Source organism: Pleurocapsa sp. PCC 7319, from assembly GCF_000332195.1.
In the GTDB taxonomy this organism is placed as follows: Bacteria; Cyanobacteriota; Cyanobacteriia; order Cyanobacteriales; family Xenococcaceae; genus Waterburya.
This window is the reverse complement of sequence record NZ_KB235922.1, coordinates 1,694,944-1,751,078: the sequence shown is the minus strand read 5'-3', so window position 1 is coordinate 1,751,078 and position 56,135 is coordinate 1,694,944. Positions and strand designations below refer to the sequence as shown.

At 38.6% G+C, this 56,135-nt stretch carries 63 protein-coding genes (2 of these 63 only partly in view); 33 read left to right on the top strand and 30 right to left on the bottom strand.

From position 1 onward, the window contains the following. Positions 1-788 carry the 3' portion of an NAD(P)H-quinone oxidoreductase subunit H gene (locus PLEUR7319_RS0111855; RefSeq protein WP_019505442.1) on the top strand. Its footprint begins 397 nt before the window's first position, so the window shows 788 of its 1,185 coding nt (coding positions 398-1,185); its start codon lies off the left edge, out of view; its stop codon occupies positions 786-788. Positions 789-1,063: 275 nt separating this feature from the next. On the opposite strand, the gene PLEUR7319_RS0111850 is transcribed toward PLEUR7319_RS0111855, so the two are convergent. Further along, positions 1,064-1,729, bottom strand: a complete 666-nt coding sequence (locus tag PLEUR7319_RS0111850; RefSeq protein ID WP_237743561.1) for an acyloxyacyl hydrolase — start codon at positions 1,727-1,729, stop codon at positions 1,064-1,066. 189 nt (positions 1,730-1,918) lie between these two features. Here PLEUR7319_RS0111850 and PLEUR7319_RS0111840 point away from each other — a divergent pair, with 189 nt between their 5' ends. Beyond that, a complete protein-coding gene (locus PLEUR7319_RS0111840) occupies positions 1,919-2,158 on the top strand; it encodes a HypC/HybG/HupF family hydrogenase formation chaperone (RefSeq protein WP_019505440.1) in 240 nt (79 codons plus the stop codon). A gap of 86 nt (positions 2,159-2,244) precedes the next feature. Beyond that, the gene (gene hypD, locus PLEUR7319_RS0111835; RefSeq protein ID WP_019505439.1) at positions 2,245-3,426 is read left to right on the top strand and encodes a hydrogenase formation protein HypD; all 1,182 of its coding nucleotides are present in this window, start codon (positions 2,245-2,247) and stop codon (positions 3,424-3,426) included. Between the two features lie 159 nt (positions 3,427-3,585). Here hypD and PLEUR7319_RS0111830 read toward each other — a convergent pair whose 3' ends face one another. Next, complete coding sequence (locus tag PLEUR7319_RS0111830; protein WP_019505438.1) at positions 3,586-4,140, bottom strand: DUF1579 family protein; 555 nt, start codon at positions 4,138-4,140, stop codon at positions 3,586-3,588. Between the two features lie 117 nt (positions 4,141-4,257). Between PLEUR7319_RS0111830 and PLEUR7319_RS0111825 the strand changes: the two genes are divergently transcribed. The 7 genes from PLEUR7319_RS0111825 to PLEUR7319_RS0111800 all read left to right on the top strand — a co-directional run bounded on the left by PLEUR7319_RS0111825 (position 4,258) and on the right by PLEUR7319_RS0111800 (position 8,305). Continuing rightward, positions 4,258-4,593: an SDR family NAD(P)-dependent oxidoreductase gene (locus PLEUR7319_RS0111825; RefSeq protein WP_019505437.1), complete on the top strand. Its 336-nt coding sequence runs from the start codon at positions 4,258-4,260 to the stop codon at positions 4,591-4,593. A 20-nt stretch (positions 4,594-4,613) separates the two neighbouring features. Next, a complete protein-coding gene (locus tag PLEUR7319_RS35065; RefSeq protein WP_019505436.1) occupies positions 4,614-4,895 on the top strand; it encodes a metalloregulator ArsR/SmtB family transcription factor in 282 nt (93 codons plus the stop codon). A gap of 62 nt (positions 4,896-4,957) precedes the next feature. Then, complete coding sequence (locus PLEUR7319_RS0111815; RefSeq protein WP_237743560.1) at positions 4,958-6,175, top strand: transposase; 1,218 nt, start codon at positions 4,958-4,960, stop codon at positions 6,173-6,175. Between the two features lie 35 nt (positions 6,176-6,210). Beyond that, a complete protein-coding gene (locus PLEUR7319_RS0111810; protein ID WP_019505434.1) occupies positions 6,211-6,588 on the top strand; it encodes a DUF2087 domain-containing protein in 378 nt (125 codons plus the stop codon). Further along, positions 6,549-6,713, top strand: coding sequence for a hypothetical protein (locus tag PLEUR7319_RS41245; RefSeq protein WP_158441831.1), 165 nt, complete (start codon positions 6,549-6,551; stop codon positions 6,711-6,713). The genes PLEUR7319_RS0111810 and PLEUR7319_RS41245 overlap by 40 nt, the downstream gene beginning before the upstream one ends. Positions 6,714-6,782: 69 nt before the next feature. Further along, positions 6,783-7,838 (top strand): aldo/keto reductase, encoded by a 1,056-nt coding sequence (locus PLEUR7319_RS0111805; protein ID WP_019505433.1) that lies wholly within the window; start codon positions 6,783-6,785, stop codon positions 7,836-7,838. 59 nt (positions 7,839-7,897) lie between these two features. After that, positions 7,898-8,305, top strand: coding sequence for a VOC family protein (locus PLEUR7319_RS0111800; RefSeq protein ID WP_019505432.1), 408 nt, complete (start codon positions 7,898-7,900; stop codon positions 8,303-8,305). Between the two features lie 121 nt (positions 8,306-8,426). On the opposite strand, the gene tnpA is transcribed toward PLEUR7319_RS0111800, so the two are convergent. Further along, positions 8,427-8,840: an IS200/IS605 family transposase gene (tnpA, locus tag PLEUR7319_RS35060; RefSeq protein ID WP_019505431.1), complete on the bottom strand. Its 414-nt coding sequence runs from the start codon at positions 8,838-8,840 to the stop codon at positions 8,427-8,429. A gap of 24 nt (positions 8,841-8,864) precedes the next feature. On the opposite strand from tnpA, the gene PLEUR7319_RS0111790 reads away from it, so the two are divergent. From PLEUR7319_RS0111790 to PLEUR7319_RS43290, 4 genes are all read left to right on the top strand, one after another. Beyond that, positions 8,865-10,127, top strand: coding sequence for an RNA-guided endonuclease TnpB family protein (locus tag PLEUR7319_RS0111790; RefSeq protein ID WP_019505430.1), 1,263 nt, complete (start codon positions 8,865-8,867; stop codon positions 10,125-10,127). Positions 10,128-10,185: 58 nt separating this feature from the next. Continuing rightward, positions 10,186-10,815 (top strand): response regulator transcription factor, encoded by a 630-nt coding sequence (locus PLEUR7319_RS0111785; RefSeq protein WP_019505429.1) that lies wholly within the window; start codon positions 10,186-10,188, stop codon positions 10,813-10,815. 151 nt (positions 10,816-10,966) lie between these two features. Continuing rightward, positions 10,967-11,845 carry a helix-turn-helix domain-containing protein gene (locus PLEUR7319_RS38070; RefSeq protein WP_083892469.1) on the top strand — a complete coding sequence of 293 codons (879 nt, stop codon included), beginning with the start codon at positions 10,967-10,969 and terminating at the stop codon, positions 11,843-11,845. Positions 11,846-12,246: 401 nt separating this feature from the next. After that, on the top strand, positions 12,247-12,936 hold the full coding sequence (locus PLEUR7319_RS43290) for a calcium-binding protein (RefSeq protein WP_019505427.1): 690 nt from the start codon (positions 12,247-12,249) through the stop codon (positions 12,934-12,936). 145 nt (positions 12,937-13,081) lie between these two features. Here PLEUR7319_RS43290 and PLEUR7319_RS0111770 read toward each other — a convergent pair whose 3' ends face one another. The 5 genes from PLEUR7319_RS0111770 to PLEUR7319_RS38060 all read right to left on the bottom strand — a co-directional run bounded on the left by PLEUR7319_RS0111770 (position 13,082) and on the right by PLEUR7319_RS38060 (position 20,907). Continuing rightward, positions 13,082-13,927 (bottom strand): hypothetical protein, encoded by an 846-nt coding sequence (locus PLEUR7319_RS0111770; RefSeq protein WP_158441830.1) that lies wholly within the window; start codon positions 13,925-13,927, stop codon positions 13,082-13,084. Positions 13,928-14,077: 150 nt separating this feature from the next. Continuing rightward, entirely contained in the window at positions 14,078-14,785 is a 708-nt protein-coding gene (locus PLEUR7319_RS0111765) for a Crp/Fnr family transcriptional regulator (RefSeq protein WP_019505425.1), read from the bottom strand. A 124-nt stretch (positions 14,786-14,909) separates the two neighbouring features. Continuing rightward, on the bottom strand, positions 14,910-15,383 hold the full coding sequence (locus tag PLEUR7319_RS0111760; protein ID WP_019505424.1) for a MarR family winged helix-turn-helix transcriptional regulator: 474 nt from the start codon (positions 15,381-15,383) through the stop codon (positions 14,910-14,912). A 380-nt stretch (positions 15,384-15,763) separates the two neighbouring features. Beyond that, positions 15,764-17,062 (bottom strand): RNA-guided endonuclease TnpB family protein, encoded by a 1,299-nt coding sequence (locus PLEUR7319_RS0111755; RefSeq protein WP_026102318.1) that lies wholly within the window; start codon positions 17,060-17,062, stop codon positions 15,764-15,766. A gap of 197 nt (positions 17,063-17,259) precedes the next feature. Continuing rightward, positions 17,260-20,907, bottom strand: a complete 3,648-nt coding sequence (locus tag PLEUR7319_RS38060) for a GAF domain-containing sensor histidine kinase (RefSeq protein ID WP_019505423.1) — start codon at positions 20,905-20,907, stop codon at positions 17,260-17,262. A 151-nt stretch (positions 20,908-21,058) separates the two neighbouring features. Here PLEUR7319_RS38060 and PLEUR7319_RS0111745 point away from each other — a divergent pair, with 151 nt between their 5' ends. The 4 genes from PLEUR7319_RS0111745 to PLEUR7319_RS0111730 all read left to right on the top strand — a co-directional run bounded on the left by PLEUR7319_RS0111745 (position 21,059) and on the right by PLEUR7319_RS0111730 (position 24,209). Next, positions 21,059-21,496 carry a nuclear transport factor 2 family protein gene (locus tag PLEUR7319_RS0111745; protein WP_019505422.1) on the top strand — a complete coding sequence of 146 codons (438 nt, stop codon included), beginning with the start codon at positions 21,059-21,061 and terminating at the stop codon, positions 21,494-21,496. Positions 21,497-22,256: 760 nt separating this feature from the next. Continuing rightward, positions 22,257-22,958 (top strand): DevA family ABC transporter ATP-binding protein, encoded by a 702-nt coding sequence (locus PLEUR7319_RS0111740; protein ID WP_019505421.1) that lies wholly within the window; start codon positions 22,257-22,259, stop codon positions 22,956-22,958. A gap of 226 nt (positions 22,959-23,184) precedes the next feature. Next, entirely contained in the window at positions 23,185-23,724 is a 540-nt protein-coding gene (locus tag PLEUR7319_RS0111735; protein ID WP_019505420.1) for a peroxiredoxin family protein, read from the top strand. 50 nt (positions 23,725-23,774) lie between these two features. Continuing rightward, complete coding sequence (locus PLEUR7319_RS0111730; protein WP_019505419.1) at positions 23,775-24,209, top strand: DUF2358 domain-containing protein; 435 nt, start codon at positions 23,775-23,777, stop codon at positions 24,207-24,209. Between the two features lie 10 nt (positions 24,210-24,219). Here PLEUR7319_RS0111730 and PLEUR7319_RS0111725 read toward each other — a convergent pair whose 3' ends face one another. Continuing rightward, positions 24,220-25,011: an S-adenosyl-l-methionine hydroxide adenosyltransferase family protein gene (locus PLEUR7319_RS0111725; protein ID WP_019505418.1), complete on the bottom strand. Its 792-nt coding sequence runs from the start codon at positions 25,009-25,011 to the stop codon at positions 24,220-24,222. A 174-nt stretch (positions 25,012-25,185) separates the two neighbouring features. Here PLEUR7319_RS0111725 and PLEUR7319_RS41240 point away from each other — a divergent pair, with 174 nt between their 5' ends. Beyond that, entirely contained in the window at positions 25,186-25,347 is a 162-nt protein-coding gene (locus PLEUR7319_RS41240) for a hypothetical protein (RefSeq protein WP_158441829.1), read from the top strand. Positions 25,348-25,483: 136 nt separating this feature from the next. Here PLEUR7319_RS41240 and PLEUR7319_RS0111715 read toward each other — a convergent pair whose 3' ends face one another. From PLEUR7319_RS0111715 to petJ, 8 genes are all read right to left on the bottom strand, one after another. Continuing rightward, the gene (locus tag PLEUR7319_RS0111715; protein ID WP_019505416.1) at positions 25,484-25,870 is read right to left on the bottom strand and encodes a nuclear transport factor 2 family protein; all 387 of its coding nucleotides are present in this window, start codon (positions 25,868-25,870) and stop codon (positions 25,484-25,486) included. Between the two features lie 181 nt (positions 25,871-26,051). Beyond that, positions 26,052-27,431, bottom strand: coding sequence for a TldD/PmbA family protein (locus PLEUR7319_RS0111710; RefSeq protein WP_019505415.1), 1,380 nt, complete (start codon positions 27,429-27,431; stop codon positions 26,052-26,054). A gap of 606 nt (positions 27,432-28,037) precedes the next feature. Then, positions 28,038-28,364, bottom strand: coding sequence for a 2Fe-2S iron-sulfur cluster-binding protein (locus PLEUR7319_RS0111705; protein ID WP_019505414.1), 327 nt, complete (start codon positions 28,362-28,364; stop codon positions 28,038-28,040). Between the two features lie 24 nt (positions 28,365-28,388). Further along, a complete protein-coding gene (gene moaB / locus PLEUR7319_RS0111700; RefSeq protein WP_019505413.1) occupies positions 28,389-28,907 on the bottom strand; it encodes a molybdenum cofactor biosynthesis protein B in 519 nt (172 codons plus the stop codon). A gap of 75 nt (positions 28,908-28,982) precedes the next feature. Next, positions 28,983-29,555 carry a TIGR04376 family protein gene (locus PLEUR7319_RS0111695; RefSeq protein ID WP_019505412.1) on the bottom strand — a complete coding sequence of 191 codons (573 nt, stop codon included), beginning with the start codon at positions 29,553-29,555 and terminating at the stop codon, positions 28,983-28,985. Positions 29,556-29,602: 47 nt separating this feature from the next. Further along, positions 29,603-30,664, bottom strand: a complete 1,062-nt coding sequence (locus tag PLEUR7319_RS0111690) for a hypothetical protein (RefSeq protein WP_019505411.1) — start codon at positions 30,662-30,664, stop codon at positions 29,603-29,605. A 104-nt stretch (positions 30,665-30,768) separates the two neighbouring features. Beyond that, the gene (locus tag PLEUR7319_RS41615) at positions 30,769-30,930 is read right to left on the bottom strand and encodes a hypothetical protein (RefSeq protein WP_019505410.1); all 162 of its coding nucleotides are present in this window, start codon (positions 30,928-30,930) and stop codon (positions 30,769-30,771) included. A 281-nt stretch (positions 30,931-31,211) separates the two neighbouring features. Next, positions 31,212-31,547 (bottom strand): cytochrome c6 PetJ, encoded by a 336-nt coding sequence (gene petJ, locus PLEUR7319_RS0111680; RefSeq protein WP_036799801.1) that lies wholly within the window; start codon positions 31,545-31,547, stop codon positions 31,212-31,214. Between the two features lie 270 nt (positions 31,548-31,817). On the opposite strand from petJ, the gene petE reads away from it, so the two are divergent. The 3 genes from petE (at position 31,818) to PLEUR7319_RS0111665 (ending at position 33,538) form a co-directional block, all read left to right on the top strand. Beyond that, positions 31,818-32,177 carry a plastocyanin gene (petE, locus tag PLEUR7319_RS0111675; RefSeq protein ID WP_019505408.1) on the top strand — a complete coding sequence of 120 codons (360 nt, stop codon included), beginning with the start codon at positions 31,818-31,820 and terminating at the stop codon, positions 32,175-32,177. Between the two features lie 136 nt (positions 32,178-32,313). Further along, complete coding sequence (locus PLEUR7319_RS0111670) at positions 32,314-32,604, top strand: DUF3493 domain-containing protein (RefSeq protein ID WP_019505407.1); 291 nt, start codon at positions 32,314-32,316, stop codon at positions 32,602-32,604. Between the two features lie 118 nt (positions 32,605-32,722). Then, complete coding sequence (locus tag PLEUR7319_RS0111665) at positions 32,723-33,538, top strand: DNA adenine methylase (RefSeq protein ID WP_019505406.1); 816 nt, start codon at positions 32,723-32,725, stop codon at positions 33,536-33,538. A 36-nt stretch (positions 33,539-33,574) separates the two neighbouring features. On the opposite strand, the gene PLEUR7319_RS0111660 is transcribed toward PLEUR7319_RS0111665, so the two are convergent. From PLEUR7319_RS0111660 to PLEUR7319_RS0111640, 5 genes are all read right to left on the bottom strand, one after another. Beyond that, positions 33,575-34,153 carry a Uma2 family endonuclease gene (locus PLEUR7319_RS0111660; protein WP_019505405.1) on the bottom strand — a complete coding sequence of 193 codons (579 nt, stop codon included), beginning with the start codon at positions 34,151-34,153 and terminating at the stop codon, positions 33,575-33,577. Between the two features lie 108 nt (positions 34,154-34,261). Further along, complete coding sequence (locus PLEUR7319_RS0111655; protein WP_019505404.1) at positions 34,262-35,227, bottom strand: SDR family NAD(P)-dependent oxidoreductase; 966 nt, start codon at positions 35,225-35,227, stop codon at positions 34,262-34,264. Between the two features lie 35 nt (positions 35,228-35,262). After that, positions 35,263-35,661 carry a RidA family protein gene (locus PLEUR7319_RS0111650; protein ID WP_019505403.1) on the bottom strand — a complete coding sequence of 133 codons (399 nt, stop codon included), beginning with the start codon at positions 35,659-35,661 and terminating at the stop codon, positions 35,263-35,265. Positions 35,662-35,691: 30 nt separating this feature from the next. Beyond that, positions 35,692-36,633, bottom strand: a complete 942-nt coding sequence (locus PLEUR7319_RS0111645) for an NAD(P)-dependent alcohol dehydrogenase (protein WP_019505402.1) — start codon at positions 36,631-36,633, stop codon at positions 35,692-35,694. A gap of 2 nt (positions 36,634-36,635) precedes the next feature. Further along, the gene (locus tag PLEUR7319_RS0111640; RefSeq protein ID WP_019505401.1) at positions 36,636-37,517 is read right to left on the bottom strand and encodes an oxidoreductase; all 882 of its coding nucleotides are present in this window, start codon (positions 37,515-37,517) and stop codon (positions 36,636-36,638) included. A gap of 85 nt (positions 37,518-37,602) precedes the next feature. On the opposite strand from PLEUR7319_RS0111640, the gene PLEUR7319_RS38055 reads away from it, so the two are divergent. The 3 genes from PLEUR7319_RS38055 (at position 37,603) to PLEUR7319_RS43485 (ending at position 39,060) form a co-directional block, all read left to right on the top strand. Continuing rightward, positions 37,603-38,223, top strand: coding sequence for a TetR/AcrR family transcriptional regulator (locus PLEUR7319_RS38055; protein ID WP_019505400.1), 621 nt, complete (start codon positions 37,603-37,605; stop codon positions 38,221-38,223). Positions 38,224-38,266: 43 nt separating this feature from the next. Beyond that, the gene (locus PLEUR7319_RS0111630; RefSeq protein ID WP_019505399.1) at positions 38,267-38,623 is read left to right on the top strand and encodes a Spx/MgsR family RNA polymerase-binding regulatory protein; all 357 of its coding nucleotides are present in this window, start codon (positions 38,267-38,269) and stop codon (positions 38,621-38,623) included. Positions 38,624-38,844: 221 nt separating this feature from the next. After that, positions 38,845-39,060 carry an FAD/NAD(P)-binding protein gene (locus PLEUR7319_RS43485; protein WP_026102458.1) on the top strand — a complete coding sequence of 72 codons (216 nt, stop codon included), beginning with the start codon at positions 38,845-38,847 and terminating at the stop codon, positions 39,058-39,060. Positions 39,061-39,176: 116 nt separating this feature from the next. Here PLEUR7319_RS43485 and PLEUR7319_RS0111620 read toward each other — a convergent pair whose 3' ends face one another. Then, positions 39,177-39,962 (bottom strand): response regulator transcription factor, encoded by a 786-nt coding sequence (locus PLEUR7319_RS0111620; protein WP_026102457.1) that lies wholly within the window; start codon positions 39,960-39,962, stop codon positions 39,177-39,179. A gap of 216 nt (positions 39,963-40,178) precedes the next feature. Here PLEUR7319_RS0111620 and PLEUR7319_RS0111615 point away from each other — a divergent pair, with 216 nt between their 5' ends. Continuing rightward, positions 40,179-40,439, top strand: a complete 261-nt coding sequence (locus tag PLEUR7319_RS0111615; protein WP_026102456.1) for a DUF6761 family protein — start codon at positions 40,179-40,181, stop codon at positions 40,437-40,439. Between the two features lie 106 nt (positions 40,440-40,545). Here PLEUR7319_RS0111615 and grxD read toward each other — a convergent pair whose 3' ends face one another. The 3 genes from grxD to PLEUR7319_RS0111600 all read right to left on the bottom strand — a co-directional run bounded on the left by grxD (position 40,546) and on the right by PLEUR7319_RS0111600 (position 42,018). Further along, complete coding sequence (gene grxD, locus PLEUR7319_RS0111610; RefSeq protein WP_019505395.1) at positions 40,546-40,869, bottom strand: Grx4 family monothiol glutaredoxin; 324 nt, start codon at positions 40,867-40,869, stop codon at positions 40,546-40,548. An 87-nt stretch (positions 40,870-40,956) separates the two neighbouring features. Next, positions 40,957-41,208, bottom strand: a complete 252-nt coding sequence (locus tag PLEUR7319_RS0111605) for a BolA family protein (RefSeq protein WP_019505394.1) — start codon at positions 41,206-41,208, stop codon at positions 40,957-40,959. 108 nt (positions 41,209-41,316) lie between these two features. Continuing rightward, positions 41,317-42,018, bottom strand: a complete 702-nt coding sequence (locus PLEUR7319_RS0111600) for a hypothetical protein (protein ID WP_019505393.1) — start codon at positions 42,016-42,018, stop codon at positions 41,317-41,319. A 242-nt stretch (positions 42,019-42,260) separates the two neighbouring features. On the opposite strand from PLEUR7319_RS0111600, the gene PLEUR7319_RS0111595 reads away from it, so the two are divergent. Both PLEUR7319_RS0111595 and PLEUR7319_RS0111590 read left to right on the top strand, forming a co-directional pair. Continuing rightward, positions 42,261-43,793, top strand: a complete 1,533-nt coding sequence (locus PLEUR7319_RS0111595; RefSeq protein ID WP_019505392.1) for an NAD(P)/FAD-dependent oxidoreductase — start codon at positions 42,261-42,263, stop codon at positions 43,791-43,793. A 29-nt stretch (positions 43,794-43,822) separates the two neighbouring features. Next, positions 43,823-44,425, top strand: coding sequence for a Uma2 family endonuclease (locus PLEUR7319_RS0111590; protein ID WP_019505391.1), 603 nt, complete (start codon positions 43,823-43,825; stop codon positions 44,423-44,425). A 212-nt stretch (positions 44,426-44,637) separates the two neighbouring features. On the opposite strand, the gene PLEUR7319_RS0111585 is transcribed toward PLEUR7319_RS0111590, so the two are convergent. Continuing rightward, complete coding sequence (locus PLEUR7319_RS0111585) at positions 44,638-44,781, bottom strand: chlorophyll a/b-binding protein (RefSeq protein ID WP_019505390.1); 144 nt, start codon at positions 44,779-44,781, stop codon at positions 44,638-44,640. A gap of 155 nt (positions 44,782-44,936) precedes the next feature. Between PLEUR7319_RS0111585 and PLEUR7319_RS0111580 the strand changes: the two genes are divergently transcribed. Both PLEUR7319_RS0111580 and PLEUR7319_RS0111575 read left to right on the top strand, forming a co-directional pair. Next, positions 44,937-47,351, top strand: a complete 2,415-nt coding sequence (locus PLEUR7319_RS0111580) for an endonuclease MutS2 (RefSeq protein ID WP_019505389.1) — start codon at positions 44,937-44,939, stop codon at positions 47,349-47,351. A gap of 361 nt (positions 47,352-47,712) precedes the next feature. Continuing rightward, positions 47,713-49,341: a DUF6798 domain-containing protein gene (locus tag PLEUR7319_RS0111575; protein WP_019505388.1), complete on the top strand. Its 1,629-nt coding sequence runs from the start codon at positions 47,713-47,715 to the stop codon at positions 49,339-49,341. Here PLEUR7319_RS0111575 and PLEUR7319_RS0111570 read toward each other — a convergent pair. Next, positions 49,299-49,646, bottom strand: a complete 348-nt coding sequence (locus tag PLEUR7319_RS0111570) for a hypothetical protein (RefSeq protein ID WP_026102455.1) — start codon at positions 49,644-49,646, stop codon at positions 49,299-49,301. The genes PLEUR7319_RS0111575 and PLEUR7319_RS0111570 overlap by 43 nt on opposite strands. Before the next feature lie 174 nt (positions 49,647-49,820). Then, complete coding sequence (locus tag PLEUR7319_RS0111565; protein ID WP_019505386.1) at positions 49,821-51,329, bottom strand: S-layer homology domain-containing protein; 1,509 nt, start codon at positions 51,327-51,329, stop codon at positions 49,821-49,823. Between the two features lie 176 nt (positions 51,330-51,505). On the opposite strand from PLEUR7319_RS0111565, the gene PLEUR7319_RS0111560 reads away from it, so the two are divergent. The 3 genes from PLEUR7319_RS0111560 to PLEUR7319_RS0111545 all read left to right on the top strand — a co-directional run bounded on the left by PLEUR7319_RS0111560 (position 51,506) and on the right by PLEUR7319_RS0111545 (position 55,087). After that, positions 51,506-52,210, top strand: coding sequence for a precorrin-2 C(20)-methyltransferase (locus PLEUR7319_RS0111560; RefSeq protein ID WP_019505385.1), 705 nt, complete (start codon positions 51,506-51,508; stop codon positions 52,208-52,210). 248 nt (positions 52,211-52,458) lie between these two features. Then, positions 52,459-52,680 (top strand): hypothetical protein, encoded by a 222-nt coding sequence (locus PLEUR7319_RS0111555; RefSeq protein WP_019505384.1) that lies wholly within the window; start codon positions 52,459-52,461, stop codon positions 52,678-52,680. Positions 52,681-53,683: 1,003 nt separating this feature from the next. Further along, positions 53,684-55,087: a diguanylate cyclase domain-containing protein gene (locus PLEUR7319_RS0111545; protein WP_019505382.1), complete on the top strand. Its 1,404-nt coding sequence runs from the start codon at positions 53,684-53,686 to the stop codon at positions 55,085-55,087. Between the two features lie 196 nt (positions 55,088-55,283). On the opposite strand, the gene PLEUR7319_RS0111540 is transcribed toward PLEUR7319_RS0111545, so the two are convergent. Then, on the bottom strand, positions 55,284-56,135 hold the end of the coding sequence (locus PLEUR7319_RS0111540; protein WP_019505381.1) for a malectin domain-containing carbohydrate-binding protein. 3,531 nt of this gene lie beyond the right edge of the window; the window shows 852 of its 4,383 coding nt (coding positions 3,532-4,383); the start codon falls outside the window, past its right edge; the stop codon is at positions 55,284-55,286.

Below are 56,135 nucleotides of genomic sequence, written 5' to 3'. Positions count from 1 at the left end.
ATATCTTCCGAGAACGGGAATTAATCTACGATCTTTGGGAAGCTGCTACTGGACAACGACTAGTCAATAACAATTATTTTCGTATTGGTGGCGTATCTGTAGACTTACCCTACGGTTGGATTGATAAATGTCTTGATTATTGTGATTACTTCGATCCTAAAATCGATGAATACGAAAAGCTGATCACCAATAATCCTATCTTTCGTCGTCGTGTTGAAGGTGTGGGAACAATTTCCCGCGATGAAGCAATCAACTGGGGTCTGTCAGGACCAATGTTAAGAGCTTCTGGAGTGCAATGGGATTTAAGAAAAGTAGACCATTACGAATGCTACGATGACTTGGATTGGGATATTCACTGGGAAACTGCGGGGGATTGTTTTGCTCGCTATCTTGTTCGAGTCCGTGAAATGCGTGAATCCGTTAAAATTATTCGTCAAGCATTGAAAGGTATTCCTGGTGGTGCTTACGAAAATCTGGAAGCCAAACGAATGGCTGAAGGGCGAAAATCAAAGTGGAATGATTTTGAGTATCAATACGTGGCGAAAAAAGTTGCTCCCACGTTCAAAATTCCTGAAGGAGAGCATTATGTTCGCCTAGAAAGTGGTAAAGGTGAACTAGGAGTCTTTATTGTTGGTAACGATAACGTTTTTCCTTGGCGTTTCAAAATTCGAGCCCCTGACTTTAATAACCTGCAAATTCTCCCTGAATTGCTAAGGGGAGTCAAGCTAGCGGACATTATGCCTATTCTTGGTAGTGTAGACATTATTATGGGTTCAGTCGATCGCTAGAAAATACTTCTTGTTTAAATTTTTTGTTGCTCTTGGTTGAGTAATTAAGTAATGAGTAATTACATATAATTTACTACCTAAGGCTCATCAATAAAGAAGTAATTGTTTACCAAGAAGTATAGGAACGCTAGATTGAAAACAAAAAAATATTGTTCTTTATAAATTAGGCATTCTTAGGTGGGTAACTCCCACCTGTTTTTTTGAGTTTTTTTTTCAGCAAGGGTATTCAAAACACCAATTCTGATATTCCTGAAATAAACCCAAATCAAAATTATTTAACGAGGTAATATTAACCCGACCTGACCCATGATGCTGTCCAGTCCAGGATTACTATCAAAGGTATCAGCATTAGAAATATGATGCCAACGAAGCCCCAACATAAGATGTTTTTCTGGAGCAACACGAATCGTACTTCCCACTGCAAACTGTGGAGTGAAATTGAAACTGGAGCCTCCACTAGGTACATTGTTAGTTGTACCAATAATCCCTACTCCCCCATCGAAAAAGAGGGACCAATTTGCTCGACGGAGAAAATGATAGCGCAACAGCAGATCGAGATTTAGTCCCAGAGCATCATCACCACTTTGCTGAAAATAGAGACTATTTAAATTGGCATTGATGCTATGACCATTGGCAAAAAATTGCGAAACACCACCACCAATTAGCCCAAAACTAGTAGCATCGTTTTCATCGATATCAATTGCAGCCGCAGTTTGAACATACCAGTGTTTTTCCCCTTTTGTCCCAAAAGCAGGAATAGAACCTTCTACTTTTGTTTCTTCTGGATTATTAGTTGGTGTTGTATCTTCTTGGGGAGCAGCTTGGGCTGGTTGCAAAAATTCCAGCATCACCAGACAAATTGCCAATAAATACATTGATATTAGGTAACTATAGTGAAGTTTATTGCTTATTTTGCTGGTATTTTTGCCTTGATTATTCATATAAGGATGTCACATTCAACTTTAATCAATAATAGAGGAGCATCGCTCCTTGCTATCAGCTATCAGTTACTAGAGATAACCTCTAAAATTGAATTAATTATCAATGCAGTCGTGAATATAATTCCTTATTTTCTATATGCTTAAGTTACTGAGTTACACACAGCGTAAAAATTAATCTTTAAAATTAAAATGTGTTTGGGAATTCCAGGTCAAATTACCGAAATTACAGATATCCAAAATCAACTAGCTATGGTTAACGTTAGTGGTGTTAAGCGACAGATCAATATTGCTTGCATTGTAGACGATCACCATCCTGTAAAATCTTGTGTTGGCGATTGGGTGCTAGTTCATGTTGGTTTTGCCTTAAATCGCCTAGATGAATCAGAAGCTGCTGAAACCCTGAGAATACTAGCAGAAATAACCAATTGAACAAGTATACAAGAGGCAAGAAAGCAGGGGAAGCAGAGATGCAGGGGAAGTAAATATTACAGACTACAGACTAGCGACTAACAAACATGAAATATGTAACTGAATTCCGAGATCCCCAAAAAGCCCGAGCTATATTGGTGGAAATCAAACGATTAAACCAACTTCTACCAATAAATCCCACCAAACCTCTAAAATTGATGGAAATCTGTGGCGGACATACCCACTCCATCTTTAAATATGGTTTAGAAACGATTCTACCCGATAGTATTGAATTAATTCATGGTCCTGGTTGTCCCGTGTGTGTTATGCCTAGAGGAAGATTAGATGATGCGATCGCCTTAGCAGAACAACCGAATGTTATCTTTACCACCTTTGGGGATGCGATACGAGTGCCAGGTTCGCAAAAGAGTTTGCTCCAAGCGAAAGCCCAAAAAGCCGATATTCGCATGGTTTATTCTCCTCTTGATGCTTTGAAAATTGCCCAGGAAAACCCAGATAAAGAAATTATTTTTTTTGGTATCGGCTTTGAAACCACTGCCCCCAGTACTGCGTTAACGGTTCTTCAAGCTCAAGCAGAAGATATTACGAACTTTAGTTTATTCTGCAATCATGTTCTAGTAGTTCCTGCCTTAGAAGCCTTGCTTAATAATCCTGATTTACAACTAGATGGCTTTATCGGACCTGGTCACGTTAGCACAGTAATTGGGACAGAACCTTACCAAATTATTGCCGATCAATACCGTAAACCTATAGTCATTTCAGGTTTTGAACCTCTAGACATTCTGCAATCAATTTGGATGTTGCTTAAACAGGTAGTAGAGGGACGCTGTGAAGTAGAAAATCAGTATTCTCGTTTAGTTAATTCTAATGGTAATCTTGTTGCTCAAGATGCGATCACCAAAGTATTTACCGTCCGCGATCGCTTTGAATGGCGAGGATTAGGAGAAATTACTCAATCTGGCTTAAAAATTAAAGATGAATACGCACAATTTGATGCCGAAGTTAAATTTGTCGTTCCTAATCGCCAAGTTGCTGATGCTAAGGCTTGTCAGTGTGGAGAAATTCTTAAAGGAGTTTTAAAACCCTGGCAATGCAAAGTATTTGGCACAGCTTGTACCCCTGAAAACCCCATAGGTACTTGCATGGTTTCTTCTGAAGGTGCTTGTGCTGCGTATTATAAGTACGGACGTTTAGCTGCTCTTGGCAAACGAGCTAGTTATCAGAAATCTCAAGTATCAGATGGAGTAACTAATTTTATAAGTAATTAGGCTATCGCTTACCCTTTTAATCACGCAAGATTACGAATAAATCCGCAAGAATAGAAAATAATTTTGGCGACGTTTTCTCTAAGCTAAAAATGACGGTACTAAATTGAATGAATTATTGGTCTCAAAAAAAATCAAATTTTATAAACTATGTCCAATTTGTCACGCCGCCAGGCGATCGCAAGTTTCATTAACTACAGGTTGCCAGTTGCTTTCTTCGTCAAGAATAAAATAAGTTGCCGTAAATCTATCTTGACTGTCTCTCACAATTTCTTGTCGTAGTGGTAGGGATTTTCCTTTAGCTCTATCGACAACTGTCCCCGACCAAATCAGTTTTCCATCCTGCCAATCGGATGCAGTCATATTAAAAGAGTTCCCATTACCAACAACCACAGAACGAAATAACTTCTTAGAAGCAATGTTGTATCCCAAAAATTCTCTTGAGTTAATTGGTTTGCCATCATCGGGGGACTGGGTTTCTTCAGCGTTTCCCAAGTACCAAAAATCATTCAAATCTCGTTTCACAGTCCAGGTAAATACACCTGATGGAGAAGCTGGTGCTGCTGGTTGTTGGCAACGCCACGTTCCTCTGAAGTATTCCAGACGATCTAATTCTAAAGGAACTTGAGATTGTACTGGTTTTACTATGTTGGCAATTGCAACAACACTAGTAGTTGAGAAGATTATAGCTAAACTTAAAAATTTTATTTTTGGCATATTTTCGAGGCGGTCGGCAAATGGGAAAAACTACGAGCAAGACGACAATCATAATTTGATTCAATCATCTCGCAAAACAATTCGTACATTACACAAATCAAACATAAAGTAATTAGAATGTCTAATTTTTCACGCCGTCAGGCAATAAGTTTGGGTGCAGTAGGTGCTGCGGGAATAGCTGCTGCTGTAACTCAAGGTAAGAACGTAATAGCCCAGTCTGAATCTGAACCACTATCGCAACCAGAAATAAATCCCGATGGTCGATTTGCGGGTCAAGTAGTACTAATTACTGGTGCAACTTCTGGGATTGGAGAGGCAACGGCTAGAGCTTTTGCAGCACAAGGGGCAATGGTTCATTTTTGCGGTCGTCGCCAAGAGTTAGGGCAGCAGGTAGCTCAGAGTATCGTTGATGCAGGGGGGAAAGCTACTTATCAACCAGAAAATTCTAATTAGATAAAATTCTAATTAAAACCATGAATGCTCCAGATTTTAATACTCTGCTTGATTTTTTCAAAGTATTGGCTAATGAAAATCGCTTAAAGCTGGTCGGTATTCTGTCTCAAGCAGAATGTAGCGTAGAAGACTTAGCTGCACGCTTAGAACTAAAAGAGCCAACAATATCCCATCATTTAATGAAGTTAAAGGAATTAAATTTAGTCAAAATGCGCTCATCGGGAAATACACATTTATATAAACTCAATGCAGATACTTTATCATTCTACGTGAGAAGACCCTCGCGTCCCGCGCAGGGATGAATCACGGGTTAGTTGTAAGTTAATCTTACTTTGTTTTACAAAACGGACAAGTATATTGTAAAATGACTAAACAATATAGCATCTTGGTCGAAATGCTTAATCTTACATACAACTACAAAATACAGCCAACAACCAAACAAATAGAAATAATTGAACACAATTTAGATGTTTGTAGAGCGGTCTGGAATCATGCGTTGTATGTGCGTAAACTTTGGTATAACAGTCGTAGCTGTAAGGTAAACCAATGTTCTCTGTTTCATGAGTATATTGTTGAACCATTTGATTACCCTAATTATCATACTCAGTCGGCTGAGTTAACTAAGGCTAAGAAAGCCAACGCTTTTCTGAAATCAGGTAATGCTCAGGCTATGCAACAAACATTGCGAAAGCTAGACAGAGCGTTCAATGATATGAAGAGCAAGGGTATGGGTTTCCCTCGATACAAGAACAAAGCCCGATCTTTTAACATTTTGGGCAAGATATCAGTAGAAGATAAGTACCTCAAGATGCCTTTGCTTAAATTAATTAAGTTTAGAAAGTCAAGAGATATACCAGAAGGATTCAAAATTAAGCAAGTACAAATTATTAAAAAAGCTAGTGGTTACTATGCCAATTTAATGATTGAACTAGATGTGGATATTGTCAAACCAATACCTCATGGTCATGCTATCGGTATTGATGCGGGTATTGAGAGCATGATTTCAACTTCCGATGGGCTAGTACTTACTCGACCCTCATTCTTAGATAAAGCTCTGCGTAAGATTAAATTACTACAAAAAAAGCTAAAGAATAAGAAAAAAGGTTCTAATAAATGGAAGCAACTAAACCATCGTATTGCATTACTTCATGAAGCTGTAGCAAACAGACGAAAAGAATATCACTTCAACTTGGCATATCAACTATGTGATGGAGTCGGAATGATATTTGTCGAAGATATTAACTTTGTCTTATGGAGTAGAGGCTTGTTTGGCAAGCAATCTTTAGACATGGGATTAGGTCAATTTTTCAAGATTCTTGAGTATGTTTGCTTGAAAACAGACACCTATTTTGCCAAAGTAAATAAAGATTTTACATCTCAAATATGCTCCAATTGTGGAACTCATACAGGAAAAAAGGATTTGAGCGTAAGAATACATTCTTGCCCTGAATGCGGATACGTTCAGAACAGGGATGTGGCAGCAGCAGAAGTAGTGAGAAATAGAGGTTTAGAAAATATCGCGGTAGGAACTACCGTAATTAAACAGCCCAGTGATGGCGTTCTGGCGGGTGCTTCGGCATAGTCGTGAGTCTATATGGGAATCCCTCGCGTCCCGCGATGGGAGGTTCAACTAGTTTAAACAAATCTCTGTTTACTTCAGAGCAAATGGCAAACTGGACAAAAGATATATCAGCAGAAGCTTGGGAAAAAAAAGTTTTAAAAAATTATATTAATAGCGATGTAATTACGGAAATACCAGCTTCCCGTAAAAAGCGTTTTGTAATACTCAAATGGTTGGTCAATAAATTTGATTGGGATAGAACCTATACCGAAAAAGAAGTAAATGAAATTATCAAACGCCATCATCAAGATAGTGCTACTTTAAGGCGCGAATTTATCGGTTACAAACTTATGAAAAGAGATAAAGGTATTTACGAACGTCTCACAGAAAATTTATGGCAAAGCGAGCAAAAAATGCAGCAGTTATCAAACTAGGTGAATATGACATAACTGTAGATGCGATCGCGCACACTGCGGTAAGAACTGGTTTCCTAGGAATATTAGAAATATTGGGAGCAAGAATAGACAAGACGGTTACTATAGCAATCCTGTTTAATTGAACTTGAGGACGATTCACGCACTTATTTTCTGTTAATTAGAACATTAAAAATAATAGAGAAAAGACCATCATGCAATACAAATTACTGGGAAAAAGTGGACTTAGAGTATCTGAACTATGTTTAGGCACAATGACCTTCGGTGAAGACTGGGGTTGGGGTTCGTCAAAAGAGGAAAGCCAAAAGATTTATCAAACTTTCCGTGAATCAGGAGGTAATTTTATTGATACTGCCAATATTTACACCAACGGCACAAGTGAGGAATTTTTAGGCGAGTTTATCGCTCAGGAAAGAGATGCTGTGGTTTTGGCAACTAAATACACTAATGGCTTGGGAGACGGTAATCCTAATGGCAGTGGCAACCAGCGTAAAAGTATGGTGCAATCGGTAGAAGGTAGTCTCAAACGATTAAATACAGACTATATCGATGTTTTGTGGTTACATACCTGGGACTTTATGACACCAGTAGCAGAAGTAATGAGAGCTTTTGACGATCTTATCCGGGCAGGAAAAGTTTTATACATTGGTATTTCTGATGCTCCTGCTTGGGTTGTTTCCCGCTGTAATACTTTAGCTGAAATACGCGGTTGGACACAATTTGTTGGCTTGCAGATTGAATATAGTTTGATCCAGAGAACTCCAGAAAGAGAATTATTGCCAATGGCACATACTTTAGATATTGGCGTTACAGCCTGGTCGCCGTTAGCAAGTGGTTGGTTGACTGGTAAATACAGCAATGGTAATGAATCTGGGGAAGAGAGACGATTAGACAGCGAAATGATGGAGGGATTTGTCGATAAAAGCGATCGCAATCTGGCCATTGCCCAAGAGGTTGATAAAATAGCCGCACAAACTGGAAATAGTTCTTCACAAATCGCCCTCAGTTGGTTATTAAATAAAGGTGTAATTCCGATTATTGGCGCGAGAAAAATATCTCATATCGAGGATAATCTTAAATGCGTCGATATCCAATTATCAGCAGAACAAATTGAACAGCTAGATAAAATAAGTCAAATCGAACTAGGTTTCCCTCATGACTTTTTTCAAGCTGATATGGTGAGAAACTTCGTTTACAATGGCGTATTTGATAAAATCGACAATCATCGCTATTCACAACTAACTAATTGACTTTCAATCTAGTTATTTAATTTAAGTTATTCAAACAAAGACGTGAGATATAGCAAGCTATGAAATTAAATTTCAAAGGAACCAGACTTTTAGTCAGTAATTATGAAGCCTGTATTGAATTTTATCAAAAAATACTGGAATTTGAATTAGTTTATCAAGATAGTAAAGGAGAAGAAGCAGATTTTAAAATGGGAGATACCAGATTAAATCTGATTAAAAGACAATCGATGGCCCAGATTATCAACTCTCCTGAAAAACCACCTTCAGAAAACGCGCCAGATAATTTGGCATTAATTTTCACCACGCACAATCTGGAAGAGACTTGTTCTCAGCTCGAAGAAAAAAACGTTACTTTTATTACCAAACCTATCTATCGTCCTCAGTGGGGAATCAAAACTATTTATCTGCGCGATCCCGATCAGAACTTAATTGGTATTTATGAGATAACTGACTATACCAACATTTAAGTTAATTAGATCTGTATTGCGTGGTATTGCAAAAACTACACGGGTTCCGATCTGAACAAATAATCGTCGCGCATTCTCTCTCAAAATTTTTGATTTAGTGGGAGTTAGCGACGGGCTGACATTAGCCAGGCGTATCCTGAGATTCGATATACTCTTTTATCACCTCCAATGGTGCGCCACCCGTAGAGATTATGCAATACGCTCCAGTCCAAAGCACAGGTTTTGAGTAGTATTTTTCTAAGTGTGCTTTATAGTCTCTGCGTATTAAGCGACTAGAAACAGTCTTAAGGGTGTTAACTAATCGAGATGGAGCAACATCTGGGTACATTTCTACGAGCAAATGACAATAGTCAGCTTCTGCATTAAAGTCGGTTAGCTGACATTTTTGATTTTCACATAACCGAGTAAATATCTTTTCCAAGTCAGCAAGTATTTCTTTGGTTATCACTTTACGCCGATATTTGGTAACCAAAACAATATGTACACTAAGACGATAAACACACCCTCTAGCTCTATTTAGTTTATTGTTTGGCACGACATACTAAGCTATACTACTTGGATGAGTATAACCCGTCGCGTTACTTTTAGACTTTATCCATCGGCTTCTCAAAACGAAAAGCTGCACTATTGGCGCAAGCTACACAAGTTACTTTATAACGCTTGTGTCAGTCATAGAATTACTCAGTACAAACGATTTGGTAAATTGATAAATTATTTCGACCAACAGAACGCACTACCTGAGTTTAAACAGTGCTGGGTAGAGTATAAAGAACTTGGTAGTCATGCACTACAAGCGACGGTTAAGCGTGTTGATTTTGCGTTTCAGCGTTTTTTTAAACTCAAATCTGGTTATCCAAAATTCAAATCTTCCAGACGGTATAAAGGTTGGACGTACCCATGTAAGGCTGGTTGGAAACCTCGTACAGAAGGCAAAAACGGCTATCTCAAGTTAACCAACTTGGGTAATGTTAAAATGCGAGGTCAAGCCCGTGATTGGGGGACACCTAAAACCTGTACGATTATGTTCAAACAGGGCAAATGGTACGCTTCGATTACTGTTGATTGCGTACCAACTAGAGTCCAGACTGATCAAAATGCAGTTGGCTTAGACTTTGGAACTCATTATGCAGTAGCATTTAGCGACGGCACAATTATTGATAATCCTCGATTTATCAAGCAGTCTCAAGACCAAGTTAATCGGCTAGCGATAGATAGTAGAAGAAAACGCGCACCTAATCACAAGAAGCGTCTAAAAGCATCTCGTCGTTGGAAGAAAGCCAATAAAGCTGTATCTAAAATACGGTCTAAGGTGGCTCGTCAGCGTCAAGATTGGCAGCATAAAGTAGCAACAGAGATAGTTAGCTGTAATAGCTTCGTAGCTACAGAGAGACTAAATCTCAAAAACCTAACCCGCAAAGCAAACAAAGGTAGTAAGAGAAAGAAACAAAAAACTGGTCTTAATCGCAATCTTTTAGATGTCGGGATAGGTAATTTAAAAAGCCTAATTGAGTACAAAGTAACTGAAGCTGGTGGTATCTACATCGAAGTGCCAACTCGCCAACTTGCACCTTCTCAGACTTGTCCTGGTTGTGGTATCAAGCGCAAAAAGGATCTAAGTGAGAGATTCCACGTTTGTAATTGTGGCATTCAACAGCCATTAGACAGAGATGTCGCAGCAGCTATGGTTATGCTTAATTACGCCAGGGGGCAGGAACTGTCCTCTTCAGTCGTCGAGTCGCCAAACCCTACCGAGTGTGGAAACATGAGGCAATTTGGGGCGAAGAAACGACAGAAACTTATTCCAAGCGATAGCTTGGTGTAAGTAGTTCATATACTTGGTAGATTATTCTTAGTCTACCATTGCATTTTGTCATAGACGAATGAACCAACCTGATTCCATTCGCATTCTGATAGCCGAAGACCATGAAATTGTGCGAGATGGCATCTGTGCAATTGTCAATCAGCAAGAAAATATGATTATCATTGCTGAAGCAGAAAATGGCGAGCGAGCAGTACAACAATATCGCCAACATCAGCCGGATGTCGTGTTACTCGACTTAAAAATGCCAGTAATGGAGGGTGTAGAAGCGATCGCACAAATTAAATCAGAATTTGACCAAGCTAAAATAATTATTCTTACTACTTACGACACCGACGAAGATATTTATCGAGGACTACAGGCGGGGGCAAAAGGTTATTTACTTAAGGACACCTCTTCTGAAGAATTAGCTGCTGCTATTGGTACAGTTTATCAGGGAAAGAAATACGTTCCTCCCCAAATAGCTATGAAATTAGCCGACCGGATTACTAATCCTGAGCTTACTAGTAGAGAAATGGAAGTTTTGACATTATTAACTAAAGGGAAAAATAACCAAGAAATCGCCTCAATTCTAAAAATTACTCAGGGTACAGTTAAGTTTCATGTCAACAATATTCTAAGCAAACTAGGGGTCAGCGATCGCACTCAAGCTGTAATAACTGCATTCAAGCGAGGTTTAGCTAGATTATAGTAAGATTTGATCGTACTAATAATTTATCTATAGCTATACTAAGCCCAGATATTTACTAATCCATAACTTTAGACTAGGTTTATTCCCCATCTTAATTAATAGTTAAAGTCTTATCCTGACGCAGTCGAATATCAAAGTGTTTTTCTCTACTATGATGTCATTCAAAGTTAGAGAAGTGGCAGTGTGTGATACTCAGAAGTTAAATCATACAGTTTATCAATTTGATAAATTTAGTTTTTATAATTCTTTAGAGCAATCTAGTCACTGGGCTGGACACAATCATCAAGAAATACAAATTACCCTACCACAAGTCAACGCTAAGGCTTGGATTGAGTATCAACCTTCTATTGGCAGACACCATACTAAACAAATTAAATTTGGACAAGCTTTTTTAGTTTCGCCAAATCAATTTCACGCTCTTGATTGGCAACAAACAGCAGAATTAACTCTATTTTATCTTGCCCCTAGTTTTTTAGAAGGTGCAATTGATGATTCCTTAGAAAGCAATCACTTAGAAATTTGTGATCGGTTTTCCTTAGTAGACGACACCCTAATTCGAGAAGTAGGTGTAATTTTTCGTTATTTGAGTAGTTGTGGTGCCGGAGAAGACAAACTTTATCTAGAAAGTTTAGCGAATTTGCTGGCAGTTCATTTATTAAAGAATTATCTGAATTACAGCTTAGAAATTTCCCATTGTCATAAAAAATTATCTCAGAAAAAACTCAATTTAGTTTTAGATTATATTGAGGCTAATCTCGATCAAAAGATCACCTTAGCCAACTTAGCCAAAATGGCAGGCGTAGGAAAATTTTACTTTTGTCGTTTGTTTAAAAGTTCGATTAATTTAACTCCTTATCAATACGTTTTACAACAAAGAGTCGAACGAGCCAAAAAACTACTGGAAAATTCAGATTTAGCTATTTGTGATATCGCTCTAGAATGCGGTTTTAGCAGTCAAAGTCATTTGGCTAAACACTTTCGCGCTCTTGTAGATGAAAGCCCCCTGAACTATCGCAAAAGCTTCAAGTAAGAGGTACAGCAGTACGCTTTAATCTTAGGACATAAGATATCGGTTAAAAGGAAGCAGGCAATAGGCAACAGGGAATAGAAAATATCCTAATGATTTTCCGTAGTGCTGTATAACCGTACAAAGTTGTATATGGAACAAAAAACTCAATATTATCGTTCTAATTGCTCCTGTTCGACCCTAAATCTTCCCTAGCCCCTACCCCCTAAAACCTAACCCCTACAACACTTTCAATTAGCTTGTCGCCCCGTGAGATTGACAGGTAACAAATAGCTAAAACTGATTTGGTCATTTTTTGGTCATTATTTTTCGATAAATTCTAATCAGAACAAACGCAAGGCAGATAATAAAGTACTTAAACTCTGCCATTATCATTGCCCATAATTTTCGGAGGTCAATCAAATATGGTAACTTCAATTAGCTCACTAACTCCAGGAGATGATAACATCCAAACCATTTCAGGCACTGTAGTCAGTGTTCGAGAGGATGAATTTATTTTAAGGGATGAGACTGGTGAGATCTTGGTTGATGCCTATGACTGGCTCAAACAGCCAGAAAGTTTGGACGCAGAATTAGATCTAGCTATAGGCGAGCCGCTATTAGTTGTTGGCGAGCTTGATGACGATGATTTTGATTCATTAAAAATTATTGCAAGTGATAGATCGGTAGTATTTGAAGAACAAGTACTAGAGGAAGCCACTTTGCTGGGGTCTCAAAATAATCAGTTCGTTCAAGAAACAAACGATCCAGTTATTGTTAATGGTGGGGCAGGCAATGATAGTTTGACTGGTGCTCAGGGTTCTGATTTTCTGATTGGAGGTACTGGCAATGATTTACTTACAGGTGGTGCTGGTTATGATACTTTCATTGTAGGACAAGGGGCAGATACGATCGCTGATTTTAGCTCATCAGACATTATTGTCGATCTTGGTGATTCATTTGATGATATCGAAGCGATTTTGGGTAGTAGTGGCGCAGCTACTCAAGTAAATCAAGATACTGTTATTGATTTAGGAGATGGTAACTCTGTTACCCTTGTCCAATTTGATGTTGAAAATTTAACTGCTGCTAACTTTGACTTAGGTGATTTCTAGGAATGATTTTATAGAAGGTGCAAACCCACGTCATTCATACGTGGGAGCGTCAAGAAGACAATACCCCAGAGAATGTGGCAGTGGGCGATCGCCAACAAGGGATCTGAGGTTAAGGAAGCCAGTAGTAAGCCAGTATTGCTATAAATTAAATAAATATGGCTGATAAGTCTTTAAAAGAAACCAATTCTACACCGTGCTTGATAATTCTTTCTCTGGCTATCTTAGAGATATTTTGACAGTTGATAATTAATACCCCTGAATATAATGAATAAAGTAGATTTAGCCAGGAAGAAAATATTTCAATTTCGCATAATTCACTAACTATTGAATCTTCAAGATGCAAATAAGCAAGATCGTAAAATTTTAAGGCATCGAGAAAATAATAAAAATCTCTGGTCAAGATACTTTTTTGGTCTGTTAAACATTCTAAGTTGGATGTAATTCCTACTCCAACTCTATTTTCATCCCAAATACTAGCAACTTCTTCAGCTATGGTTAGGCATAACTGAATTTTATTTTCAAATTCTTCAGGGTGACTGTTTATTTCTATTTTAGAGATATTTTGATTTGGGAAACAGCCAAAACAATCAAAATTAATTTCAACTCCATCAAATTCTGCTGCTAAAGCATTCTGGGCTGCATGCCGAAATAAGGCAATCAGATTAATTTGGTCTAGATTTGTTTCTTGCTGTTTTGTTTCTTGGTAACAAAGCTGTAGAAAAATTTTACCGTTTTGTTTTTTGACAGCTTCGGTAACAGCTCTCCAAGAATGAAGTTGCTGACGAGTAAAAATTCCGGGGTAGTTAGGTAACTTATCTACAGCAGAAACTAAAGTTGGTTCGGTAACAATTAAACCGCAAGAGGCTCTATCAGCATAGTAAGCGATCGCTTCGGGTTGAGGTAAATGATCATCGGCTTGTAAACGTGGATTGGGGGCTATAACTATTCGGTTTGATAAGGTATAAGCCCCTAGTCGAACTGGTGAATTCAAACAAAAATCTGGTTTCAAAATAGATTTTTTAATCGAGATCGATTCAATCGTCGTTTTAAAATTGTTGAACCAATTGTAATTACAACTAAAATCCTTGTCTTGTCTCTTATTGTCCTAATTGTTCTAATCTTGCTCTTTACCTCTGATCTTTCAGGCTGCTGAATTGTTATGTAAGATGATCATTTTTTCTTGACGAGCGATCGCACCATCAGTTTCTAATCGAATCAAAGCTCTAGATAAGGTTTCTGGAGTAAAACCAAGATCTCCAGCAATATCTTTGAGAGGACGATCTAAAACGACAGTTGTTTCTTCGGGAAAGTTCACCAAATGGCGTAAATAGTGCAATACTCTTTCATGAGCAATACGAATATCTCTTAATTCCAGACGAAACTTTAAAGATTGAATCTTTTTGACTAACATTGCCATAAAATCTTCTGCTAAATCTGGATAAGTACGTAAAACAGTTAAAAGCTCCTCTTTTGGATAGGCAATTACTTCGGCATCAGTTTCGGCGATCGCTGTACAAGTATAGATATCGGCAAACAAAGCAATTTCTGCTAAAGTATCCGAAGCTCTGACAATCTCAAAAGTGCTGATTTGTCCTTGATCGAGATAACGAATTAGCTTGATTCGACCTGAAGTGACTACGTAAAAAATCGAGGCTTTATCTCCTTGTCTGAATAAGGTTTCTCCCACAACCAAATTTTGAACTTTAATTTGATTGCTTAAAAATTCAGGTAGACGACGAATATCACTCAAATTCATCAAATTTTCTCCATACTGTGAAAAAGTATCTTTCAGTTTTTTATTTAGTCGGCTAACTAAACTGGCAAAAAAAATATCGAGATGAAAAGACAATATAATTAATGCTTCTAAGGAACAATTAATTATTTAATGCTTTAAAGATTTTTTAAGGGTGTTTTTGTTGATTAAAACTGTTTTTGAGTATATTACGTTCGGATAAATAATTAATTGATTTGGATCAAGTGTCAGTAAACTTTTTAGCTAATCCCTGAGATTGTTTGGCAGATTCGAGATTATCGCAAATTTGCATTAAAAAGCGACGATAAAGCAAACGCTCTTCCACCGACAGATTTGCCAGAATAGTTTCTTCAAGCTCAAGCCAAAGATCGGTAACTGGTTTTTGAAAAGAATGTCCTTTATCAGTTAAGAAAATACGACATATTCTGCCGTCTTCAACATCTCGACGTTTTTCCAATAATTTCGTTTTCTCTAATCTACTCAGCATTTTGGTTAGGGTAGGTGGTTCTATACACAAGCGACAAGCCAATTCAGTTTGAGTTAAACCATCTTCTTGCCACAATTCCATCAGTAGTCTTTCTTGTCCAATGTGCAAGCCCATCTCAGCTAAAGCATTGCTGACAAGGCTGCGGTGCGCCCTAGCAACTCGCACCATTAAAAAGGTAGTAGTTAGAAGCGGATTGTGATTGGACATCAAACCTAGTTACTTAGCCGACTAAATAAATACTAGCACTATTAACCAAATTTTAGATTAGTAGAGAAAGCCGAATCGGAAGAACGGTAACTACTATAGCCGTACACAGTTATATTAGGAAAAGTTTATTTGATTACCTTAAAAAGCTTTAAGCTCTAAGCCTTAAGCTATAAGCTCTAAAGTTTACTTAGGTAAACGGCTAACAGCTTATAGCTATCGGGTTTAATGCCCCCAGCAAACGAAGTTTGGTGGTCTACAATTAGGAGAGGTTAAAGCCTCTTATAATTGGCTTACAGCTTACAGCTTACAGCTTATAGCTGCGGCTCTGCCGCTTTACTCGTAAGTAATGAGTTTGGTAGTGACATCCTCCCAACACTGAATTATTTTATCGCTTTCGCTCTAAAATTATTACAGTGTGGGCTTCCATTATCGCTAATGGATCTTGCTCCCCTACTATCCAAAGATAGGTTGCGCCACTTATCTACAACCAAGTTGCCCGACAGTACGACTTGAGAGCCAATTTCTTGCTTTTCGGGAGTCCCCCGATACGTTTCTCTACCTCGGTTACAGATTTCCTGACCAGAGGCAATATCCCTGTTGACAACATAATTACATTCATGACACTCACTTAGTCGAACCCTTAGATCCTTTCTGACTTCAGAGCGACAATTAGGGCAAACCTGGCTAGTGCCACGATGATCAACCCGACCGACAAAGACATCTCGTTTCTGGGCTACATATTCTAATATGTCTCGCAATTTTCCCCAACCAGCGTCTATCGTATGCTTACCTAACATCCCTTTCGCCATAATACGAAAGTCACAATCTTCAACGTAGATTGTATCTGCCATATCACACAGTTTATGGGCAAGTTTGAACTGATAGTCAGATCGCCTGAATGCTATATAGTTATGTTGTTTAGCTACTTTTAGTTGAGCTTTTTCATAGTTTTTCCCTCGTTTCTTTTTTCTTGACAGACGCTTTTGTAGCACTTTCAGCCGACGATAGGCTGTCTTGAAAAACTTGGGTCGCTTCTCTATATATCCATCGCTTGTTGCCACGTAGGACAACAAGCCGACATCAACACCGATTGCGTGACCATGAGGTACGGGACTAGGAAGCTCAATATCTGATTCTATCGCTACCACTGCAAACCAACCTATTGCCTTTTTCAGTACTCTGACTTGCTTGATAACAAAACCTTCAGGGATTGGTCTATGTAGGTTGATTTGTACTTTTCCTAATTTAGGTAGTTGAATTTGCCAATCACTCACTGGGTTGGTTTTGAACTGAGGAAACAACATTGACTTCATTTGTCCATACTTCTTAAAGCGTGGGAAGCCATAACCTCTAGCTTGGAATGAATCCCAACTATCATGCAATCGTCTAATATTGGTTTGCAATACTTGTGACGGTACAGCTTGGAGTCGTGAAAATTTCTTCTTGGCTTTTGGTAAGTTGTTTTGCTGTTGGTGGTAGCTAGGGAACGGATAATCCGCAGCCATCATATATTCTGATTCTAAACTACACCTATCGAGAGAACATTTTCGACTGGCTATCCAATCTTTTAGTTCTCTGAGAGCATAGTTATAGCTGACACGGCAAGTTTCCAGCCACTCATCGAGTAGCTCAACTTGTTCATTATCAGGATAGATGCGATAGCGATAGTTGAGAATCATCTGACTATTCTACCACTATCTCTTAGCAATGGTAAACCTGTCCCACTGCGCCGCTCAGTTCGCTTTCATGAGGGGCTGTCGCCTGTGGTTTCCCAGGCGTTTATAAGCTCCGTCCCAACGCTAAGTGCTATATGCGAAGCGGTATCTCTTTAGGGACATCCTTGGCACTATAGCGTGGGACTTTCCGCTCACAGATGTTAAACTGCAACAGTAACTACAATTTCTGTTCCCTGTCCAACTGCGCTAGTAATAACCAAATTGCCGCCAAGGCGATCGCATCTTTCTTGAATTCCAATCAAACCAAAACTACTATTTAATAGTTGTTGAGCCTCAAAACCAATACCATTATCTTTAATTTGGAGATAAACTGAATCGGTTTTACAAATTAAACGAACTATAAGTTCGGTAGCTTGAGCATGACGTAGAGTATTAGTTACGGCTTCTTGGGCAATACGAAACAAATCGACCTCTATTTCAGAAGTCAATTGGGAGTCGCCTTCAATGATGACTTTTGCCTTAGTACCCGTACCAGAAGTCATACTATCAACAAGTTGATGCAAAGCGATCGTTAATTTACCTGACTCCAAAGCTTCTGGTCGAAGGGCGCGAACTGAACGGCGAGCTTCAGTAAGACCTTCTTTAGCTAGATTTTTGGCTTGTAATAGCCGCTCTTGAGCAGTTTCAGGTTGAGTAATTAAAATATTTTTGGCAGCTTCTAGCTGAAGGGAAATACCAGTAAAAGCTTGAGCTAATGTATCGTGAATTTCTCTTGCCATGCGATTGCGTTCATCGAGTATGGCTAGTTCTGCTAGTTCTTTATCCTGCTGAATCTGTTGGCGATAAATAGCACTACCAATACAACTGGCAGCAGTTTGAAATACGGCAATTTCGGGAGTAGTCAAATGTCTTAATTCGCGACAAAAATCAATACAAATTGCTCCCCAATAATGATTATTGACAAAAACTGGTATAGAATAAGTGGCTTTTACATCTAGTTTTAGTTGACTGCTACGAAATGGTTCTTTTAGTTCGTCTATTGTGCCACCAATCCATTCACCAGCTTTGAGTTTAACCAACCAATCTTCAATCCCTTTGGCAGAGATTTTGTTTAGTTCGGGATGAGATATTTGAGAGCTAGCATAAGGAGAATCCCATTCGTAGATTAAACGGACAAATCCGTTAGCATCTTCAAAATACTGCACTACTGTCACGCGATCGCAATCCAAACTTTCTCCTAAAACCTTTAGTGCAGCGTTAATTCCCTGATCGAGATCGGTGATTTCTAGTAGCTTATTGGCAGCATTTGCCGTTGCTTCTAACCATCTATCTCGTAGAGATAAGATCTGATTACTTGCTTCTAGCTGTGCTGCCTTTTCAATAGCTACTTGTTCTCTTTCTAATAAAATATTGCGTTCTGCTTCTTCTTTAGCGCGACGGATACGGTTCTGTTGAATTGCGCCTCCAATACAGGCAGCAGCAGTTTTCAGAATACTTAGTTCAGCTTCACTACGGAGTGTTTCTTGGCGGCAGTCATCAAAGCCTGCTAATCCCCAATATTTGCCTTCGATAAAAATAGGAACAGCATGAAGTACCTTGACCCCCACTTTTTCTTGTCCACTACGAAACGGTTCAGGAATTTCAGCCAATCTACAGCTAATACTTTCTCCCCTACTTTGAAGCTCGTACCACTTTTCTATTCCTTCATAACTTCCTTGAGTTACCTCTGGATAGGAAATTTGTGATAGTGTCTGAGGGGAATTCCATTCGTAAAGTAATCTCCAATGGGGAATCGATGGTTGTGATGGATTATGCCAATTTTCAATAACTGTAACCCGATCTGTATCTAAGCTTTCGCCAATAATCTGCAAGGCTTTATTGACTGATTCATCAAAATTTCCTCCTGTCAACAATACATTAGAAGCTTTAGCAGTGGCTGCTAAAAGGCGATCGCGTTTTTCTAGTACCTGATTGTGTTCTGCTAGCTGAATAGCTCTCTCTTGGACAACTTTTTCTCGCTCTTGTAAAATATTGCGTTCTGCTTGTTCCTTGGCGAGACGAGTACGTTCCTGTTCAATTGCTCCTCCAAGACAAGCAGCGGCAGTTTTCAAAATACTGATTTCCGCTTCACTACGGCGTGTTTCTTCGCGACAGTCATCAAAGGCTGCAATCCCCCAGAACCTTCCATTCACCATAATAGGAACTGTATAGGTTGACTTTACATTAATTTTCTTTTGTTTGGAACGAAACGGTTCATTCATTTCATTAATGACACCAGAATGAGTTTGACCCTGTGAAACCACAGAATAAATTTCTTCAGCTTCTTCCCAAGGTATTTGACTGAGTTCATTATGGGTCAATTGTGGAGGAGTGTGTGATGTATGCCATTCGTAGAGTAATTTGAGATGACCAAGAGTTTGATTAGATAAATTCTCAAAATGTTCGGCAACCGCAGCGCGGTCTGTATCGGCAGCTTTACCAATAATCTTTAATGCTTTATTTACTGCTTTATCAAGATTATCTCCTGTCAACAATACATTAGAAGCTTCGGCTGTAGCTGCTAAAATGCGATCGCGTTTTTCTAGTATTAGATTGTGTTCTGTTAATTGTTTCGCATTTTGTTGTTCTAATAATGCTTGACGTTTGGCTTGATCTTGCTGTTTGCGAACGCGGTTTTTCTCGATTGCACCACCAATACAGACAGCAGTAGTTTTCAAGATCGATATTTCTGTCTCGCTACGTTGTTTGGCTTCTCGACAGTCATCAAAAGCCACGATGCCCCAGTATTGGTCATCAATGGCGATCGGAATAGCGTAGGTAGATTTAACGCCAATTTCCATTTGCCCGCTGCGTACTGGTTCGGGAAACTCATCAACTATTCCGCCCATCGCTTTTCCTTGACTTAATTGTTCGTACCAGTCTTCTATTCCTTCATAGCTAACCTGCTGAAGATTAGGATGATGTAGTTGAGATATCGCGTGGGGTGAATGCCACTCAAATAGCACTTTTAGATGACCTAAAGCTTCAGCATCAGACTGGTTGCAGTGTTCCATAACTACAACTCGATCTGTATCAATGCCTTCTCCAATAATTTGTAATGCCAGCGAGATCCCTTGTTCTAAGTCTTGGTTATTTAATAAAGCCTGTGCCGCATTAGTTGTAATAGCAAGAATACGATCTCGTTTTTCTAATTCTATTGCCCTCTCTTTTTCTAACAGGGCTACACATTTGATTCTTTCCTGTTCTCGACAAATGCGATCGCGTTCAATAGCACTGCCAATACAAGTAGCAGCAGTTTTCAGCACAGCTATTTCAGTATTGGCTAAAAATCTTGCTGTTCTACAAAAATCCAAGCCAATTACGCCCCAATATTGACCTTTAATCATAATTGGGATGCCATAGGTAGCTTTGACTCCAAGCTCTAATTGTCCACTACGAAAAGGTTCAGCCATAGTATCGAGCAAACCGCCCCAATGTTTACCCTCAATAAATAGCTGATAGCAATCTTCAATTCCATCGTAAGGAATACGCTGTAATTTAGGATGATTAAGCTGAGAATTGGCATAGGGAGAGAGCCATTCGTATTGAGCAATTACATGACCTAATACTTGTTCCTTGGGACTATCATGATGTTGCAGTAAATTTAAACGATCTGCTTCGGTACTTATTCCTAGTATTTCTAAGGCTCGATTAACACCTCGATCTAAATCTTCGTCACTGAGTAATGCACTAGCTAAATTCGTAGTCGCTTCTAATAAAGAAATACATTGCTCCGAATCAGAAATAACTCCTCTTTGGTTGTCTGTGCGATCGCTATTTAAAGAGCTATTTCTATTCTCTAGTGGCATTTGAATCTTTCAAGCAATTGTTGCTAGCGAGTTATGCCTCATATCTACCATTCAAATAGTATTTCAGCAATCTGACTGAAGATATAAAATTAGTTTTAGCTCCCCTCGATAATCTGTGACTTTCCACAAATATGTCAACTTTTTTAGTCTTATGAATCAAGTTTTAGCTTTTATTGTTTCCCTATCGATTTTTTTAGTTTTTTCCGCACCAATGAATTCAGAATCAGCTATTCAAGCGATGGTTGAAAGGCAAGCTACCGCTTGGGAAACCCAGGATATATCTAGTCTAGTGAGAGATTTTGCCCCCGATGCTATTTTTGTGGCTGGAGGTTTTACTTTTAACGGTGTAGATGCCATCAGAAAAGCAGCAGAAGATTATTTTCAACAATTTACTGACACCAAAGTCAAGATTAAACGCATAATTGTTGAAGACCATCAAGGTGCAGTGGAGTGGGATTGGAGCGATCGCCATAAAAAAACTGGTCAGCAATCTCAAGCAGAAGATGCAATAATTTTTGAATTGCAAAACGATGGCAAGATTATCTACTGGCGAGAATATATCGAAAAGAAGAAGAAGGCTAAAAGTTAATCTGGTAATTTTTAATCAGAATAATTAGCAATTAACTTTTTAAGATCTTCAAATATGCCGAAGACGCAAAGCAAGATGGCTATTTCTGTAGCCATTATAAGTCCGTGGGCAATTACAGTGTTGTTTACGCTGTTTTTTATTTCAGGTTTCACAGCACTGCTTTATCAAGTCGCTTGGCAGCGAATGTTGGGTCTATGTTCTAGTTCTATACATTTCATGAACAGCAAGAATAACAGCGAAACCACACCTCACGGTATGCCGAAAAGAAGCTCCTCAGCTTCAAACGCCTACCGATAGTGGGACTGGGAACTGCCATCTCAACCTTGTCAAGTAGCCCAACTTTTCGCTCAATAGAGCTACACCCTTTTTAATTTCAGCTTTAAAAAATATTTTAGCGAGAATATTTCTTGAGCAAACGAACAATTGTTCCTTATTTTTTCCAAATGCAGCTAAAGAAAATAATTAATCCTGAATTTAAGCCATCGCAGACATCTAACTAATATTAAGCGGTGGCTATTTTTTAAACGATGTAGATAATATTGCAGATATCTTACATCCACTCGGCTACAACCTCGAAATTATGAATTTTATACTCATCGAACTTCACCCTCACAGATTCTTCAAGTTCTTTATCCAAAATTAAATTGAAAATAAATAAGTTTAGGAATAAAACGATAACCAGTAATCAGAAGCACCAAGCAAAAAGAAACCAGAAAGCAGCAACCTATTATCCACTAACTAAAACTACTAACTACTAATTATGCTTTCTAACCGTGTCGTAGCTATTCAGAATCTCAATCATGCTTTTGGCAAAGGTGAACTGCGTAAATTCGTACTATTTGATGTAGATTTGGATATCTTTGCTGGCGAGATTGTCATTATGACTGGTCCATCCGGTAGCGGCAAAACTACTCTCTTGACTCTCATCGGTGGTTTGCGCTCTGTACAGTCAGGCAGCGTGAAAATCTTAGGACAAGAGCTGTATGGTGCGAGCAAAAATGAATTAGTCAGAGTTCGCAACCAGATCGGTTTTATCTTTCAATCTCATAACTTACTCTCTTGTTTGACAGTAGAACAAAATGTACGCATGTCTTTAAGATTGCATCAAGGTATTTCTTTTGAAGAACGTAATACCATGACTTCAGATATCTTAGAAGCAGTTGGGTTAGGAAATCGAGTCAATTTCTATCCCAACAGCCTTTCTGGGGGACAGCAACAACGAGTTGCGATCGCCCGTGCTTTAGTCAGTCAACCACAATTGGTATTAGCCGACGAACCTACCGCCGCACTAGACAGTAAATCTGGTCGTAATATTGTTGAGATTATGCAACAATTAGCTAAAGAACAGGGGTGCACGATTCTTTTGGTCACTCATGATAACCGCATTCTCGATATAGCCGATCGCATTGTACATATGGAAGATGGTCGATTGGCAAGGGATACGGCTTTAGTTAGTAGTTAAAATTGTTTATTCCTTAAATCAAATTCTTCGAGATAATAAGATTTATCGACTAAGTTATTTTCTATGGATAGCTGAAGAGATGATTAATAAGTCGAGAGTATTCTCGATTTTTGTGTCAGTAGCAGAAAAAGATACACGAATCTAAGACTGTTGGTCAATGAGAATTGCTTTGAAGTTAAGTAAGATTAGGAATATAGAATGAATAATTAATAATTAACTTTTTGCTGTGACTGGAAATACAGGACTGTTTAACCGTCGTTTCGCTTCTAATTTTATCCCCCTACCTCCAGGGCAAGTGCCAGCAGTAGGCTCTATCGCACCAGACTTTAGTTTGCCTATTATCGGGAATGACGCTCGGGTACAGCTTTCAGACTATCTAGGAAAACAACCGGTAATACTAGCATTTACTCGTATCTTCACCGAAAAACTATTTTGTCCTTATTGCTATCCTCACATCCAAGACTTGAAGGAACGCTATCAAGAACTCAAGGACAAAGGGGCTGAATTACTTATGATTACTAGTACCGACCCCGTCCAAAGTCAGCAGATTGTCGACCAGCTTAGCTTGCCTTATCCTTTTCTATACGATCCAGATTGCAAGATCTTTCGCCTCTATGGAGTGGGACAGGCTCTCGGTGCACCTCTACCAGCTCAATTTGTGATTAATCGAGAAGGTTGCATCACTTTCCGACACCTATTTTCATTTATTGACGGCAATGCCGAATCAGACACTATTCTGACCGAGTTAGATAAGCTGGTGGAATAGTAGGATTATTAACTGAGACAGAAGAGAAAATACCGAATAAGGAGGAAAAGTTGAGCGATTCTGCCTATATTTTGCAGGTCAAAACTGCCATTGAAACTCTCAAGAACGAACTACCAAGTCTATTTGAAACCGATCTTTCCTATGATATTTATACCAAAGATATCTATTTTCGAGATCCGGTCAACACCTTCAAAGGCAAGTTCAACTACCGTATTATCTTCTGGACATTAAGATTTCACGGTCAGCTCTTTTTTACTTCACTTTATTTTGACTTGCACGATGTTAAGCAAACAGCAGACGATACGATTCTCGCTAATTGGACTGTGCGTGGTACTTTGCGAGTCCCCTGGAAAGCTTGTATCTTTTTTAACGGCTATTCTACTTACAAGCTGACTCCAGAAGGATTAATCTATGAACATATTGATACCTGGGATCGACAACCAAAGGAAATTCTCCAGCAGTTTTTTCGCCGAGGTGATAAATGAAATATCATATCTAAGGGTCGATTTGGATTTGAATTTCATCTTTCCAAGTAAGTTGCAATTTTTTTTGGGCATTGCCACCGTTTACAGCAATTTCCACCCAGCCATGACTTCCAACTAGGCTGATATTATCGCTAATGGCAACATCGCTGTATGTCTTACCTGGATTAATCGTAATCGCATTGGTGAGTACTCTCCAAGATCTACCTTGAACCAAATTACCAGAAATATTGGTAATCAAGTTGCCAAAATGATCGATATATTGAATATAACCCTTAATATGATGACGATTGATTTCTATAGTTGGTATATCAAGTTTAACTAAACTAGAGACTTCTATTGGTTGACCTATTTCTTCTAGAGGTACGCCGCTAGCCAAATGTGCGCCAACGGTTGCAAAAATATCTCTGCCATGAAAAGTATTACTAGGATCTGATACTCGCCAATACTTAGGATTAGTTAATTCCACCGCTACAATTGCTAAATTAAATTCCAAGATACCACTACACAAACCATTATCAGGACAAACCAGATATCCATTAGGTAACTTTACTGCCACACCTCTTCTGTTGGAACCAACTCCTGGATCGACGACAGCTACATGAACCGTCTGTGGAGGAAAATAAGGGTAGGCATTTAATAAGGCAAATCTTGCTGCCATTATATTCTGCGGTGGAATTTGATGGGTGAGATCGATAACTTTTAATTCTGGATTAATTGTGGCGATCGCCCCTTTCATTACTCCTACATAAACATCGCGATCGCCAAAATCTGTTAGCAGAGTAATAATTCTACCTACAGTCATAATAATTCTCTGTCAGTGGTTAATTATCTGCACCATAACTTGCCGCGAAATACTAGCTCAAGTCAACCACTGTCAAAGTTTGTGAAGATTTGATGACAAACAGTTCTAATGATGGCAAAAATGTTATCTTATATATCCATAAACGCATACACTATTTTCACAAATAAAAAGTCCATGATGAACAATAAACGTCAAGAAACCCTGAAAAATGCTAACCTTAGTCACCGCGAAAGTATGCGTAAAAGTTTAAACAATCGCATAGAAGCCGCTAGAGCTAAAGGAGACGATAAACTGGTTAAGCAACTCGAAGCAGAAGCTAAATATTTACATCTCTAAGTAACAAGTTGATTAATAAAAATTAAGAATTATTCAATAATTAGAGATGATTTTATTCTAAAAAGGGTTTGGCAAAGCCAAACCCTTGGTTTTTTATATTCACATTAGACGTTTAAGATAAACTAAGATTTTTTATCTATGTGCTAATAGCTGTGATTTGACAAATTTTTCCTTCTTTAAATAAAAACTCCGAGCGTCCATCCAGACGAATTGTCTCACCTGACTTCATTCCATTAGGCAAGTCGGTCGCTAAAATTCCTTCGTAAGAGATCTCCACAGAGGCTTGGTCGTCAGAGATATCAAAGCTGTTAATAGTCTGCTTTCGTAACTTGAAAAAAGTTCTAGATTCCTCAGCCATAGCACGAAATTTACTCTTGCCAGTCACATCGGAATCAACTTCACCATCAGAAATGTTTTTAAATTCTATATCATCGTGCAACAGGGACATCATGCCATCGATATCCAATGCATTGTATGCAGAGATATATTGCTCAATTACTTCTCGTTTCTCTTGCTCTTTCATAATTCTTTCTGTTAACAGCTGTTATTTGTCTGACCAACAACGGTCACAGTAGGCAACGGGTCGTGGGGTGTGGTGGGGCGGGTGGATCAACGACGCAGCCAAGCTTTGGAGGAAGCCCCTGGTGAATCACACTGCGCCGTTGTCAAGGGTAATAAATTGTGACTATTGAGCAGAATTAATTTTATCTACCGCCAACAACAACGTTTTTAATCCGAATATGAGGGCCGCCAACACTCACCGGTAGAGGCATTTGACCACCTTTACCACAGCCACCATTGGTATAAAGAGTGTCATCGCTAATAGCATCTATATCTTGAAGAGTTTGAAAGACATTCCCTGAAAGAGTGACGTCACTAACAGGTTCAGCAATCTTACCATCTCGAATCATATAGCCTTCTGCTGCGGCAAAGGTAAACATTTCTCCATTGGTTTGCCCTCCCAGCATTCTGACGGCATATACTCCTTCGTCGATTCCCTCAAACATTTTTTCTAAAGGAGTATCGCCAGGTTCAATAGCTGTATTAGTCATACGCACAATCGGGGGATAGTTAGCGCGAATTGCTCTAGCATTTCCTGTAGGTGATTCCTGCATTTTTCCCGCTGTCTCAAGAGAATGAAGACGTTCAGTTAAAACACCATTTTTAATCAGATATTTGCGTTGTCCTGGTATTCCTTCATCATCATATTTCATGGAGCCAGGAAGATTTTCCATCGTCGCATCATCAACGACATTTAGTTGCTCAATCCCCATCGGCTTACCGAGGGTCAGCAGTTCCTGCATTTTGGGATTTTCATAAACGAAATCAGCTTCGGAGAGATGTCCGAAAGCTTCGTGAATAAACACTCCCGCGAGGTAAGGATCGAGGACTACTGTGTATTGTCCACCTTTAACTGATTTGGCCTCTAATTGTCTGACTGCTCGTTCTGCTGCTCCGCGAACCCGGTCTTCAATACCGACTAGAACATCAAAATCATTGCGAGAATGAACCGACTCGTAACCCTGACGGACAATACCATCTTCTCCCTTAGCGATCGCCGCAAAACGTCCATTGACATCCAGTCTTTCTTGAACAATACAACTGCCCGTAGAGTTAACAAAGGTCTTAGTTGTAAAGCGATCGCTGATACTCGCCATTGTCGTCTGAATGCGTGGATCGAAATCCAACAATATTTGATTATAAGCTTCTAATAATTTCCGTTTATCTTGTAGAGAAACACTACGAGGATCTCGTTTGATTTTTTCTGGAACAAAATCCTCAATGGGTTCAGCCGTTGCTAATTGAGTTTCTTCTTTTCCTACCAGTTTCGCCTGTGAAATAGCCTCTTTAATTCTTGACTCTAGTTCTTTTAAACCATTAAAGGTAACAAAACTCCAGCCACCTTGATGACAGGCTCTGATTCCTCCACCTAGAGAAAAACTACGATCTACCCCGTCTAGTTGTTTGCCGCGAAAAGAAAGCCCGGTAGACTCGCTTTGTTCAACTCTAATTTCCAAATAATCGACATCATTTTTATAAGATGCGATCGCACTCTTTAACTGTTCTGTAGACGCTGTACTCATATTTTATAGCTCTAGTTTTTGATTAAGATATTCGCGTATGGTTTAGCTCTAGGATTTTAGATCCCCGTTTTATCAATCTTTATTTATATTCTAAAGACATAGTTACAGGATAGACTAAGTGATCGAGCTGCACTGACTCTTGGATTTCAAGTTTTCAAACGCACTCAGAGTGACATACCTTGATCACTTCGATACGACAAATAATAAGTGTGAGCTTCTTCCTCCTATTACATCAATTACGAAATTCCCTATTAAGAGCATCAGATTCAAGAGTTTTATACTGACAAGATGTCCAGCACCAGTTGTTTATCAATAATTCAAAATATTTTTTATTCATTCAGATTCCCGATTTTGCACTTAAGGGAGTTACCTGAAGCTATGGATACAATCAGATATTAATCTTTACTTGGTACAAGTTCCGTTAAGGATTTAAGCCTACTTCTGGAATACGAGTATTGTATAACTGCTAAAAGTCTTGCTATATGAAGCTTTGAACAAGAAAATGTTTCTAAATTGTATTTTATTACAGCGATCGCCGAAGATTTAGCTCTTCAACAAGTTACTTTAACCGGATTGCATATAGATTCGATTTGAGTTATGCAGTACCTATTTATCAGAATGGTACAAGGAATTCTGATAAAGTTTTGGCTCTTGATGGGTTTCTAGAGTGCAATCAGAGCGAGGGTAGCCAACACAGGTAACAGTATAACCCTGGGCTAACTCCTTTGGACTAAAAAACTTTTGTTCGCTTTGATCTACTTTCCCGTCAATTATTTTGGCTACACAAACAGAACATTCGCCTTGCAAACATCCCGCAGGAAGCTTGATTCCTGCTTCATCTGCTACATCCCAAATATATTCATCTTCTGGTACAGAGATCGTCTGGTCTAAATCGCGATCGGTATTAATTAAACGCACTTGATAAGTAGTCATGGAATTATTATGTAGCAATTCTGATTAGGTTTCAGTTAATCGGGGAATTAATTGAGCTAAATTACAAGGACGATTGCGGGAATCAAGTTGATCTTTGATAATGCTCCATCCTGTTTGGCATGCACCAGAAGAACCAGGTAAGCAAAAGAGATATGTTCCATTAGCAACTCCAGCAAGCGTTCGAGACTGAATCGTCGAGGTTTTGATTTCCTGATAAGAAATCATGCGAAATATCTCGCCAAATCCAACAATTTCTTTATCTAACAAAGGTTTAATTGCTTCTGGAGTGCCATCTCGTCCTGTAACTCCCGTCCCACCAGTAGTTAAGATTACTTGAACAGATTCATCAGCAATCCAGCGAGAAATAACTGCACGAATTTTGTAAATGTTATCGGGGACAATTACCTTTTCTACTAGATCATGTCCTGCTGCATTTAAGTTATCAACTAATATTTTGCCCGATTTATCATCAGCCTCCCCTCGCGTATCAGAAACAGTCATTACGGCGATTTTTAAAGAAAGCAAAGAGTCATTGCGCTCCATAATTTATTTAGGTTTCAAGTTAAATCCCAATATTGATTGTTTAACAAAAGCTAATGGCTAAAAGGTAATAATGATCTAAGTCATATTTCTTTTTATCTGCTCTAATTCGTCATCTAATTCCCATTTTTGAAATTCCGCTTCTAGGGGATCGACGCTGCGACGATATTGAGGGGAATCAGCACCACGTTTCCAACCTTCAGTGTCACTGGAGTAAGTATTGGTAGTTTGAGCAGTTTGTGCTTGAGCTGATTGAGTTTTTACTTCTTGGCGTTTTTGTTGAACTTGTTGCAGAAGTTTTTCCGCTTGTTCAATTCGCTGTTTAACCCCTTCCATTTGTCCCCAAACTTGATTACCCTGTCTTAGTAACTCGGCTTCTCTTTCTTTTGCAGCAGTGGCTAAGTCTTGTCTATTAGCTGCTTGAGCTTTGCTAATTCTACTGTGCCAAGTTTGAATATTATTAGCTATTTCTAATATCCGATCTTGAAGGCTTTTTTCTTCAAATTGCAATTTTGCAATCAGTTTTCTAGTATCTTGTTCTTGCTCTCGTAACTGCTCTTCAATTGCCTGTAACTCTAGATGTGGATTGTTGCGTAAAAATTCGTCGAGTCTCTCTTCTAAAAAATTGTTTATATCATCAAATAAACCCATCTTGCTTTCTATTTAGGTATTAGATTGGCGCATATGTTTTATTTATCTTAGAACGTTTCTCCCACAACAATAGAACGAACTTGTCCTTGATAACTAATCTGAGCAGTTTGATTAGCTACTGACTCTAAGATCCAACCATTACCAGTTATTTTTTCTCCGACCCAAACACGTCTAGTTTGACCTTTGGCTTTAACCAAAGCAGCAGATTTATTTTCTCCTAATTCCAGAACCCCAATTAGAGTGTGCTTAATTGTTGGTTTCGGAGGTGAAGTTGGGCTTGGTTTAGTTACTTGAGATGGACTTGATGAATTTAGGGGGGTAGGTGTTGGAAGAGGAGGAGGAGCGGGAATTTTTAGGGCCTCAGAAGGTATATCTAGTTGAGGTTGTTTGATAGCTACCGGCTTAGGAATTTGGGGCGCATTACTATTGGGTATGGGAGTTGCAGGTAAATTATTATTGGCAACCGGAGGTAAGGTAGGGGTTGCGGGAGTAGGGGTGTATACAGGCACATAGACAACTTCGTTGCCTTGAGCAGCATTTTCTTTTTTTGCTTCTATTTGACGTTCTATAGTGGCAAGTGAACTCTCCATATAGTCAATAAATTGAGCATCTGACTTGGAGATAGTAATTCGTTGTCCTCCCATCAACCGGGTTAGTATTTGACTTCCGTGATGTCCAAACAACCACCACCATACGAAAAGAAAATAGCTACAGGAGAGAGCAAAGAGAATTTTACCTAGATAATTACGACTTGGTGGGGGGTTATTGTCTGTTTGCTGTTCCGAACCAGAGTATTTGATGTTCTCTGGAAAGCTCAAGCTATAGGAATTCGAGTCTGATTCATACCAACTAGGGTTGATAGTAGAAGCCATATCAGTTGTAATTACCAGACTGGAAGCTTCATTGGCTGTCTTGTCCGTTGTAGTTGCTGTTGAATTTGATTTGTTTAGAAGCGCTGTTGCTCGTTGATGTTGAGGACTATCATCTTGAGCAGCTTTTTTTGGTTCTAAAAATTTTTGCTTATCCTGATTCATACCACGAGATAGGTTTAAACTCTGGATAAAAGAAAACTTTTGAATTACCTGCTGATGACTAGCATCCCTGAGCATGAAGTATTTCGACAGCGACTAAATTAACTTGTCTAAGATACGCTGCTTATCTACCTTTTGCCATAGTGTTTACCCAGAGAAAAGCCCTTTATATGAGCAAACTTCTAGTATAAATACGTAGCTAATACACCAACAGTGAGGTGACTAATAGGGGCAGGAATCATTTCACCGCGAAAATCGAGTAACTGAACAATTACTAGATAAGCGATCGCAATCAAAATTGAAATTGCTCCTGTAAGAATAGCAATTAATTTACCCCGTTCCATGTTCCTAGCCTCTCTTAATAATCTTTAATCTTTAGTTATTGTTCCACAAAACAAAAATATCCCCAATCTCTAACGATAGTGATCGAGGATAAAACAAACTTATAGACTAATAAAATTTTAGTTTTCTTAAATTACTAACTGATGTTACGCAAATCAATGAGAAATCAATAGTTTGAACAAGGTACGAAAAAAAGATCTAGAAACCCTTTTCCCTTTTCCCCTTAACCTTTCCCCAGTCTTAACAAATACATTAGTGCGTAACATCAGTTACTAACTAGAACTTACCAACCCTTTTCCGATTGAGAAAGAACATAGGTAGCGACATCATCTATTTGGGCATCGGATAAACGTCCTTTAAATGCTGGCATTGCGTTTTTACCGTTATTTACTTGATAAGTAATAGCTTCAATAGAGTCCATTTCGTATTTCGCTAAAGCATCCTTTTTCAAGGTTTTTGCTCCGTTAATAACGTTGTTTCCACCAGCGTGGCAAGCAGCACAGTTAGCACTAAAAATCTTAGCTCCACTAGCTGCATCACCTGCGATCGCAGGAGTAGCAAAGGTAAACATCGCAGCAGTCAAAAATACCAACAGCGTTGATAATATTCTGGCAAACATGGTTTCTCCTCTCAAAATCATTTAAATTCAATCAAACTAACTGATTGTGCTCAGTTACACATATTCTTTGATTCCAGAAATCTTTGTCAAAAGACAGGCTGTCAAACTTTTACAAGTCGTCAAACTTCTGTAGTAATATAAGTAAAAGGAATAGAGCTATGAGAAAAATGCCAAATTCTTGCAAAAGTAACTAGGTATTCTCTCAAATCCAATTCTCTATTTTTCAGGAAAATTTAAAAATAATAATATCTGACACAGAGAGTTCAAAAGATGGCTAGAAAATTAAGCTTGTTATTGTCCGCACTAATACTAGTAGTATCCACCTTCTTCTTTAACGTTAACCCTGCTGCTGCAGCGGCTGTTGAAGTAAAAATGGGTAGCGACAACGGTATGCTAAAGTTTGTACCTGAAACAGTAACTATTAAAGCAGGGGAGACAGTTAAATGGGCTAATAACAAAATGTCTCCCCACAATGTAGTTTTTGAGAATGACGCAGATAAATCTCACAAAAACTTAGTATTCTCCCCAGGGGAAGGCTACGAAACTACTTTCAACGAATCGGGTGAATATAATTATTACTGCGAACCTCATCGTGGCGCAGGAATGGTAGGAAAAGTCATCGTTGAATAAGACTCGATCTTGCTCAATAATAAAAAAAATCAAAATTAATATTCAGGAGAGGTAGTTACTTAAGGTTTACCTCTCTTTTTCGTTAAGATTAACGATAGTATCTAATTTCTCTTAATAGCAACACAAAACACAAAATATGGTAGAGCTATCTCCCGAAGAACTAGCCAGAGCTAGAAAAAATAATCTTTCTCCTGAAAAATATGCTCGTCTTCGCGCAGAGGCTAAAGCTCCCTATAAAGGCCTAAGAAAATTTTTCTACCTTACTTTTGGTGCGTCTGGTTTGATTGGTGCATTTGTTTTTTTGGCTAAATTAGCCGCTGGTCAAGATATTTCAACCAACGCGCCTAATTTACTATTACAAGTTGGTTTAGTCGCTCTGATGGTGTTCTTATTTCGTTGGGAACAAAATCGAGATCAAGCAAAATAGTTAATGTCACTTCAAACTATAGTGATTATGCGATCGCTAGTATAATGGCGATCGCAGATTATACATCTTGATAAAAAGAATTAGTTCAAGATCGATCTTAAATTCGATATAGAAATTTATGGTTGACTGCAAACCATTTATAAAATGGGTAGGAGGCAAAAGAAAATTACTTACTGAGCTAGAAAAACGTGTTCCTTCAGATTTTTCAGCTTATTTTGAACCTTTTATGGGTGGAGCTGCTCTTTTTTGGCAACTTAAACCAAAACCAGCTATTCTAATCGATATCAATCAAGAATTAGTTAATGCCTATCGGTGCGTACAACAAGACGTAGAAGCTCTGATCGTCGATTTACAAAAACATCACTACGATCAAAAATATTACTATCAAATTAGAAATAGCGATCGCACTTCTGACTATGCTTCTTGGTCGAATATTCAGCGAGCCAGTCGCTTTATTTACCTCAACAAAACTTGCTTTAATGGCTTATATCGAGTCAACTCCAAAGGACAATACAATGTTCCTTTTGGCAGATACAAAAATCCGAAAATTGTAGATATAGAAAATCTCCGTGCCTGTAGTCTAGCTCTAAAAGATATAGAGATTCTCACCGATTCATTTCTCTCAATTGAATCAAAAATCACTAAGGGAGATTTCGTCTATTTCGATCCGCCCTATATACCTCTCAATACAACTTCTAGCTTTACTGGCTATAGCAGTCAAGGTTTTGATACCGAAACACAAATTGCCCTGCGGGATCTTTGTCTAAGACTGAATAAGAAGGGGGTACGGTTTATGTTATCCAATTCCGCTGCTCCTTTGGTGTTTGATCTGTATAGTGAATTCCAGATTGAACTTGTAGATATGCCTCGTTCAATTAACTCCAAGGGAGACAAAAGAGGCAAGATCAAAGAAGTACTGATTACTAATTACTAATTACTAATTACTAATTACTGATTACATTTCTTTTCTTTAAATAATGTTGTTTAAATTCAGAACAAAACCTACCAGCACATCCTCTCCATCAAGAGTTGCAGGATTCTCTATTATTTCTACTGGCTGATTAATTCTATATATTTCAACTACTTTTGTTTCGGGATTAATCAACCAACCCAAGCGCACCCCATTATCAATGTATTCATGCATCTTGTCCTGTAGCTTCTGATAGCGAGCTTTAGTGTTATCACTTGGACTAACCAATTCAATAACAAAATCGGGAGCTATGGGGGGAAATTGCCTTTTTTCCTCTAGGGTCAATTGATTCCACCTATCATTTAAAATCCAGCTAACATCGGGGCTTCTTCTGGCTCGACTGGGGAGTATGAATAAAGTAGAGGAATCAAAACATTTCCCTAAACCTGTTTGTTTGTTCCAGAGCCAAAGTTGTCCGTTTAACTCGCTATTCTTATCGCCTGTCTCTCCCCCAGTAGGACTCATAACAATTAACTCTCCTGTGGCAGTTAATTCCAGCTTGTTAACATCTTCAACTGCCGCAATCTGGTCAAATTGCTCCTCAGTAATTTTAAATCCAGTTGGTATGGTTACTTGCATTTTTCCTGTTGGGGGAAGCTTTCCCCATTGTACTGTTATAGCAACAGAAACTTAGCCGAAGCTTTTGTAACGGAACATACTGGTTCGTCTTTGATGCACGATAATTTTTCAAATCTCGAAAATTGTCTCTTCAGACGTGAGCTGTGTGAGTTTGATACTTCCTTCCCATAGTTGTTTTGCTTTATCTCGATCATAAGACTCTTGAGAAGAATCAATCATCTTAAATCCACTAAAATATTTACCCGTTACATTTTCTAATTCAGGATCGAGAACTAATCGCGCTAAAGCTTTCCCTGCATTTTCCATCGTGTTAACGTTAGGCACAAACTTACACAAAATTGGCAAAATATTATTCCACACAAACTTGGCAACAGGAGTGTAGTCTTGAGCTAGTCCTGAACCTGGCATTAATCCTGGGTTAAAAACATTAACAGTAATAGGATGAGATTCTCCTGTATTTTGTCTTGCTTGCTGAAGGCGACGAGATAATTCATAAGCGCAGAGAACATTACACAGTTTAGAAGTGGTGTAAGCGATACGTCCAATTTCGCCAATTTTTTTATTTTTTAGTTGGGAATCTTGTTCTGGATGAGCTATCAATGACGGCTCACGAAAATAAGGAGCAGGCATTCCTGTAGTTTTACTGGAGTCGTGGGTATCACTGCTAACTAAAATAATTCTAGCAGGGTCAACTAGCTGTTTTAAGAGTAGATTAACCAATAAAAAGTGTCCTAAATGATTCACCCCAAAGGTAGTATCAAAACCATCTTCAGTGTAGGTTTGTCTTTGGATAAACTGTACTCCTGCATTACAGGCGATCGCCCTTAAAGGAGGTAGATCGCGATTAGCGAATTCTTGGGCGAACTGGCGGATAGATGCTAACGACGCTAAATCGAGGAGCATTGTTTCTAGGCGATCGCTAGATGTTTGCTCTCTCAGTTTTTTTATAGCTTGATTTGCCTTGTCTTGGTTACGACAGGCAATAATCACATACCAATCTTCATTTTTGGCAATTTCCTGAGCGCAATAATAACCTAATCCGCTATTCCCACCTGTAATAATGACAGTTTTCATGGTGTCAATTTTTTGATTAAATCTAAGTAATCAGCTTATTTCCTTTTCGCAACCGCTTCAATTTCTACCAAAGTTTCTGGAGATGCAAGAGAAGCAACACCAATTCCTGTCAGAGCAGGACGTGATTCACCGAAAAAACTGGAGAGAATGGGAGCTAGTGTGTTTATGTATTCTCCCAACTCACCACGAATATAGATTCTCACCTGAAGTAAATTATCAACTGATGAATTAGCTGCATCTAGTGCTATTTGTAAATTTTGAAGGGCTTTTTCTGTCTGACCTTCTACAGAATTTTCTGATGTTTGATATTCTTGATTCCAGTCTACTTGCCCAGAAATAAAAACCAATTTTGAATCTAAATCGCATACAGCTTGAGACATCCCAAATGGAGAACCGTCGAATAATTCTGGAGGATTGATCGGTTTCTTGTTCATATATGTAATTAATTTTGTCCAACTACTTGACTACTTAACAATAATCGAAATTTTTCCTACTGCACGTTGACTTTCACTATATTTATGAGCTTGAGCTAGCTCTGGCAAAGAATAGGTACGATCAATTACTGGATGAAGTTTACCAGTCTCTATTAACTCTTTTATATATAACAAGTCTTGACCATTTGCCTGAAATAGAATGAATTTGGCTTTCTGTTTGGAAAAAATTGCCGTCGATAAAATAGCCACAAGATTGCTAAATGTAGGTAAAGTCGAGACATATATTCCATTCGGCTTTAGTATTGTTCTACATTGCCAAAAAGAAGATTTTGCTACTGCGTCAAATACAATGTCGTATTGAATAGTATCCTGGGTAAAATCAGTTTGTCTGTAGTCAAGGGTGCGATCACACCCCAATGATTTAACCAGTTCCCAATTTTTTTGACTACAAACACCAGTCACTTCTACATCAAAAGCTTTGGCGATCTGAACTGCAAAAATACCAACACCGCCAGAAGCACCATTAATGAGAACCTTAGACCCCGATTTAATTTTGCCTAAATTGCGTAAAGCTTGCAGTGCAGTGAGAGCAGCAAGAGGAACTACTCCAGCTTCAGAGTGAGTTAGATTGGTTGGTTTAAGTGCAGCCAATTTTTCTGAAACTGCCACAAATTCTGCATAAGCTCCTGAAGACGAGGAAAGGCTGGCATAGATTTCATCTCCTGGCTGAAAGCGGGTGACTTGAGTACCAACTTGCACAACTTCTCCAGATATATCAGCTCCCAAAATTTTGGGAAACTTATTATTCATCAGCCATTTCACCATTCCTCGACGAACTTTCCAGTCCAAAGGATTAACGCTAGTCCCTTGAACTTTAACCAGTAATTCTGATGGTTTAATTTGGGGCTGCTCTACTTCTTCGTATTGCAAGACATTAGCAGAGCCATAGCGATCAATTACTATTGCTTTCATTGTTATTCTGCAATGGGGCTAATTGAAGGGGAGACTAATTTTTGTCGCTTTTTAATTTCTGAAAGAACAACCCGGTCGAATAAGCGATCGCTTAATAACCATTTCAAAAATAAGAAAAATTTGGACTCAAAAGGAGCAGCATAGCGCGATCGAGGATTTTTAGTTTTAACTGCTTTTGTGATTGCTTCTGCTATAACTTCAGGCTCGGCACCAGTTTGATTACTGGAGTTTAATACTTTAATCCAAGCCTCAGTCCAACTTTGATAAGCGTCAATTGATGATGCTTTATTGACACGCTCAGCAGCAATATCGTTAAACTCAGTCTTAATTGCTCCAGGTTCTATGACAACTACTTTGATACCAAACTGTTGAACTTCTAACCGCAAAGCATCTGAAAGAGCTTCGAGGACGTGTTTACTGGCACTATACCAACCACTCATAGGCACGCTTACTTTACCGATCATAGAGGAAACATTAATAATTTTGCCCCCTCGTTGTTGACGCATGATTGGCAGAATTAATTGGGTTAGATGCATTAAGCCAAACACATTAACTTCAAACTGATATCTTGCCTCTTCTAGAGAAACAGCTTCTAGCGCACCATGAGAACCATAACCAGCATTATTGATCAATACATCTAGTCTTTCAGTTTGGGTGGATATAGTTTCGACGAGCGATCGCACTGATTCCTCTTTGGTGATGTCGAGAGGTAAAACAGTGATCCTATCTGATTGCAAATCTGTCATTTTTTCTAAACGTCTGGCAGCAGCAAAAACATGGTAGCCTGCCACAGCAAGTCTTTTCGCTGTCGCTTTACCAATACCACTTGATGCTCCCGTAACTAGAACGCAACCACGATCGCTAGGCTGAGAAGTATTAATCATAATTACCTAAATATTGTTTTTCCAGTAAAATTTCTGACATTTTTCTTATTTTTGTCAAAATGTCATATTGACATCTTACTAAATTATGTCAGAATGTCAAGATATGAAAGAAAATACGACCAACGAAAACCCAAAAGATAGTAAAGCAGATCGTATCTTAGAAGCAGCAAAAAGTTGCTTTCTCAACTACGGATTTAAAAAAACCTCGATGTCAGACATTGCAAAACAGGCAAAAATGTCTAGACCTGCTTTATATTTACACTTCGACAATAAGGAAACCATCTTTTGTGCTTTAGTTGAACAACTGCAGCAACAAACTTTGTCACAAGCAGAAATAGTATTGCAACCAGAAGGGAAAATAGGCGATCGCCTTAAACAAGCTTTTGAATGTCATAGTGTGGAACTGTTTTCCTTAGTTGCCAACTCGACTCATGGTAACGAATTAATTGATATCAATGGCAAAGTAGCAGCAGAAATTAACCGTGCCTCTGTGGACAAGTTTATTCAGTTGCTAGCTCAGGCTCTAGAAGAGTCAGAAGTTAATCAAGAAATACGGCTAAAAAATCTTGACCTTACTTCCCTACAAGCTGCAGAATTGTTAGTTAATTCCTCTCATGGTTTAAAACAAGCAGCAACTTCGGTTGAAGATTATCGAGTCAAGCTCAAGCAAATAATTAGAGTATTTGAAAAAGCGATAGCGATTTAGATAGGTATCGATTATATTTCTGAAAAAGTATTTTTTTCACCATATGTCTATCCAAGTTTACGGAATCCCAAACTGCGGTACTTGCAAGAAAGCGACCAAATGGCTGCAAGATAATAACATCGACTATGAGTTCATCAATACTAAAGATAATCCTCCCAGCAAAGCAATGATTCTCGATTGGGTAAAGATTCTAGGTAATAAACCGATGCGAAATACTTCGGGTAAATCTTATCGTGCTTTAAGAGAAGATAAGAAAACTTGGAATGATCGACAATGGATCGAAGCTTTCTCAGAAGATGCGATGTTGCTCAAAAGACCATTATTTGTTAAAGATAATCGAGCAATATTAGTTGGCTTTAGAGCCTCGGAAGCAGAAATAAAAGAGAAGCTGGGGGTTTAAGATTTCTCCCAAAGTTAGTAACTTTGTAAATTATTCAGAGTCTAGATTGCTCAAAATCAATTTGTCTTTACATAAACTTCAAAAAATTATCTTAATGTTTACATTTTTGTAGTTAATTGATTACTAGTAAATATATTTAACTACCATTTCATAGTAAATAGGTACTAAAATATAAGCCTCATTAAAGTTACTGAAATGACAAATAAAAAAAAATCGCTATTTTGGGCGGTGGAGTTACTGGCATAACCTTGGCACGGGAATTATCTAAAAGTCCCTTTCTAGAAATCGATTTAATTGAAAAATCATCTGCATTAGGAGGTTTTCATCGCAACTTTATAATTGATGATTTGCAGTATGATATCGGCACATTCACATTTCATGAACGTCACAATACCAAATCAAATAGGCAAAAAATGATTTCTAGGTATGGGCAATGAGCTCTGATAACTAAAAACTAAAAACAACTAGTTATCTCATAAAAGCTATGGGATAGCTCTATAATCAACCTCCACAAGAATTGGTTTTTCCTTAGCTTCTAACCGAAAGCCCAAAGTTAAAAAGTACTAAGCTTTTTATGACCATTAATCGTATGAGTATTGGTTGAATTCCGAGATAGAGAATTAGTTTTAAGTGAGTTTTTGGGAGTTTCAATTAATTCAGGATTGAAGCAATAGCCGACATTACGCACAGTTTGAATGATACTAGGATTCCTAGGATTAGATTCGATTTTCTTACGCAAAGAAAGCACATGAGTATCTACTGTGCGAGGATTATCAATCGCATCAGGCCAAGCCCGCTGCAATAATTCAGAACGACTCAAAGGATTTCCTTCTGCTTGAGCCAAGACATAGAGCAAACTAAATTCCTGTGGTGTTAATTCAATAAACTCCCCTTGTACTTGAACACGCCGTTGTGCTAAATCGATCTTCAATTCTTTACAGTCCACAGATAATGGACTATGGGTTGAAAGGCGTATTCTTCTAATTAAAGCTTCAACTCGTGCCAGGAACTCCTGCATACCAAAAGGTTTAGTCAAATAATCATCAGCACCAGATTTTAAACCTCTGACGATATCAGGTTCACTATTACGAGCAGACAGTAGCAGAATCAGTGATTTTTTTTGTTGGTATAGCCAATGAGACAATTCCAAACCATCTCCATCTGGTAAATCTGAATCAATAACCACTAAAATAGGCTGATATTGATAAAAAGCATCCCTACCCTGTTGCAGACTACCTGACTGAGAGACAGCATAACCCGACTGCTGCAAATGCCACCCTAGTAGCGATCGCAAGTGAGGATTACTTTCAACTATGGATATGTATGCTGACACTACTATTGCCTCGTTAAAATTAGAGATAATGCCTATTAACACAAGGCTAACAGAGGCTTTGAAAATAATTTGTAGCGACGGTTACGAGCAAACAGTACTAAAGTTCAATAAAAAAATATATTTTGTTACAAGCCAACGCAGTAAAATGAAACCAAGCCATAAAACTTAACAACAGCTAAATTTCTAGTAACCGATCACAAAAATAATTTAGTTAGAGTCATGATTCTTCAAGATCCCCAATCAATTCGTCACTATCAGAAAGTTACCGATGGAATGGTAGACCTCTGGCGGCGACGTTATAGCTTTCAGGAAATTAGATTGTACTTAGATGGATATATTGCCTGTTTACGTCACAGCGACTTTGTTGAGCAATATCATATTCACCGTTTAGAAGAGCAAGCAATTAAGTTTCTAAGAGATCCGTCTAATTTTGAATTGTCATCACCTCAAACTCAGACAGAAATAGACACCGATTATTTTTAAATTTATTATTCAATTTTAAAGTGCATTTGTATTTATTTTGACAGTTAAAGTTAAAGACGACCGAAATTAGTCGTCTTTTTTGCTTACTGTTTCAAAGTAAAAAATTTTAAGAAGCTAATGCTACCTCTACCATCTGTTGTAATTCGCCACTTTGATAGAGTTCGATCGCAATATCTGAGCCCCCGACGAACTCCCCGTTAATATAAATTTGGGGAATAGTAGGCCAATTGGAATATTCTTTAATTCCCTGACGTATTTCGGGGTCGGCTAAGATATCCACAGTTTCGTAGGGAACACCTAAAGTATTGAGAATCTGGACGACGTTATTGGAAAAACCACACTGGGGCATTAACTTCGACCCTTTCATGAACACCATGATCTTATTTTCATTAACTAGTTTATCGATTTTTGCTTTTGTTTCGGAGTTCATAACCTTATAATCACCTGTTGTTTTGATTTACTGCTAGTTTGTAGCGCTCAATTTATTTATTATTCGATTTTACTAAACTCCGTAAAATTAAACAGCTTGACCAGTAGCTTGCCAAGTTTCGGGAGTATAGGTTTTTAAAGATAGAGCATGAATTGTTTCTGATGCCATCTCGGCTTGTAATGCGGCATAAACCATTTGATGCTGTTTGACTCTGGTTTTACCAGTAAACTCTGGAGAAACAATGATGGCTTCAAAATGTTGTCCATCACCGACGACTTTAACCTCAGCATTGGACAATCTCTCTCGAATCATTGTTTGTACTTGTTCTGGACTGATCATGATCTGCTTTATTGGATGGAATAAATTTCAATTACGTGGCAGTACTAATCTATTGTGACTTAAAGTTCCTCTACTTTGATTCAAAGTAGAGATCTCTTCAAAAAAAAATTAAGGAGTGGGAATTGATGGTTGAGCTTCAGGGGTTTGGAGTTGAGAAGGATCGGTAGCAGGCGGAGAATTGGGTTCAGGTGTTGCTGGAGTTTCGGGTTGAGTATTGCGCTCGCTTGGAGGAGATAAGGGAGCATCGACAAAACCAATCTCTAGTAATTGTTCATAAGCTTTTTTACCCATGCCACTAGTAGGACTTTGAGAGGTAATAATTTGCACTAGTAAAGGAATTGATAATTCTGGCTGTTCTTGGGCTCGGTGTACCAAAGCTAGCTGATAGGTAGCTCTATCTCGCTCAATCCCTGTTTCCAAGGCTTTTTTACGATGAGATTCGGCAACGATGTTATCAACTCCCGAAAAACTATTAAATAGCTGGAGATAAAAGTTAGATAGCTGATTAAACACTTGTCGCGCACTTTGTAATTTTTGGGCTGCAACATCATACTGTTGAGCATCAACTGCTTGGTCTGCCTCAGTCATTAATTTTTTGCCTCCCTCAATGCTAAAAATGCTATCGAATTGATTAGTAGGAGGTGAACTTTCTGGCTGAGTAACATCTTCAGGAACCACATCAGTTGGGGAAGTTTCCTCTGGATTGACTGTTTCCTGAGCTTGGAGGGTAGTAATAGGAAACCCAACTAAAAATAAGGAAATAAATAATAAATAACGAACACTAGTGCTAATAATATTTAGTTGTGGCATAATCTATATCTTTGATTATCTGGTTTAGATCTAGGATGCAAATGCGATTAGGCTTCAGGTATCTTATCACCCATTAACCCGACTGTCAGAAAGAGAAGATGTTGATTGAATTCATAGCTTACGCAGAAAAAATGAAAAAAGCCTCCATGACAAAATGAGAGTAGAGTTAGCTTGACCACATCATTGAGGTTTTTATTAAACTATTCGATATCAAATTTAACTTGTAAACATTGAAAGTAACTATGAATAATAAACAGTCAGCAGATGTAGTGATAATTGGTAGTGGTGTTGGAGGTTTGTGCTGTGCTGCACTGTTAGCAAAATATGGCTATCGAGTAATAGTGTGTGAAAGTCATTCTATTCCAGGAGGTGCTGCCCATAGTTTTGAGCGAGATGGTTATAAATTTGATTCTGGACCTTCCCTTTATTCGGGCTTATCATCTAGCCCTTCTAATAATCCTTTAAGACAAGTATTAGATCTTATCGAAGAAGACGTGGAATGGATAAATTATGATGTTTGGGGTTGTCGTTTACCCGAAGGAGACTTTAATGCATTTGTAGGAGCGGATCATTTTTGTGAGATCTTAAGCAAACTGCGGGGAGAAGATGCAGTAGCTCAATGGCGCAAACTTCAAACAGAAATGAAGCCTTTAGCTGATGCGGCGAATGCTTTACCTCCTTTGGCAATGCGTTTTGACTTGGGGGCAGCTATTAGCATGGGTCGATATCTACCCAATGCTCTATGGCATCTGCCTAATATTCTGCGCTTATCTGGCCCGTTTAGCAAAATTATGGATGGGATAATAACAGATAAGTTTATTCGTAACTGGATGGATCTACTTAGCTTTTTGCTGTCAGGTTTACCTGCCAGTGGCACGGTAGGGGCAGAAATGGCTTTTATGTTTGCCGAATGGTATAAGCCGGGAGTACAGCTAGATTATCCCATGGGTGGTAGTGGTGCAATTGTCGACGCCTTGGTGCGAGGGCTAACTAAACTGGGTGGTGAAATTGTTTATAATGCTCACGTTGAGCAGGTATTAATCGAAAAAAACCAGGCTGTTGGGATACGTTTACGCAATGGCAAAGAAATCAGGGCAACTAAGGCGGTGGTGTCTAACGCTTCTATCTGGGATACTTTATCTCTTGTTCCTGAAGGGGCATTGCCCCCAAGCTTTATTAAAGAAAGAGTTGATACTCCAGAGTGTGAGAGTTTTATGCACTTGCATTTAGGTTTTGATGCTACTGGCTTAGAAGATTTGGAGTGTCACTATACTGTAGTGAATGATTGGGAACGAGGGGTAACTGCACCTCAAAACGTGGTCGTGATGTCTATTCCTTCCGTATTAGATCCTAGCCTTGCTCCTCTAGGTAAACATTGTATTCATGTCTATACTCCTGGTAATGAACCCTTTGAACTATGGGCAGGAATGGATCGCCGTAGCGAGGCTTATCAAAAGCAAAAACAAGCACGGGCAGAAATTATGTGGCAAGGTTTAGAACGAGTTATCCCCGATATTCGCGATCGCGTTGAATTAACTCTTATTGGTACTCCCTTGACCCACAAGAGGTTTCTGCGTCGTCATCATGGTTCTTACGGTCCCGCCCATCAGGCTGGTAAAGCGTTATTTCCAGGTTCCACTACCCCCTTGAATGGTTTGTTATGCTGTGGCGATTCTACTTTCCCAGGGATTGGGATTCCCGCAGTAGCTGCTAGCGGTGCGATCGCCGCTAACACTATTGCTCCCCTACAAAAGCATTTGGAAATTTTAAACTAGAAGATATAGATCAAACACTACTGGTGGCCATGTTGATAGATGACCAATTACCAATCAACAAAAATTATCTTTTAAAGCAAGATCGTACTTTAAGCTTTTCTGGTATGACTTGGGATGATTACGAAAAGTTTAATGCAGTGGAATATTTGGGCTATCGTACATCTTTTTTAGATGGAGTAATTACTTTAATGTCTCCTAGTCAAAATCATGAAATGATCAAAGACTTCATCTTTTTGTTAGTTATTACTTATTGCGATGCCTTTGATTTAGATTACTACCCCACAGGCTCGACAACTTTGAAAAATCAAAATAAACAAGTAGGAAAGGAGCCAGATACAAGCTTTTGCTTTAATAATTTAAAGAAGGTTCCTGATTTAGCTGTAGAAGTGGTTTTTAGTAGTGGTGGTACTTACGATCTAAATAAATATCAGAAATTAGGCGTCCAAGAAGTTTGGTTTTGGATTAATAACACTCTAGAGATTTATGTTTTAAATAATGGTGTTTATCAGCAGCAACAATATAGTTTTAATTTATCGAAGATTGAGAACAAGTTACTTACAAAGTATATTGCTAAGGCTTTGACTGGTAATCCTAGAATACTCAAAAAAAGCTTTTTAGATGAGATAAAATAGTTTATATACCTCATTAATACTCTCGCCATGCCTGTCCGTGGTTTGTTCCGAAGGCTGTGTAAAGTGCGATTTTCTACAAGATAAGCTTCGCGATCGCAGCTAACACCATTGCGCCCTTACAAAAACATTTAGAAATTTTAAACAAATAAAGCCCCCTGATTTGGCTGATTTTAAATGATCAAGGGGTTAAGTAATATCTATTAAAATTATAATTACATTAGACCAAACTGAGCCAAAACTCCATGTCCAGTGTTCATTTCTACGATAATAGCAGTAACAAAACCGATCATCGCTAGGCGACCATTCCAAATTTCCGCAAAATTGGTAAAGCCAAACTTACTTTCTTTGTTATCCATAATTATTTTTGTTTTAGTTGCAAGAGAGATTTTAGTCAAGTATTCTTAACTAAGTGTAACATTTTTTTAGTTAATTATCCAATCTGCCTTAAGCACCCCTTGTTTAGAAACATTTTTATAAACTATTAATTAAATATAGGTAAGATAAACTGACCGTGATTACCACAGAAACTCTAGAATTATTAGAATGGCAGCGTTTATGTCAACATCTGTCTACCTTTGCAGCAACGAAGCTAGGTGTTGTGGCAGCGCGTCAGCTAAGATTGCCTGATACACAAGCTGAAAGTGAAAAGCTATTAGCCCAAACGAAAGAAATATATGATTTAGAACAAGAGTTAGATTCAGGCTGGAAATTTACAGGAATTAAAGATATTGGCTCATCACTAGAAAGAGCTAGCATAGGTGGAATTCTCTCAGCCAAAGAACTTTTAGATTTGGCTACTACCTTAGCCGGGATGCGCTATTTACGCCGTTTAATTGATGCTAAAAGTGAAACCTTAGAGAATTTAGCTAAATTAGTTATCGATGTCCGTACCTACCCCGAAATTGAACAAGATATTCATCACTGTATTGACGATCGGGGGGATATTACCGAGCGTGCTAGCCCTAAACTCGCTGAAATCCGTCATGAAATTAAAAATCTGCGTAATCGAATTTATAAGCAGCTTCAGGGAATTATGCAGCGCAACGCCACGGCAATTCAAGAAGCAGTAATTACCCAGAGAGGCGATCGCTTTGTTCTACCTGTTAAGCCAGCCCAGAAAGATACAATTCGTGGGATTGTTCACGATGTGTCTAGTACAGGTTCAACCTATTACATTGAGCCTAATGCAGTCGTTCAGTTAGGAAATCAACTACGTCAAAAAGAACGTCAGGAGAAACGGGAAGAAGAAATTATTCTCAAAGCCTTGTCAGAAAAGGTAGCTGCGGTCATCGAGGATTTAGAAAGAGTTTTAGCGGTAGCGACCATGTTGGATTTAGCCACCGCCAAGGCTCGTTATAGTTTGTGGTTAGAAGCTAATCCCCCCAGATTCATTGATATAGCAAAAGGCGAAACTACTACATTGCGTCGTTTGCGCCATCCCCTACTACTGTGGCAACAACGTCATGAAGAGGGAGCAGAAGTAGTTCCCATTGACGTGTTAGTCAAACCTGAAATTAAGGTAGTGGCTATCACAGGACCGAATACTGGAGGAAAAACTGTTACTCTCAAGACTATGGGGTTGGCTGCGCTCATGGCAAAGGCAGGGATGTTTGTTCCTGCTAAGGAGCCAGTAGAATTACCCTGGTTTGAGGTAGTGTTAGCTGATATTGGGGATGAACAGTCTTTACAGCAGAGTTTATCAACATTTTCCGGTCATATACGCCGTATTAGTCGTATTATCGAAGCTTTAAAAGTCAATCAGACTGATACTACCAATTCTTTAATTCTGTTAGATGAAGTTGGTGCGGGAACAGATCCTGCCGAGGGCAGTGCTCTGGCGATCGCTCTACTAAAATATTTAGCAGAATACGGTTTATTAACCATTGCCACGACTCACTACGGTGAACTAAAAGCACTCAAATATCAAGATACACGTTTTGAAAATGCGTCAGTGGAGTTTGATGATAGTACTCTTCAGCCTACCTATAGATTGTTATGGGGGATTCCTGGGCGTTCCAATGCTCTGACTATTGCTCAGCGTCTAGGTTTAAATCCAGAAATTATCCAGGAGGCTCAGTCTTTAGTTGGTACGGGTTCATCAGAAGACGTGAATCAAGTAATTGCTGCTTTAGAAGAACAAAGAAGGGAACAGGAAGCTAAGGCTCAAGAGGCAGGTAAGCTGTTAGAACAAACCGAGCGATTCTATTCTGAGGTATCGGAAAAAGCTTCTTCGCTGCAAGAAAGAGAACAAGCTTTAAAAGTATCTCAAGAACAAGCTGTACAACAGGCGATCGCAGAGGCTAAGCAAGAAGTCGCTAAAGTTATTCGTCGTTTACAGCAGGGCAAGCAAACTATGCAAAAAGCTCAACAAGCGACAGAAGCCTTGAATGAGATTACAGCCAAAGAACTAGCAAAAACTCAACTAGCTAAGCCAGCTAAACCAGGTTATAAACCTGAACTTGGGGAAAAGGTGCGTATTCCTCGTCTCAATCAAACAGGCGAAGTATTGAGCATTGACGAAGCAACAGAGCAACTGGTAGTACGTTTTGGCATCATGAAAATGACTGTTGGTCTGACAGAGATTGAATCACTTGACGGGCAAAAAGCGGAGGTTAAGCCCAAAGCCAAGGCTACTAAAGCTGCACCTTCTCCAACTAAATCCAAAAAACCAGCGGTAATGGTTAGAACGTCGCAAAATACCCTAGATATTCGCGGTAGTCGCGTCAATCAAGCCGAAGTAGATATAGAAAATGCGATCGCCCATGCTTATGAATCTGGGGTGTTGTGGATTATTCACGGCAAAGGTACAGGGCGTTTACGTCAAGGAGTTCATGAATTTTTGCAGCGTCATCCCCAAGTAGACAAGTTTGAATTAGCCGAACAAAAGGAAGGCGGTTCAGGAGTAACTGTCGTGCATTTGAAGTAGTCCACAATTTACATTGGAGCGGTGTTTTTGTATGAATTAGAAAATTTAATTAAATCTGATTTTTTTGTATGTAATTTTCCTCTGAAAACCGTATTTATTCCTGGGGGATTAACCCCCCAGACCCCCCATTGGGGAAGCCGTCACTTCCCCAAACCCCTCCGTAACTAAAGTTAAGTTCAGATATCTGTTTGACTAGCTAATCCTATTTAATGAAATAACAAATTTATTCATTATTCGATTATGCACTCTCCATCACCCTAACTATTTAATTAAAGTACGATTACCTACCTTATCAATCTCATAGTAATTACTAAAGCTATAATCTGAAAGCTAAAAACTGAAAGCTGATAGCTATTTGTTAATGACTAGTCGCAACTATAACTTGTTTTTTGGCTCTCAGATATGGTGGCAAGTATTATTAGTTACCTTGTTTATTGCCTTTAGGTTGGTATTAGTCCGCAATATGGGTAGTGGTGGCTGGAATGAAATTGATGTCTTGCCCCTGGCAAAACACTTTGTTGACCCCTCTTGGCTGCCTAATGACTGGTATTTAGATCGTCCTGCGGGTTATCGGTGGTTATTTCAAACTTTGGTCGGTAAATTAATAGTTCATTGGGGTTTTTTAGCTACCTCAATTATTGGTCGTCTATTTTGTTATGCTTTATCTGCTCTCGGCATAGTTTTACTGGGAAAAAGACTAGGTTTAAGTTTACCTTTTATATTGCTGGCAACGGCATTATTTTGTGGAATAGAAGAGGGCTATAAACAGGGTGCGATCGCTGACGAATGGATGATTGGCGGCTTAGAAGCTAAAGCGATCGCTTATGGTTTGATTCTAATCGCAATTCCGCTACTATTTTCGAGATTATATTTTTGGGTAGCATTTTTATTAGGTGTGGCGACCTCTTTTCATGTTTTAGTCGGTGGCTGGGCATTTCTGACTAGTTTTGCTTGGTTATGTTTGCGTTACGAAAGTCGTTTCCCCAAGTTTAAGCAAGTAATTTTATTGGCAATCACTTATATATTAGCCAGTAGCTTCGCTATTCTCCCGGTCATTCAACAATTATCAGAGTCTGCACCCGATAGAATCATCAAACCTTCTTACATCTATGTATTTCTGCGTCTTTCCCATCACCTCAATCCTTTATCTTGGGGCTGGCAATGGCTCGCCCCAGCCATATATTTGGTGATCTTAGCGGGAATTATGTATTTACTAAACAAGCAAGCTCATACCCGTCAATGGTTGCCCATAGACAATCATCGTCAGGAATTAGGGGAATTCGCTCTCATTAGTTTAGTTCCCTTTATCAGCGGGGTGGCGATCGCTATTTGGGATACTCAAGGTCAATGGTTGCAGTACTACCCATTTCGCTTGGGGGATGTAATGCTGCCTTTTACTACTTGTTTTTTAGGAGTGTGTTTAATCGAGCATGGCTGGAGTAACAAATATCAGGGTTTAAAGTCGGCTTACTGTGTTGCTTTGTTGTTCGTGGCTATTGGTTTTCAAAGCATCGTATTTACGCAACAAATATGGGACTTACGTAATTTTCCAGGACAACAACAAGATGTTACTCCTGAGTGGAAAGCTATGGCTACCTGGATTCATCAGCATACTCCCCAAGATGCCGCGATCATTTCTTCTCCTGTAGAGCAAACTAACTTTTCTTGGTTAACCGAGCGCTCGACTATTGCTAAATTTAAACTATTACCCCAAACCAAAGCAGCAATTATTGAACAATATCAGCGATGGGACGACCTCAGTGGCAATTATGTTCTGGGGAAATATGTTGCCAGTGGCAAAGTGAGTAAACAAAAAACCAAAGAAGTATTAGAGGAAGGATATAGCAAATTAACCACAGCACAGGTTAAACGATTAATGAATAAGTATGGTGCTAGTTATATACTTACTAAAAATAAACACCAATTAAATTTGGAGGTTGTCTATCGTCATCCTCCTTTTGTTTTGTATGGTAATTCCATAATCAATTGAACAATTTCTTGACGATAAATAACTGTCAAGATGTTAATTATCAAACAGGTTGTACCCAAACCAAACAAAACAAAAGTGACAGGAGTAATTACCCCGATGATAAACCAAGTGGAAACGTGCAGAAATAAGGTAAAAGCAAAAATTGAGGCGATTCCCATTGACCAGCGTATTTTTGTCAATGATTGCTCTGTAGCTACTAAGAAAAATGTAGTTCCAGTGGTGATCAAATTAGCAGGCACAAGAAAAGAACAAATAGCGACACAATAATGACGAGAAAAGGCAAAAAGTGGTTCTAAATCGAACATAAATTTAAAAAATCTAGCTATATGGTTGATTATTGCTTATCCTGGGAATTTTAAATATCACAATTTTACATTCATCCACAACTTATACCTGTTAATTGTCAACAACTGTAACTTTAAATCACCAATCTCAGCCTTTACAAAGAGTACCTTACTCAGACTAGAATTGCTATGTCTTTAGCTATCAGATTCGGATGTTGTTTCGGATTCTAAAATTTCTCCCGCAGTAATCCCATCACCCTGAAATCCAAAATACCAAAGAGAAGCTGCTGCTTCTGCACGAGTCACTGGTTTCTTAGGTTGAAATAGAGTTGTATAGCCGAAAATACGCCGCACATTAGAGCGATCGCCATTTTGAAAATCAGCATATAAGGCTCTGATTCCCATAGAAGCAATCTCCGTAGCATCCTGAAATCCCCAACTCTCTTCTATGGCTTCAATAGATGCTTTGGGTAAAGCCTGACGCATATCTAAGGGCACTTTCCAGGTAATTAAATCTTCTCTTTTTAGAGGAGCATCGGGGCGAAATAGTAAATTAGTACTGTCTTCGGTTAGTCGAGAAGGTACTAGCCCGGCCTCAGCTAAACCTTGAATTGCGCCAAAATCTGGGCTATTCACCTTAAGATCTTGAAAAGCAGGCTGGCTAGTTTTAGTAGCGATATAAATTTTCTTCCCAGGATTGTCGTCATAATAACGGTTATTGGCTGCAATTAACCAACGAGCATATTCTCCCCTGGTAATTACTTCGTTAGGTGCAAATTTATTGAGGTCAATGTTGCCATTGCTTGTATAGGGAGTTAAAATTCCCAATTCGGCAATTTCTTTTACCGGTTGAGTCAATTGTTCGGGAACTTCATCAAGATCGATGAAATCAGTAGTTAATGGATCAAGATAATCTTTGCTGAGGATGTCAGTATCTTCAGCTTCAGTAGGGAGTTGGGATTGGGATTTAGGTTCACTTTCCTCTAGCTGTTCAATAGGATTAGATGATGGTTGGGTATTTTGTAGTGCGTTCGATTCCGTATCCGAGGATTCTCCAGCAAAATTTTCAGCTGAAGAAATTTCTAGCTCTTCTTCTGGTTCTTCTGATGATTGATTTATAGGTTGATAGTTAACTGTAAGCTCGCTGGTATTGGGCTGGTCAACAGATGAAAGCAAGGTTAGATCGACTTGCAGTTGATTTTTTCTGGCAACCGCCTTTGCCGTTTTCTGATTGGTCTTGAGTTGAAATGGTTGAGTAATATCCCAATCGTTAGCGATTAATTCTGCCTGATAATAATCGGCGATCGCTTGGCGATTATCTTGAGCTTTCCAAGTTAACATTCCCGATTTCTGGGTTTTCCCCGGTTTTACTTTGGTTAATTTAGCTTTGGGGTACAAAGGAAAAGAGGCAGGAAAATCTTCCGGTAAATCTATTGACCGTATCTTAGTGTCTACTTCTAAATCATTCTTGTTATCTTGCCTCTCTTCTGGTGTGGATGTATCATCATCTCGTTCTATTACTTGTTGGGACTCTGTTGCTTTAATCGTCTTAGATTTGTTCTCACCAGTATTAGCTTTCAATTTCGGATCGGCACTAACTAAACTTTCAATGGCTGCACTATTGCCACAGCTAGCTAATAAAGTAAACAAGCTAGTGACTAAAACTCCCAGAAGAGCTTTTTGGTTGTTTTGCTTTAGAAACATAGCTACCTGCCCGAATTAATAATTATCCAATTTTAATACCTAAAGAAATTTTGACATCTTCCCTTCCTAAACGCTAACTAGAAACTTAGGATTAAAAAGCTTTCATTCTGGATCAAGGTGATAGAGGTCGCGCTATGGTGGAGTATACTTTTACCTAAAAACAATCAAACTACAGAGTGGAACTAGGAATACTATACGGTATTAGCGTGGGAAGTGGCGACCCCGAATTGATTACAGTCAAAGGATTACGCATCTTACAAACTAGCCCAGTTGTTGCTTTCCCCGCAGGAACTAATAATTGTCCAGGAATAGCTGAAAATATTATTTCTAGTTGGCTACTCCCACAACAGAAAATTTTACCTCTGGAATTTCCCTATGTTCAAGATATAGCCAGATTACAAATAGCTTGGCAAAAAACTGCACAACAAGTTTGGCACTATTTAAATCAGGGGGTCAACGTTGCCTTTGCCTGTCTAGGAGATATCAGTTTTTATAGTACTTTTACTTATTTAGCTCAAACCTTACAACAGTTGCATCCAAAAGCGAAAGTAGAAACTGTACCTGGAGTGTGTTCTCCTATGGCGATCGCCTCTGTCTTAAAAATTCCGCTAGTGGTAAATCATCAGAAATTAGCTATACTCCCTGCTATACATACGATATCAGAAATAGAAGCAACATTAGAATGGGCTGAAGTAGTGATTTTGCTTAAAGTTAGTTCTGTTTATCAACAAGTTTGGCAGATTCTCAAGGAGCGAAATCTATTAAATTCTAGTTGGATTGTAGAAAAAGCGACTTTTCCCGAGCAAAAAATTTATGACGACTTAAGTAATTGCCCTGAGCTAAATTTATCTTATTTTTCAATATTGTTGATTAAGCAGTAAATTAAAAAGCATTTTCACAGATTCCTCTGTCGTTTCATTTATCCTGGAATGGGTACGGCAGAGTAATCTATGACCATTGGTTAAAAATAGAAAATTTGAAGCAGAATAATTATAAACACAAAGTTTAAGTTTCTTAATAAAAAATATTGCAAAATATTTTTTATTTGTCGAAAGCCTTACAAAATAGTCATTCTTCATGTTAATTTAAATTGGAAGTTAGGCTGATTTTATAGTTTAAGCAATAGGAGTTGGACGCTTTGGATATCTCATCTCGCAACCAAGAACAAAAACAAGAATTATTTCGTGAAGATATTGGCGAGTACGTAGCCCAGCTACAGATACACATGGCATTACAAGCCCGTAATTTAGTCCCCACACTAACTAATACCAGTTTAGGTAACAGTAGACAGCAAATGCTACGGGAAACTCAGGCAGTCATAGAAAAGTTTGCTTCTCGACAGTCTTTGTAAACTGATTCGCTAGTAGGCGAATCAGTTTTCAGGTTGAAGAAATCAATTGAAGTTTCAATATTTATTAGAAAATATTCGATTAACTAAATAGCATTGATATTTATATCTATAGAGATACATTGCGAGTGTTTCTGTAGGATTTGGGTTGAAAAATTATTATTATTGTGTAATTTATACTGTTGCTCAGACAGTTAAATCATCGAAGATGCTCCACTAATCATGGGAAATCAGAATTGATGCCCAACATCCGTTTGCGCCCATAAAAATAGATGATATAACTGATGTATGACTGAGACTTAATCATCAATTTTGACCCATGGTCACTGCACCAAGGCGATTCGGTGAAGCAGTTCGTTGGCGGGGTACATGCGGCGAACCAAACGCCTTTGTCCCGCTTAAAGCGATGAAGTGTGGTCTTGCGAGACAGTCCGTTGGCGGGGTTCCCCCGCTTGAAGGAACTGTCGAGGGCGGGGGTTTCCCCCATGAACAACTTCATCAAGAAGAAACTGCTTCACCCTTTAGGGTTCGCCACTTATGTCCATTCTCTTTTATCGAGTATACATATTGCTTCAGCCTTAGTCATGCGTTTTACTCAGACGCGGTAAAGCAGTTTGGTCTTAAGGGGATTCCCGTGAGCAAATACTGGTTCCTGGGAGCGGTTTCGCCGCTTTTACGGTGGAGTAATCTGTGACTCCTATATTGGCTGATATTCAAAATTTCTATAAATTAATCATCTATAGGCTCAGAATATAAAAATGTTAAATGACTATTAAGACAGAATAAATTTTTTAGATAACGATTGATGTAGTTTATGTGCTTGTTTGATTACAAACTAATAGTCATGTTTTTGTGACTATCTATGCTAAGCAATTTTGAAACTGTTTTAATGTGTCTAATACTGAAACAATTTTAGGTCCAATTCTTTCAATTGAATTTGTCTTCATCTGTCAACATATGTATTTAATTCAAGCTAGGAAAGTAAGTCATTACCCAATCGTGGTACATGAGCACAAAGCATAACGAAAAGCTACAAGAATCTATACTAATAGTGGATGATTTGCCAGACAATATTAGACTTTTATCATCTTTGCTCAGTAGTCACGGATATGAAGTCAATTCGGCTACTGACGGCGAAATGGCTTTATCTATTATTAAGGCGAAATGTCCAGACTTAATCTTGCTAGATATCATGCTGCCAATGATGGATGGCTATCAAGTTTGTCGTGTCTTAAAGTCTCAAGAAGCAACTCAACATATACCAATTATCTTTCTAAGTGGTTTAGACTCAGAATTTGATAAGTTAGAGGCTTTTAAAGTCGGCGGAATCGACTATATTACAAAGCCTTTTTTTGTCGAAGAAGTAGTTTTTCGGGTAAAAGCACAATTAGCTACTATGAAACAGCAACAAAAATTTAGACAGATACTTGGAGAAGAAGTTGCAGAAAGACAAATTGCAGAAAGAGAATTAAACAGATCTCGTGCTTTGTTGACAGGGGTACTTAATAGTTCTTTGGATGGAGTAGCTGCTTTTGAAGCAATTCGCGATCGCCAGGGTCAAATTACCGATTTTCGTTGGTTAATTGCTAATCCCGTAGCAGCAATGACTGTAGGGGGCACAACTGAAAGTCTTAAAGGAAAAAGATTGTTTGTCGAGGAATCTCCTGGTCATTTATTTGATGGACTATTTAACTTATTTGTCCAGGTAGTAGAAACTTGTACTGTATTAGAACAAGAGTATTATTATAAATCTTCATCCTTAACTGCTTGGTTTCAGATCGTTGCCGTAAAATTAGGAGATGGTTTTGCGATGACTTTTAGAGATATCAGCGATCGCAAGCAAATAGAAATCACTCTTAAAAAAGCCAATTTACGGTTAACTTACCAAGCCAACATTGATAGTCTGACTCAAATAGCTAATCGCCGTCGTTTTGATGAATATTTTACTCAAGAATGGTCACGATGCGCTCGCGACCAAGAATATTTATCATTAATTCTTTGTGATGTAGACTATTTCAAAGCTTACAATGATACCTATGGACACCAAGCAGGAGATAATTGTCTTTACGAAGTTGCTCAAGCGATAGAACGAGCTGTCAAACGCCCTGCTGATATTGCGTTTCGCTATGGTGGAGAAGAATTTGCTGTCATTTTGCCACATACGAAAGGACAAGGTGCAATTACAGTAGCCGAAGAAATTCAAGAACAAATTCAAGACCTGCAGATACTTCATCATTCATCTCAAGTAGATCAGATTATCAGTCTAAGCTTAGGAGTTTCTAGCATTATTCCTGATACTAGCTCGTCGCCTCATACTTTAATTTCAGCTGCTGACAATGCTTTATATGATGCCAAACTTAAAGGTCGTAACTGTATTATTTATAAACCAGTAAAATCTGGACATTGTTAGTAGTTTACCTTTAAAAGATGTCAGCTGTCAGCTCTTAAACTTACTTAGGTAAAAGACTGAGAACGCTAAAGCTATTGCTATTGAGTTTCAAAGATTTCGTATAAGACCTTGAAATCACATAGAGACGTACCAAAATACGTCTCTACAATAATTATTTATAGGGGGTTTTAACAAACCTTTTTCTGTTTTATGTTATCTACGCTAGAGCAAGGAAAGCATCATCAAGGACAGAAATCTGACCAACACTTTCAACCACTACATCTACAAAATCGCCAGAAGGATTATCAAAGGTTGGTAAATTTCCGTAAATTAAGCCATCGGATACAGAAGATAGTTGTGCAACTTCTCCACCGATGGTAACAGTTGTATTATTGATGTCACCGAAGTTATCTCCACCAATAACAAACAAGTTACCACCAGTTGCGGGAGCTCTCCAAGGAAATATGTCTAAAGCGGTTGGGTCATCACTGATGGAAGCATCATCAGGTAGTGCTACTGTGATTTTATCTTCAAAGAAGTCAACCCCAACAATTGCACCTCTTGGTGCAGCAAAGACATCTAGACCATCTGCCACATTGTTCAATTCTTGCTTGTTCTCCACTTGAGTCCCATCTTCTGAAAGAGAGATAAATGATACCTTACCATTAAATTTTTGAACGAGTAAGTCTCCTTTTAACTGACCACCAAATGAATTAGAGCGATACTCATCCAGACCATTAGATGATGAAATTAAAGTAGTTAAAGGTGCAGTGTATTCACTATTACTAGTTTCAGAAGGACCATGATAAACATTTTGTCTATCATCGTAGATACCACGACTGCGATTGGCAAAACCATAGTATCCGTTTTCTTCAAGTAGATTTAACTCATCAGCATGTTTGTTAGCTGGGAATGGCTCTTGGGTAGTAGCTGAAGTAGACACATCTCCAAATGAGCCATTAGCCCCATTTTCTACCCCATAAATCAAATCATTTGTGGTCAAAAGGAGACTGAATGTATTTCTTAATCCGCTCGAGTAGACGGAAACATCTACACCTGGTACAACTTC

Bases quoted from the DNA above. Each gene is read 5' to 3' on its own strand.
- PLEUR7319_RS0111850 (WP_237743561.1), bottom strand. From the start codon at position 1,729: ATGAATAATCAAGGCAAAAATACCAGCAAAATAAGCAATAAACTTCAC.
- PLEUR7319_RS0111840 (WP_019505440.1), top strand. From the start codon at position 1,919: ATGTGTTTGGGAATTCCAGGTCAAATTACCGAAATTACAGATATCCAA.
- hypD (WP_019505439.1), top strand. From the start codon at position 2,245: ATGAAATATGTAACTGAATTCCGAGATCCCCAAAAAGCCCGAGCTATA.
- PLEUR7319_RS0111830 (WP_019505438.1), bottom strand. From the start codon at position 4,140: ATGCCAAAAATAAAATTTTTAAGTTTAGCTATAATCTTCTCAACTACT.
- PLEUR7319_RS0111825 (WP_019505437.1), top strand. From the start codon at position 4,258: ATGTCTAATTTTTCACGCCGTCAGGCAATAAGTTTGGGTGCAGTAGGT.
- PLEUR7319_RS35065 (WP_019505436.1), top strand. From the start codon at position 4,614: ATGAATGCTCCAGATTTTAATACTCTGCTTGATTTTTTCAAAGTATTG.
- PLEUR7319_RS0111815 (WP_237743560.1), top strand. From the start codon at position 4,958: ATGACTAAACAATATAGCATCTTGGTCGAAATGCTTAATCTTACATAC.
- PLEUR7319_RS0111810 (WP_019505434.1), top strand. From the start codon at position 6,211: ATGGGAGGTTCAACTAGTTTAAACAAATCTCTGTTTACTTCAGAGCAA.
- PLEUR7319_RS41245 (WP_158441831.1), top strand. From the start codon at position 6,549: ATGGCAAAGCGAGCAAAAAATGCAGCAGTTATCAAACTAGGTGAATAT.
- PLEUR7319_RS0111805 (WP_019505433.1), top strand. From the start codon at position 6,783: ATGCAATACAAATTACTGGGAAAAAGTGGACTTAGAGTATCTGAACTA.
- PLEUR7319_RS0111800 (WP_019505432.1), top strand. From the start codon at position 7,898: ATGAAATTAAATTTCAAAGGAACCAGACTTTTAGTCAGTAATTATGAA.
- PLEUR7319_RS0111790 (WP_019505430.1), top strand. From the start codon at position 8,865: ATGAGTATAACCCGTCGCGTTACTTTTAGACTTTATCCATCGGCTTCT.
- PLEUR7319_RS0111785 (WP_019505429.1), top strand. From the start codon at position 10,186: ATGAACCAACCTGATTCCATTCGCATTCTGATAGCCGAAGACCATGAA.
- PLEUR7319_RS38070 (WP_083892469.1), top strand. From the start codon at position 10,967: ATGATGTCATTCAAAGTTAGAGAAGTGGCAGTGTGTGATACTCAGAAG.
- PLEUR7319_RS43290 (WP_019505427.1), top strand. From the start codon at position 12,247: ATGGTAACTTCAATTAGCTCACTAACTCCAGGAGATGATAACATCCAA.
- PLEUR7319_RS0111760 (WP_019505424.1), bottom strand. From the start codon at position 15,383: ATGTCCAATCACAATCCGCTTCTAACTACTACCTTTTTAATGGTGCGA.
- PLEUR7319_RS0111755 (WP_026102318.1), bottom strand. From the start codon at position 17,062: ATGATTCTCAACTATCGCTATCGCATCTATCCTGATAATGAACAAGTT.
- PLEUR7319_RS38060 (WP_019505423.1), bottom strand. From the start codon at position 20,907: ATGCCACTAGAGAATAGAAATAGCTCTTTAAATAGCGATCGCACAGAC.
- PLEUR7319_RS0111745 (WP_019505422.1), top strand. From the start codon at position 21,059: ATGAATCAAGTTTTAGCTTTTATTGTTTCCCTATCGATTTTTTTAGTT.
- PLEUR7319_RS0111740 (WP_019505421.1), top strand. From the start codon at position 22,257: ATGCTTTCTAACCGTGTCGTAGCTATTCAGAATCTCAATCATGCTTTT.
- PLEUR7319_RS0111725 (WP_019505418.1), bottom strand. From the start codon at position 25,011: ATGACTGTAGGTAGAATTATTACTCTGCTAACAGATTTTGGCGATCGC.
- PLEUR7319_RS41240 (WP_158441829.1), top strand. From the start codon at position 25,186: ATGATGAACAATAAACGTCAAGAAACCCTGAAAAATGCTAACCTTAGT.
- PLEUR7319_RS0111715 (WP_019505416.1), bottom strand. From the start codon at position 25,870: ATGAAAGAGCAAGAGAAACGAGAAGTAATTGAGCAATATATCTCTGCA.
- PLEUR7319_RS0111710 (WP_019505415.1), bottom strand. From the start codon at position 27,431: ATGAGTACAGCGTCTACAGAACAGTTAAAGAGTGCGATCGCATCTTAT.
- PLEUR7319_RS0111705 (WP_019505414.1), bottom strand. From the start codon at position 28,364: ATGACTACTTATCAAGTGCGTTTAATTAATACCGATCGCGATTTAGAC.
- moaB (WP_019505413.1), bottom strand. From the start codon at position 28,907: ATGGAGCGCAATGACTCTTTGCTTTCTTTAAAAATCGCCGTAATGACT.
- PLEUR7319_RS0111695 (WP_019505412.1), bottom strand. From the start codon at position 29,555: ATGGGTTTATTTGATGATATAAACAATTTTTTAGAAGAGAGACTCGAC.
- PLEUR7319_RS0111690 (WP_019505411.1), bottom strand. From the start codon at position 30,664: ATGCTCAGGGATGCTAGTCATCAGCAGGTAATTCAAAAGTTTTCTTTT.
- PLEUR7319_RS41615 (WP_019505410.1), bottom strand. From the start codon at position 30,930: ATGGAACGGGGTAAATTAATTGCTATTCTTACAGGAGCAATTTCAATT.
- petJ (WP_036799801.1), bottom strand. From the start codon at position 31,547: ATGTTTGCCAGAATATTATCAACGCTGTTGGTATTTTTGACTGCTGCG.
- petE (WP_019505408.1), top strand. From the start codon at position 31,818: ATGGCTAGAAAATTAAGCTTGTTATTGTCCGCACTAATACTAGTAGTA.
- PLEUR7319_RS0111670 (WP_019505407.1), top strand. From the start codon at position 32,314: ATGGTAGAGCTATCTCCCGAAGAACTAGCCAGAGCTAGAAAAAATAAT.
- PLEUR7319_RS0111665 (WP_019505406.1), top strand. From the start codon at position 32,723: ATGGTTGACTGCAAACCATTTATAAAATGGGTAGGAGGCAAAAGAAAA.
- PLEUR7319_RS0111660 (WP_019505405.1), bottom strand. From the start codon at position 34,153: ATGCAAGTAACCATACCAACTGGATTTAAAATTACTGAGGAGCAATTT.
- PLEUR7319_RS0111655 (WP_019505404.1), bottom strand. From the start codon at position 35,227: ATGAAAACTGTCATTATTACAGGTGGGAATAGCGGATTAGGTTATTAT.
- PLEUR7319_RS0111650 (WP_019505403.1), bottom strand. From the start codon at position 35,661: ATGAACAAGAAACCGATCAATCCTCCAGAATTATTCGACGGTTCTCCA.
- PLEUR7319_RS0111645 (WP_019505402.1), bottom strand. From the start codon at position 36,633: ATGAAAGCAATAGTAATTGATCGCTATGGCTCTGCTAATGTCTTGCAA.
- PLEUR7319_RS0111640 (WP_019505401.1), bottom strand. From the start codon at position 37,517: ATGATTAATACTTCTCAGCCTAGCGATCGTGGTTGCGTTCTAGTTACG.
- PLEUR7319_RS38055 (WP_019505400.1), top strand. From the start codon at position 37,603: ATGTCAGAATGTCAAGATATGAAAGAAAATACGACCAACGAAAACCCA.
- PLEUR7319_RS0111630 (WP_019505399.1), top strand. From the start codon at position 38,267: ATGTCTATCCAAGTTTACGGAATCCCAAACTGCGGTACTTGCAAGAAA.
- grxD (WP_019505395.1), bottom strand. From the start codon at position 40,869: ATGAACTCCGAAACAAAAGCAAAAATCGATAAACTAGTTAATGAAAAT.
- PLEUR7319_RS0111605 (WP_019505394.1), bottom strand. From the start codon at position 41,208: ATGATCAGTCCAGAACAAGTACAAACAATGATTCGAGAGAGATTGTCC.
- PLEUR7319_RS0111600 (WP_019505393.1), bottom strand. From the start codon at position 42,018: ATGCCACAACTAAATATTATTAGCACTAGTGTTCGTTATTTATTATTT.
- PLEUR7319_RS0111595 (WP_019505392.1), top strand. From the start codon at position 42,261: ATGAATAATAAACAGTCAGCAGATGTAGTGATAATTGGTAGTGGTGTT.
- PLEUR7319_RS0111590 (WP_019505391.1), top strand. From the start codon at position 43,823: ATGTTGATAGATGACCAATTACCAATCAACAAAAATTATCTTTTAAAG.
- PLEUR7319_RS0111585 (WP_019505390.1), bottom strand. From the start codon at position 44,781: ATGGATAACAAAGAAAGTAAGTTTGGCTTTACCAATTTTGCGGAAATT.
- PLEUR7319_RS0111575 (WP_019505388.1), top strand. From the start codon at position 47,713: ATGACTAGTCGCAACTATAACTTGTTTTTTGGCTCTCAGATATGGTGG.
- PLEUR7319_RS0111570 (WP_026102455.1), bottom strand. From the start codon at position 49,646: ATGTTCGATTTAGAACCACTTTTTGCCTTTTCTCGTCATTATTGTGTC.
- PLEUR7319_RS0111565 (WP_019505386.1), bottom strand. From the start codon at position 51,329: ATGTTTCTAAAGCAAAACAACCAAAAAGCTCTTCTGGGAGTTTTAGTC.
- PLEUR7319_RS0111545 (WP_019505382.1), top strand. From the start codon at position 53,684: ATGAGCACAAAGCATAACGAAAAGCTACAAGAATCTATACTAATAGTG.